General features: G+C 66.9%; 51 protein-coding genes and 1 tRNA gene (2 of these 52 cut by a window edge). 17 read left to right on the plus strand and 35 right to left on the minus strand.

Annotated features, from left to right (window positions below; translation table 11 throughout):
- A protein-coding gene (locus K5L49_RS11040; protein ID WP_223692731.1) for a fatty acid desaturase family protein crosses the window boundary here: on the minus strand, positions 1-708 show its 5' portion. 384 nt of this gene lie to the left of the window's left edge; 708 of the gene's 1,092 nt are visible here — the first part of the coding sequence; the start codon lies at positions 706-708; the stop codon falls past the left edge of the window.
- Between the two features lie 294 nt (positions 709-1,002).
- A complete protein-coding gene (locus K5L49_RS11045; protein ID WP_223692732.1) occupies positions 1,003-2,148 on the minus strand; it encodes a class I SAM-dependent methyltransferase in 1,146 nt (381 codons plus the stop codon).
- A gap of 98 nt (positions 2,149-2,246) precedes the next feature.
- On the opposite strand from K5L49_RS11045, the gene K5L49_RS20455 reads away from it, so the two are divergent.
- Entirely contained in the window at positions 2,247-2,597 is a 351-nt protein-coding gene (locus K5L49_RS20455; protein WP_223692734.1) for a YciI family protein, read from the plus strand.
- Positions 2,598-2,665: 68 nt separating this feature from the next.
- On the opposite strand, the gene K5L49_RS11055 is transcribed toward K5L49_RS20455, so the two are convergent.
- Both K5L49_RS11055 and K5L49_RS11060 read right to left on the minus strand, forming a co-directional pair.
- A complete protein-coding gene (locus K5L49_RS11055; protein ID WP_223692736.1) occupies positions 2,666-5,161 on the minus strand; it encodes a beta-glucosidase in 2,496 nt (831 codons plus the stop codon).
- A gap of 10 nt (positions 5,162-5,171) precedes the next feature.
- Positions 5,172-6,575 carry an MFS transporter gene (locus tag K5L49_RS11060; protein ID WP_223692738.1) on the minus strand — a complete coding sequence of 468 codons (1,404 nt, stop codon included), beginning with the start codon at positions 6,573-6,575 and terminating at the stop codon, positions 5,172-5,174.
- A gap of 142 nt (positions 6,576-6,717) precedes the next feature.
- On the opposite strand from K5L49_RS11060, the gene K5L49_RS11065 reads away from it, so the two are divergent.
- Positions 6,718-7,743: a LacI family DNA-binding transcriptional regulator gene (locus K5L49_RS11065; RefSeq protein ID WP_223692740.1), complete on the plus strand. Its 1,026-nt coding sequence runs from the start codon at positions 6,718-6,720 to the stop codon at positions 7,741-7,743.
- Between the two features lie 74 nt (positions 7,744-7,817).
- Here K5L49_RS11065 and K5L49_RS11070 read toward each other — a convergent pair whose 3' ends face one another.
- The 6 genes from K5L49_RS11070 to K5L49_RS11095 all read right to left on the minus strand — a co-directional run bounded on the left by K5L49_RS11070 (position 7,818) and on the right by K5L49_RS11095 (position 13,866).
- On the minus strand, positions 7,818-8,999 hold the full coding sequence (locus K5L49_RS11070) for a glycine C-acetyltransferase (protein WP_223692741.1): 1,182 nt from the start codon (positions 8,997-8,999) through the stop codon (positions 7,818-7,820).
- Positions 8,999-10,042: an L-threonine 3-dehydrogenase gene (tdh, locus tag K5L49_RS11075; RefSeq protein WP_223695287.1), complete on the minus strand. Its 1,044-nt coding sequence runs from the start codon at positions 10,040-10,042 to the stop codon at positions 8,999-9,001. Before tdh ends, K5L49_RS11070 begins: the two co-directional genes overlap by 1 nt.
- Before the next feature lie 209 nt (positions 10,043-10,251).
- Positions 10,252-11,118 (minus strand): transporter substrate-binding domain-containing protein, encoded by an 867-nt coding sequence (locus K5L49_RS11080; RefSeq protein WP_223692743.1) that lies wholly within the window; start codon positions 11,116-11,118, stop codon positions 10,252-10,254.
- Between the two features lie 137 nt (positions 11,119-11,255).
- A complete protein-coding gene (locus K5L49_RS11085) occupies positions 11,256-12,131 on the minus strand; it encodes a helix-turn-helix domain-containing protein (RefSeq protein WP_223692745.1) in 876 nt (291 codons plus the stop codon).
- Positions 12,128-12,934 carry an amino acid ABC transporter ATP-binding protein gene (locus K5L49_RS11090; protein WP_223692747.1) on the minus strand — a complete coding sequence of 269 codons (807 nt, stop codon included), beginning with the start codon at positions 12,932-12,934 and terminating at the stop codon, positions 12,128-12,130. Before K5L49_RS11090 ends, K5L49_RS11085 begins: the two co-directional genes overlap by 4 nt.
- Positions 12,931-13,866, minus strand: a complete 936-nt coding sequence (locus tag K5L49_RS11095; protein WP_223692749.1) for an amino acid ABC transporter permease — start codon at positions 13,864-13,866, stop codon at positions 12,931-12,933. Before K5L49_RS11095 ends, K5L49_RS11090 begins: the two co-directional genes overlap by 4 nt.
- A gap of 249 nt (positions 13,867-14,115) precedes the next feature.
- Here K5L49_RS11095 and K5L49_RS11100 point away from each other — a divergent pair, with 249 nt between their 5' ends.
- Together K5L49_RS11100 and K5L49_RS11105 are read left to right on the plus strand one after the other, a co-directional pair.
- The gene (locus K5L49_RS11100) at positions 14,116-14,583 is read left to right on the plus strand and encodes a hypothetical protein (protein ID WP_223692751.1); all 468 of its coding nucleotides are present in this window, start codon (positions 14,116-14,118) and stop codon (positions 14,581-14,583) included.
- Positions 14,584-14,793: 210 nt separating this feature from the next.
- The gene (locus K5L49_RS11105) at positions 14,794-16,497 is read left to right on the plus strand and encodes an alkaline phosphatase family protein (RefSeq protein ID WP_223692752.1); all 1,704 of its coding nucleotides are present in this window, start codon (positions 14,794-14,796) and stop codon (positions 16,495-16,497) included.
- A 75-nt stretch (positions 16,498-16,572) separates the two neighbouring features.
- Here K5L49_RS11105 and K5L49_RS11110 read toward each other — a convergent pair whose 3' ends face one another.
- The 6 genes from K5L49_RS11110 to K5L49_RS11135 form a co-directional block, all read right to left on the minus strand.
- A complete protein-coding gene (locus K5L49_RS11110) occupies positions 16,573-16,995 on the minus strand; it encodes a heat shock protein transcriptional repressor HspR (RefSeq protein ID WP_223692754.1) in 423 nt (140 codons plus the stop codon).
- Positions 16,992-17,984, minus strand: coding sequence for a DnaJ C-terminal domain-containing protein (locus K5L49_RS11115; RefSeq protein ID WP_223692756.1), 993 nt, complete (start codon positions 17,982-17,984; stop codon positions 16,992-16,994). Before K5L49_RS11115 ends, K5L49_RS11110 begins: the two co-directional genes overlap by 4 nt.
- A gap of 153 nt (positions 17,985-18,137) precedes the next feature.
- On the minus strand, positions 18,138-18,812 hold the full coding sequence (locus tag K5L49_RS11120) for a nucleotide exchange factor GrpE (RefSeq protein ID WP_223692758.1): 675 nt from the start codon (positions 18,810-18,812) through the stop codon (positions 18,138-18,140).
- Positions 18,813-18,814: 2 nt separating this feature from the next.
- Positions 18,815-20,677 (minus strand): molecular chaperone DnaK, encoded by a 1,863-nt coding sequence (gene dnaK, locus K5L49_RS11125; RefSeq protein ID WP_223692759.1) that lies wholly within the window; start codon positions 20,675-20,677, stop codon positions 18,815-18,817.
- Positions 20,678-20,908: 231 nt separating this feature from the next.
- On the minus strand, positions 20,909-22,480 hold the full coding sequence (locus K5L49_RS11130; RefSeq protein WP_223692760.1) for a transporter: 1,572 nt from the start codon (positions 22,478-22,480) through the stop codon (positions 20,909-20,911).
- A complete protein-coding gene (locus K5L49_RS11135) occupies positions 22,462-23,259 on the minus strand; it encodes an ABC transporter ATP-binding protein (RefSeq protein WP_223695288.1) in 798 nt (265 codons plus the stop codon). Before K5L49_RS11135 ends, K5L49_RS11130 begins: the two co-directional genes overlap by 19 nt.
- A 237-nt stretch (positions 23,260-23,496) precedes the next feature.
- Between K5L49_RS11135 and K5L49_RS11140 the strand changes: the two genes are divergently transcribed.
- Positions 23,497-24,135 carry a GTP pyrophosphokinase gene (locus K5L49_RS11140; RefSeq protein ID WP_223695289.1) on the plus strand — a complete coding sequence of 213 codons (639 nt, stop codon included), beginning with the start codon at positions 23,497-23,499 and terminating at the stop codon, positions 24,133-24,135.
- Between the two features lie 88 nt (positions 24,136-24,223).
- Positions 24,224-25,690, plus strand: coding sequence for an MFS transporter (locus tag K5L49_RS11145; RefSeq protein WP_223692761.1), 1,467 nt, complete (start codon positions 24,224-24,226; stop codon positions 25,688-25,690).
- Between the two features lie 78 nt (positions 25,691-25,768).
- On the opposite strand, the gene K5L49_RS11150 is transcribed toward K5L49_RS11145, so the two are convergent.
- A complete protein-coding gene (locus tag K5L49_RS11150) occupies positions 25,769-26,095 on the minus strand; it encodes a MarR family winged helix-turn-helix transcriptional regulator (RefSeq protein ID WP_223692762.1) in 327 nt (108 codons plus the stop codon).
- Positions 26,096-26,543: 448 nt separating this feature from the next.
- Between K5L49_RS11150 and K5L49_RS11155 the strand changes: the two genes are divergently transcribed.
- Positions 26,544-27,536 carry a hypothetical protein gene (locus K5L49_RS11155; RefSeq protein WP_223692763.1) on the plus strand — a complete coding sequence of 331 codons (993 nt, stop codon included), beginning with the start codon at positions 26,544-26,546 and terminating at the stop codon, positions 27,534-27,536.
- Positions 27,537-27,632: 96 nt separating this feature from the next.
- On the plus strand, positions 27,633-28,184 hold the full coding sequence (gene idi / locus K5L49_RS11160) for an isopentenyl-diphosphate Delta-isomerase (RefSeq protein WP_223692764.1): 552 nt from the start codon (positions 27,633-27,635) through the stop codon (positions 28,182-28,184).
- A 94-nt stretch (positions 28,185-28,278) separates the two neighbouring features.
- On the opposite strand, the gene K5L49_RS11165 is transcribed toward idi, so the two are convergent.
- Both K5L49_RS11165 and dcd read right to left on the minus strand, forming a co-directional pair.
- Complete coding sequence (locus tag K5L49_RS11165) at positions 28,279-28,806, minus strand: hypothetical protein (protein ID WP_223692765.1); 528 nt, start codon at positions 28,804-28,806, stop codon at positions 28,279-28,281.
- Positions 28,807-28,855: 49 nt separating this feature from the next.
- A complete protein-coding gene (gene dcd, locus K5L49_RS11170) occupies positions 28,856-29,461 on the minus strand; it encodes a dCTP deaminase (protein WP_223692767.1) in 606 nt (201 codons plus the stop codon).
- Between the two features lie 104 nt (positions 29,462-29,565).
- On the opposite strand from dcd, the gene K5L49_RS11175 reads away from it, so the two are divergent.
- A tRNA-Gly gene (locus K5L49_RS11175) sits at positions 29,566-29,639 on the plus strand.
- 10 nt (positions 29,640-29,649) lie between these two features.
- Here the strand turns inward: K5L49_RS11175 and K5L49_RS11180 are convergent.
- Positions 29,650-30,852 carry an IS481 family transposase gene (locus K5L49_RS11180; protein WP_223692769.1) on the minus strand — a complete coding sequence of 401 codons (1,203 nt, stop codon included), beginning with the start codon at positions 30,850-30,852 and terminating at the stop codon, positions 29,650-29,652.
- An 89-nt stretch (positions 30,853-30,941) separates the two neighbouring features.
- Positions 30,942-31,409 carry a hypothetical protein gene (locus K5L49_RS11185; RefSeq protein WP_223692770.1) on the minus strand — a complete coding sequence of 156 codons (468 nt, stop codon included), beginning with the start codon at positions 31,407-31,409 and terminating at the stop codon, positions 30,942-30,944.
- A gap of 141 nt (positions 31,410-31,550) precedes the next feature.
- Here K5L49_RS11185 and K5L49_RS11190 point away from each other — a divergent pair, with 141 nt between their 5' ends.
- The 4 genes from K5L49_RS11190 to K5L49_RS11205 all read left to right on the plus strand — a co-directional run bounded on the left by K5L49_RS11190 (position 31,551) and on the right by K5L49_RS11205 (position 35,107).
- Positions 31,551-32,339 carry a hypothetical protein gene (locus K5L49_RS11190; protein WP_223692772.1) on the plus strand — a complete coding sequence of 263 codons (789 nt, stop codon included), beginning with the start codon at positions 31,551-31,553 and terminating at the stop codon, positions 32,337-32,339.
- 39 nt (positions 32,340-32,378) lie between these two features.
- Positions 32,379-32,954 carry a hypothetical protein gene (locus tag K5L49_RS11195; protein WP_223692774.1) on the plus strand — a complete coding sequence of 192 codons (576 nt, stop codon included), beginning with the start codon at positions 32,379-32,381 and terminating at the stop codon, positions 32,952-32,954.
- Positions 32,955-33,393: 439 nt separating this feature from the next.
- The gene (locus K5L49_RS11200) at positions 33,394-34,389 is read left to right on the plus strand and encodes a hypothetical protein (protein WP_223692776.1); all 996 of its coding nucleotides are present in this window, start codon (positions 33,394-33,396) and stop codon (positions 34,387-34,389) included.
- Positions 34,390-34,456: 67 nt separating this feature from the next.
- Positions 34,457-35,107, plus strand: coding sequence for a hypothetical protein (locus K5L49_RS11205; RefSeq protein ID WP_223692777.1), 651 nt, complete (start codon positions 34,457-34,459; stop codon positions 35,105-35,107).
- A 54-nt stretch (positions 35,108-35,161) separates the two neighbouring features.
- On the opposite strand, the gene K5L49_RS11210 is transcribed toward K5L49_RS11205, so the two are convergent.
- Genes K5L49_RS11210 through K5L49_RS11230 form a run of 5 tightly spaced genes read right to left on the minus strand, consistent with a single transcriptional unit; the run spans position 35,162 to position 41,702 of the window.
- The gene (locus tag K5L49_RS11210) at positions 35,162-37,492 is read right to left on the minus strand and encodes a beta-glucosidase family protein (RefSeq protein ID WP_223692779.1); all 2,331 of its coding nucleotides are present in this window, start codon (positions 37,490-37,492) and stop codon (positions 35,162-35,164) included.
- Positions 37,489-38,589 carry a LacI family DNA-binding transcriptional regulator gene (locus K5L49_RS11215; RefSeq protein ID WP_223692781.1) on the minus strand — a complete coding sequence of 367 codons (1,101 nt, stop codon included), beginning with the start codon at positions 38,587-38,589 and terminating at the stop codon, positions 37,489-37,491. Before K5L49_RS11215 ends, K5L49_RS11210 begins: the two co-directional genes overlap by 4 nt.
- Complete coding sequence (locus tag K5L49_RS11220; protein WP_223692782.1) at positions 38,586-39,476, minus strand: carbohydrate ABC transporter permease; 891 nt, start codon at positions 39,474-39,476, stop codon at positions 38,586-38,588. The genes K5L49_RS11215 and K5L49_RS11220 overlap by 4 nt, the downstream gene beginning before the upstream one ends.
- Positions 39,476-40,384 (minus strand): carbohydrate ABC transporter permease, encoded by a 909-nt coding sequence (locus K5L49_RS11225; protein ID WP_223692784.1) that lies wholly within the window; start codon positions 40,382-40,384, stop codon positions 39,476-39,478. The genes K5L49_RS11220 and K5L49_RS11225 overlap by 1 nt, the downstream gene beginning before the upstream one ends.
- A gap of 4 nt (positions 40,385-40,388) precedes the next feature.
- The gene (locus tag K5L49_RS11230; protein WP_223692785.1) at positions 40,389-41,702 is read right to left on the minus strand and encodes an extracellular solute-binding protein; all 1,314 of its coding nucleotides are present in this window, start codon (positions 41,700-41,702) and stop codon (positions 40,389-40,391) included.
- A 305-nt stretch (positions 41,703-42,007) separates the two neighbouring features.
- Between K5L49_RS11230 and K5L49_RS11235 the strand changes: the two genes are divergently transcribed.
- Both K5L49_RS11235 and K5L49_RS11240 read left to right on the plus strand, forming a co-directional pair.
- A complete protein-coding gene (locus K5L49_RS11235) occupies positions 42,008-44,989 on the plus strand; it encodes a carbohydrate-binding protein (RefSeq protein ID WP_223692787.1) in 2,982 nt (993 codons plus the stop codon).
- A gap of 227 nt (positions 44,990-45,216) precedes the next feature.
- The gene (locus K5L49_RS11240; protein WP_223692789.1) at positions 45,217-45,753 is read left to right on the plus strand and encodes a hypothetical protein; all 537 of its coding nucleotides are present in this window, start codon (positions 45,217-45,219) and stop codon (positions 45,751-45,753) included.
- 69 nt (positions 45,754-45,822) lie between these two features.
- Here K5L49_RS11240 and K5L49_RS11245 read toward each other — a convergent pair whose 3' ends face one another.
- Both K5L49_RS11245 and K5L49_RS11250 read right to left on the minus strand, forming a co-directional pair.
- A complete protein-coding gene (locus tag K5L49_RS11245) occupies positions 45,823-46,839 on the minus strand; it encodes an aldo/keto reductase (RefSeq protein ID WP_223692791.1) in 1,017 nt (338 codons plus the stop codon).
- 110 nt (positions 46,840-46,949) lie between these two features.
- Positions 46,950-47,378: a pyridoxamine 5'-phosphate oxidase family protein gene (locus tag K5L49_RS11250; protein WP_223692792.1), complete on the minus strand. Its 429-nt coding sequence runs from the start codon at positions 47,376-47,378 to the stop codon at positions 46,950-46,952.
- Between the two features lie 112 nt (positions 47,379-47,490).
- On the opposite strand from K5L49_RS11250, the gene K5L49_RS11255 reads away from it, so the two are divergent.
- Positions 47,491-47,781 (plus strand): DUF1905 domain-containing protein, encoded by a 291-nt coding sequence (locus K5L49_RS11255; RefSeq protein ID WP_223692794.1) that lies wholly within the window; start codon positions 47,491-47,493, stop codon positions 47,779-47,781.
- 74 nt (positions 47,782-47,855) lie between these two features.
- On the opposite strand, the gene K5L49_RS11260 is transcribed toward K5L49_RS11255, so the two are convergent.
- From K5L49_RS11260 to K5L49_RS11290, 7 genes are all read right to left on the minus strand, one after another.
- The gene (locus K5L49_RS11260) at positions 47,856-49,031 is read right to left on the minus strand and encodes a glycoside hydrolase family 1 protein (protein ID WP_223692796.1); all 1,176 of its coding nucleotides are present in this window, start codon (positions 49,029-49,031) and stop codon (positions 47,856-47,858) included.
- 79 nt (positions 49,032-49,110) lie between these two features.
- Positions 49,111-50,805, minus strand: coding sequence for an ABC transporter ATP-binding protein (locus K5L49_RS11265; RefSeq protein ID WP_223692798.1), 1,695 nt, complete (start codon positions 50,803-50,805; stop codon positions 49,111-49,113).
- Entirely contained in the window at positions 50,802-51,755 is a 954-nt protein-coding gene (locus tag K5L49_RS11270) for an ABC transporter permease (protein ID WP_223692800.1), read from the minus strand. Before K5L49_RS11270 ends, K5L49_RS11265 begins: the two co-directional genes overlap by 4 nt.
- Entirely contained in the window at positions 51,752-52,732 is a 981-nt protein-coding gene (locus K5L49_RS11275) for an ABC transporter permease (RefSeq protein WP_223692802.1), read from the minus strand. The genes K5L49_RS11270 and K5L49_RS11275 overlap by 4 nt, the downstream gene beginning before the upstream one ends.
- 4 nt (positions 52,733-52,736) lie before the next feature.
- Complete coding sequence (locus tag K5L49_RS11280; protein WP_223692804.1) at positions 52,737-54,458, minus strand: ABC transporter substrate-binding protein; 1,722 nt, start codon at positions 54,456-54,458, stop codon at positions 52,737-52,739.
- Between the two features lie 187 nt (positions 54,459-54,645).
- On the minus strand, positions 54,646-55,806 hold the full coding sequence (locus tag K5L49_RS11285; protein WP_223692806.1) for a LacI family DNA-binding transcriptional regulator: 1,161 nt from the start codon (positions 55,804-55,806) through the stop codon (positions 54,646-54,648).
- A 90-nt stretch (positions 55,807-55,896) separates the two neighbouring features.
- The gene (locus tag K5L49_RS11290; RefSeq protein ID WP_223692807.1) at positions 55,897-57,105 is read right to left on the minus strand and encodes an FAD-dependent monooxygenase; all 1,209 of its coding nucleotides are present in this window, start codon (positions 57,103-57,105) and stop codon (positions 55,897-55,899) included.
- Between the two features lie 93 nt (positions 57,106-57,198).
- Between K5L49_RS11290 and K5L49_RS11295 the strand changes: the two genes are divergently transcribed.
- Positions 57,199-57,671: the 5' portion of a TetR/AcrR family transcriptional regulator gene (locus K5L49_RS11295; protein ID WP_223692809.1), read on the plus strand. Its footprint extends 232 nt past the window's final position; the window shows 473 of its 705 coding nt (coding positions 1-473); its start codon is at positions 57,199-57,201; the stop codon falls past the right edge of the window.

A 57,671-nucleotide genomic window follows, 5' to 3' on the forward strand; every position in this document is an offset into this window, starting at 1 on the left:
GAGGAAGGCCACGGCCACCCCGAACGGCATCAGCCAGAAGACCACGCCGAGGTAGAGGGCGAACCGCACGAGCAGGAAAGTGATCTCTTTGGCGCGCCCCTCGACCTTGCCGCGCTTCAGCAGCGTGCCGAACGAGCGGTAGTGGAGGTTGATGCCCTCGAAGGCGAGCAGCGGAAAGAAGAGGTACCCCTGCTTGCGGGTGATGAGCGCGAGAAGACCGCGCTGCTTCGCCGCATCCTCTTCGACGAACGAGATGGTGTCGATCTCGATGTCGGGGTCTTTTCCGATGGTGTTCGGGTTGGCGTGGTGACGGGTGTGCTTCGTCATCCACCACGAGTAGCTGATGCCGACGACCAGCGTGGCCAGCATGCGGCCCATCCTGTCGTTCAGGGGACCGGAGGTGGCGATCTGCCGGTGCGACGCCTCGTGGGCCAGAAACGCGAACTGCGTGAAGATGATCCCGAGGGCACCTGCGACGAGCAGCTGGAACCAGCTGTCACCCAGCAGCGCCATGCCGGCGATGCCGGAGGCGAGCGCCACCACGAGACCCGAGAAGACCAGGGCGTAGAACGTCGGCGTGCGGCGCAGGAGGCCGTGGTCGCGCACCGTGTTGAGCAGCCGGGAGTAGCTTCCTGTTCCGGTCGGTTGCGTGGTGATTCTGGGCCCGGTGCGACGGACCGGCCCGAGAATGGGTGCGAGTGATGACATGCCGTGCCGTTCCGTCGATTCGACTTCCCAGCCGGCGTTGTCGGGTGTCCACCCTCAGATGTGCTAAAGCTATCCCCCCACCCTGATCAGCGCCCGTGAGTCGGGCGTCGACTCGCCGTCATTCGGTGAGCCGGCGGGTGCCGTCTCGCAGCATCCCGCACGGGAGGGGACGGCCGGCCGCTGCCGGAGGAAGTTCTCATATCCCCGGGTCTCCTTCGTCGTGGCGCGCGATTCCGGCGATGTCGCGTATCTCGGCCTCCTCGCGGTGACACCGGCCCGTCAGGGCGCCTGACGTCAGCGTCGACTCGACGCGGTGACCGTGAATTTGGCGTTGCGCACGATCTGACGCGTCGGGCCGACCGACCGTTCCAGCGCCCCGCGATAGCCGAGGTGAGAATTCCAAACGGTCCAGAGTTCGCCGCCCGGGGCGAGCACGCGGGCCGCATCGGCGAACAGGCGGTGCGCGATTCCGGTGTGCACGACGCTGCCGATGTGGAACGGCGGGTTGAGAACGATCAGGTCGGCGCTCCCGTCCGGCTGGGTGGCGAGCCCGTCGTCTCGCACGACGACGACCTGCGACGAGACCCCGTTCTCGGCGGCGGTGGCGGTCGCAGAGGCGACGGCCGCCGCCGACTGGTCGCTGGCGATCACCCGGATTTCCGGACGGCGACGGGCGAGGTCGGTCGCGAGCACGCCGGTACCGCAGCCGAGGTCGATGGCCGTGCGCGCATCCGGGACCGCCTGATCGAGCACACGCAAAAGCAGGCGCGTTCCGATGTCGACCGACGTTCCGGCAAAGGCGGCGCCGTGCGCGCACACCCACAGGCCGAGCTGCTCATCGAACGCGCGACGCGGCCAGGCGGCGAGCGCGGCCGCCGCCTCCGGCCGCGGGTCGGCGACGGTGAGCACGCGCGCCTTCTGCCGGGCGAGCGAGGCCCGCACCGAGTCGAACACGCCACCGAGCACCCCGTTCATCGCGGTGGTCAGGTGTTTCACCATGCCACCGGCAAAGACGGTTACGTCGGGGTCGGCATGCTCGGCGAGCAGTGCGGCGATCTCGGCGAGCGCATCCAGACTTCGGGGAAGCCGCAGCAGGACCACCCGGGCACCGGTCACCAGTGAAGGGTCGAGGGAATGTTCGGCGTACGTTCCCTCCTCGCCCAGGAGCGCCGCATTCTCGGCCAGAGCGCGCGAGCCGGTGAGCGGATCCTGGTGCACGCGAACGCCGCGCACGCCTGCCGCGGCGACCGCCAGCGTGAGCGCGCCGTACGCATCCCCGATGACGACCACACCCCCGGTGCGATCCCTCTCCCCTGCGATCGCCTCGGCGCCCGTGTCGAGGATCAGCCGGTCGGCGGCATCGACGGCGAACAGGTTGGGCGCTTCGACGTCGGGACGCCGACGCAGGCGCTCGAACGGGAACTCGGGGAAGCTGGGCACGCTCCTTCCTACCACCCCGCGACATCGCCCGCCGGGGATGTCGATCCAGTGCGCGCCCGTTCGACGTCGTAGTGTCACCACAGAGAAAGGAGCCTCCCGTGAGATTCCAGATCCTCATCTACAACAACGCCGACGCCGAGGCCGCGATCGACGGTGAGCTCGCCGGCGAGTTCCGGCGGACGCACGACGAGATCATCGCCGAACTCACCGCCTCCGGAGAACTCGTCGACACCAACGAACTGGGCATCGACGACGCCGTCGTGGTGCGCGCAGACCGCGCGGACCCGACACGCGTGCACAGCACAGACGGCCCATTCAGCGAGGCGAGGGAGTGGGTCGGCGGCTACTACACGGTGGAGTGCGAGACCCGCGAACGCGCGATCGCGATCGCCGGCCGCTTCGTCGAGGCCCGCTTCTCCCCCGTTGAGGTGCGCCGCCTCATCCACTGACCGCGAGAGCTGCCGAATGCGCGCCATTCCGCCGGAATGGGCAGCATTCGGCAGCTCTCGCGGTCAGGTCAGACGGTGAATTCGAGGGGAGCGGAGAGCGTGGCGACAGAGTCGCCGGTGCGCACGGCGTAGACGCCCGGCTCGGTGCGCCACGCGTGATCCTCCACCGACCAGTACTGCAGCGCGCGGGGCTCGATGCGGACGGTCGCCGTGGTCATCGCGCCCGGCTCCGCCCGTATCACCGCATACCCGGCCAACCAGAGCACCGGCCGATCGACCGACGACTCCGAGACCCGCGAGAGGTAGACCTGCACGACCTGCTTTCCCGCGCGGGCGCCCGCATTCCTCACCGGAATGGTCAGGTCGAGGCCCGCCGCCGCATCCGGCACACCGACCAGGGCCGGCTCACCGAGCTCCCACTCGGTGTATCCGAGACCGTGGCCGAAAGGGATCGCCGGAGCCGGGCCGCCCAGGTTCTGCCGACGAACCCACTCGCGGTACCCGACATTCAGCTTCTCGTCGTAGAACAGCTGGCCGCCGACCGGTTCGACCTGCCAGATCGGCACATCGTCCTCCGCCGCAGCCCAGGTGGTCGGGATGCGGCCGCCCGGTTCACGCACGCCCGACAACACGTCTGCGAGAGCGCCACCCATCTCCTGCCCGGGGAACCACGTGAGCAGCACGGCAGGCGCATCGGCCAGCCACGGCACGATCACCGGACCGCCCGAGTTGACCACCACGACCGTGCGCGGGTTCGCGGCGAGCACACGCCGGACCAGCTCGTCCTGGCCTGTCGGCAGCCGCAGATCGGTGCGGTCGAAGCCCTCGGATTCGAGCTGGTCGGTCGTGCCGACCACCACAACGGCGATGTCGGAGGCGGCAGCGAGGGCCACCGCCCGGTCGAACTCGTCGGCGGGGTCGGCGAACGGCTCCTCATAGCCGAGCGTGAACATCACAGCGGCGAGACCGGCCTGCTGCTGCGGGCGGTGTTCCAGCCGCAGCGCGACGCGCTGACCCGCCGTCAGCACGAGCGGGAACGACTGCGTCGGAGGGTTCAGGAACGCCATGAAGGGGTCGGTGCCCTCGGGGAAGAACAGACCGTCGCTCTTCAGCTCGCCATCCACCTCGAACCGGAACAGCCCGAGACCGGCGAAGCCGACCGCGTACTCGCCGTCTGCGGGGGCGGTGAAGGTCGTCGTCGCCTCCACGACGGCGGTCTCGCCGAGCACGGGGTCGCCCAGCCAGGTGAGCCGGCCGCTGCCCCGGTGCTCGTCGAGCACCACTCGGCCGTCCTCGGCCAGGAACCGCACGTGTACGCCGGATTCGCCGGTGACCGGGTCTGTCGAGACCGCCGCATCCATCGGCAGCACGGAGTCGGAGGCGAGGACGCCCGGCGCGAAGGAGACGTTCTCGGCCCCGAACGTCTCGATGAGGCCGGCGAGCGGCGTGACCACGTGGTCGGGGAACACCGTCGCCGAGCCCCCGCCCTGGCTGCGGGCGATGCGGGCATGCTGACCGACCACCGCGATGCGCGGCGACGACGCCTTGTCGATCGGCAGGACACCCTCGTTCTTCACCAGCACCATGCCGTCGGCGGCGGCCTCGCGCAGCAGAGCGTCGATGCGTGCCTGCGGCCACGGCTCGGCGGGCGGAGTGGCAGGGGCGACATCGGCGAGGGCACCGACACGCGCGGCGAGCCGCAGGATGCGAAGCACCTTCTCGTCGATCGCCGACTCGGCGACCTGGCCGGCGCGAACGGCTTGCACCAGCGCATCCCCCCAGACACCCTCCGGGCCGGGCATCGCGAGATCCTGCGCCGCTTCGCCTGCGCCGACGGTGTCGCGCACGCCCATCCAGTCGGAGACGACGACGCCGTCGAAACCCCACTCGTCTTTCAGCGGGGAGGTCAGCAGATCGTTCTCGGTCATCGTCGTGCCGTTCACCGAGTTGTACGACGACATCACGAGCCAGGCGCCACCCTCGGTGACCATGCGCTCGAACGGCGCGAGGTAGACCTCGCGCAGGGTGCGCTCATCCACATTGACGTTGACCGTCATGCGGTCGGTCTCGCTGTCATTGGCCACGTAGTGCTTGGGCGTCGCGCCCACACCGCAGGACTGCACGCCTTTGACGAAGGCGGTGCCGACGATGCCGGAGAGCCACGGATCCTCGCTGTACGCCTCGAAGTGGCGGCCGCCCCGCGGCGAGCGCTGGATGTTGACGGTCGGGCCGAGAGCCACCGAGACTCCCTTGCGACGCGCCTCCGCGGCGATCAGGGTGCCCAACTCGAACACCCGCTCCACATCCCAGGAGGCGGCGAGCGCGGTCGGCGACGGCAGGTTCGCCGAGCTGTCGCGCTCGTCCCACAATTGCCCGCGCACGCCGGCCGGCCCGTCGGAGACGACGATCGTCTCCAGCCCGATCGCGGGCTCGTCGTGCAGTGTCCAGAACGAGGCGCCGGTGAGCAGGCGCACCTTCTGCTCCAGGGTGAGCCGCTCCAGCATCCCGGCGATCACGGCCTCGGTGGGTGTCGTGGCCGCAGCAGATTCGGTGATGTCAGTCATGGTGCGCCTCCTAGCGGACGGACTTGATCGGGAGCACGGCGACAGCGCCGAGCAGCGCGATCACGATCCCGATCGGGAACAGGGGGGTGTACGAACCACCGGCGAGCACGACGATCAGCCCAGCGAGACCCGGTGCGAGCGTCTGGGGCAGGGTCGCCGCGATATTCAGAACACCCAGGTCTTTCGCGAAGTCGTTCTGCGACGGAAGCACCTCGCTCATCAGTGCCGTGTCGACGGACTGATACGCGCCGAATCCGAGCCCGGCGACGAACGAGAAGAGCATCATTCCGGTCAGAGTCGGCATGATCAGCGGGAAGAGGAGCGAGATCGCGAGGATGACGCCGGCGACGATCACGACGATCTTGCGACGGCCGAGCTTGTCTGAGAGCGGGCCGCCGACGAGCGTCGAGATCAGGGTGCCTGCGAGGCTGAGCACACCGAGAAGGGGGATGACGGCGACGGCGCCGCCTTTGAGCCCGATGTAGTCCTGGAGGATGAACAGCTGATAACCGGTGACCATGAAGTAGCCGGCGAAGAGCAGCAGCCGCCCGAGGAAACCCCAGAAGAAGTCGGGGTGTTTGACCGGGCTGACCCAGAACGTCTTGAGGAACGCCACGAAGTTGAACTCCGATTTCGGCTCGCCCTTGTTCGACTTGTCCGGGTTCAGCACGACGAACAGCACGATCACGATGAGGGCGACACCGGCGAAGACGAGGTAGCCGGCCGGGATCGCTGTGGCGAACGCGGCTCCGGCGATCTGGCCGCCGAGGGCTCCGAGCATGAGCCCGAGCCCGCTGAGGGCGGCGAAGGTTCCTCGCACAGCGCTCGGAACACGATCGGGGAGGATCGCGCTCAGCGGGCCCTGCGCGAAGTTGTAGGCCACCTGCACGATGACCCAGGCGATGGCGATCTGCACGAGCGTGTTCGACGCGCCCATCCCGAGGAGTGCCAGACCGCCGATCAGGCTGCCTGCAACCATCCAGGGCGCACGACGCCCGAACCGGCTGCGTGTACGGTCGGAGATCGTTCCCGCGAGCGGCTGTGCGACCATGGCCGCGAATGCGCCGATCGTGGCGATGATGCCGAGAGCGCCCGCCTTGGCCGTCGGGTCGTTGCCGACGATGCCCTGCACTTGCAGCGGCAGCAGGATGCCGGGGACAGCACCCCAGATGCTGAAGATCGCCAGATTGGCCACCGACATCGAGAGCATCAGCTTCAACAGCTTGCCACGCACCTTCACCTTCTGCGGGCGCTGCGCCGAGACGGCCGTGGTCGGGGCCGCACTGAAGACCGAGCCGGCGGTGGCGAGGGTGGAGCCGAGGGCGGCACTGTCTGGCACACCGGTGAGGTTGGATGGGAGGGTGGGCTGCACAGGGCGCGGACCCTCGGGGAGGTCATCTGACGGCGTTGTCACGGGGGAAGTCCTTTCACTGCAGGCGACTTTGCTTGCTAACACGCGTAACCATAGTCACCCGATCCCGAGAATACAAGCCGGTGCTCGGTTTTTGATTACGCGCGTAACCGGAAGGCCCATTCCGACCTAGACTGAGAGCAGCATGTTCACACCCCAGGTCGTCAAAGCCCCGACGAGCGCCGACGTCGCCCTCGCTGCCGGCGTCTCGCGTGCCACGGTGTCGTTCGTTCTCAACGACAAGCCCAACTCGCGGGTCTCCGATGACACCCGCCACCGGGTTCTAGAAGCCGCGCGCCTTCTCGGCTACACCCCCAACATCGCGGCCCGATCCCTCGCCAGCGGTGAGGCCGTCGCCGGCCTGCTGGTGGCCGCCGACCAGCGAGACTACGGCCAGTCGCTGGCCCGGGCGTTCGCCCTCCTGCTCGAACGCACGATCGAAGACGGCACGGACGCGGTCCGGCACGTCGACACCGAGCAGTGCGGAGCCGATGCCGGTCAGCTATGGGCCAGGCTCCGCCCCGAAGCCGTGCTGGCGGAAGCCGTCCGCTGCACACCGGCCACCACGGAGCTCCTCCGCCTCTCCGGCGTTCGGGCTCTCATCGTCCACGGCCCGGAGCCGGTGACGTACGCGCCCTCTCTCGTCGTCCCTCAGCTCCCCTTCGGGCGGGTGGCCGTCGAGCATCTCACGGGCCTCGGCCACCGCCGCATCGTCTTCCTGGCGCCCACCGCCCCCGCCGCCCTGGAGACCGGTCGCGAACGCCTCGCCGGCGCCGCCGGCGCGGCCGCGAACGCCGGCGCCGCGCTGACGGTCGTGAACGCGGGGGCATCCAGCGTCTCGCTGCGTGACTGGGCGCAGGGCTGGCGTTACGACCGCGCCGCCCCGACCGGCGTCGTCGCGGCCGACGACCGGCTGGCGATGGCGGCGATCCGCGCCCTGGCCGATGCCGGCATCCGAGTGCCGGATCAGGTCTCCGTCATCGGCGCCGACGACCATCCCGGCGCCGCCGACTACATCCCCCGCCTCAGCACCGTCGCCTTCTCCTCGGACACCCTCGCCGACACCATCCTCGACGCATACACCCGCATGCGCGCCGGCGAGCGCGTCGAGCGCCTCGATGCCCCCGCGGCCGCTCTGATCGCCCGCGACTCGACTGCCCCACCCCGGTAGCCACCGAGTCCCCGAATGGTCCGCGTAGTCGAGCGATTCCGCCCCATTTCGCACGGACTCGGCTGCGACCGGGCCTAACCCGCCACGGCGTCGCGGGAGGCGATGAACACATCGACGCAACGGCGCACTTCGTCGGCGGTGTGCGCCGCCGAGAGCTGCACCCGGATGCGCGCCGTGCCGCGCGGCACGACCGGGAACGAGAACGCCGTCACGTAGACGCCGCGCTTCTGCATCTCGCCGGCCATACGGGCGGTGAGCGCAGCATCCCCGAACATCACCGGCACAATCGGGTGCTCACCCGGCAGCAGGTCGAAGCCCGCCTCGCTCATCAGCGTGCGGAACAGGTGCGCATTGTCAACGAGCTGCGCCCGCAGGCCGTCCGACTGCTCGAGCAGATCGAGGGCGGCGAGCGTCCCGGCCACGATCGACGGCGCGAGCGTGTTCGAGAACAGGTACGGCCGCGCACGCTGGCGCAGTAGGTCGACGATCTCCTGCCGCGACGAGACGTACCCGCCGGATGCGCCGCCGAGGGCCTTGCCGAACGTTCCCGTGTAGATATCGACCCGATCCGCAACGCCGCAGAGCTCGGGGGTTCCGCGGCCGTGCTCGCCCACGAACCCGACGGCGTGCGAATCGTCGACGAACACGAGCGCGCCGAACTCGTCGGCGAGGTCGCAGATCTCGGCGAGGGGAGCGATGTAGCCATCCATAGAGAACACGCCGTCGGTGACGATCACCGTGAAACGCGCATCCACCGCCGCCTCCAGCTGCGCACGGAGGTCGGCCAGGTCGCGGTTCTTGTAGCGGAACCGCTGCGCCTTGGAGAGCCGGATGCCGTCGATGATCGACGCGTGATTGAGCTCGTCGGAGATGATCGCGTCTTCGGCCGAGAACAGCGTCTCGAACACTCCGCCGTTCGCGTCGAAGCACGACGAGAAAAGGATGGTCGCCTCGGTTCCGAGGAAGTGCGACACCCGGCGCTCCAGCTCCAGGTGCTGCTCCTGCGTTCCGCAGATGAAGCGCACGCTGGCCATGCCGTAACCCCACTCGTCGAGCGCGGACTTCGCCGCGGCGACGAGGTCGGGATGGTCGGCCAGGCCGAGATAGTTGTTCGCGCAGAAATTGAGCACCGGTGCGCCGTCGGCCGTGATCAGCGCCTGCTGCGGCCCCCGGATGCTGCGCTCCCGTTTGGTGAGACCTGCCTCCTCGATCTCGGCGAGCTGCCTGGCGATGTGGTCGCGGAAGGTGGCGATCATCAGAGCTCCGTCCAATCCAGGATGACTTTGCCCCCGCCGGCCGAGGCCGCGGCAGCGAACCCCTTCTGCCAGTCGCGGGCGGAGAAGCGGTCAGACACGATCGAGGCGATCGCTTCCCGCAGCACGGCCGAGGTCTGCAGCATGGCCCCCATCGCGTTCCAGGTCTCGAACATCTCGCGGCCGTAGATGCCTTTGAGGGTGAGCATATGGGTGACGACGATGCCCCAGTCCACGGCGATCTGAGCCGACGGCAGACCGAGCATGGCGATGCGGCCGCCGTGGTTCATGTTCTCGATCATCTGCGGCAACGCGGCCGGAGCCCCGCTCATCTCGAAACCGACGTCGAAGCCTTCGCGCATGCCGAGCACCTCCTGCGCGGAGTGGATAGGGGATCTCGACACGTCGACGGTGAGGTCGGCCCCCATGCCCTCGGCGAGCGCGAGCCGGGATGCACTGATGTCGGTTCCCACGATGAAGCGCGCACCAACGTGACGGGCGACCGCGATCGCCATGAGGCCGATCGGCCCGCATCCGGTGACCAGCACGTCCTCGCCCACCACCGGGAAGGCGAGCGCCGTGTGCACGGCGTTGCCGAGCGGGTCGAAGAGAGCGCCGACCTCGGGCTCGATGGCGCTGTGGTGCACCCACACATTGGTGGCAGGCAGGCTCAGATACTCGGCGAAGGCGCCGTTGCGCTGCACGCCGACCCCCTGGGTGCGGATGCACATCTGCCGACGGCCCGCCCGGCAGTTGCGGCAGGTGCCGCATACGATGTGTCCTTCGCCGGAGACCAGGTCGCCGAGCGCCACATCGTGCACCAGCGGTCCGACCTCGACCACCTCGCCGAAGAATTCGTGGCCGGGGATGAGCGGGGCCTTCACTGCGGAGGCCGCCCAGTCGTCCCAGCGCTGGATGTGCAGATCGGTTCCGCAGATCCCGGTGCGCAGTACTCGGATCTTCACATCCGCCGGACCGATCTCGGGCTCCGGAACCTCGACCAACTCGAGACCGGGTCCGGCCTCCTTCTTGAACAGTGCCTTCATCGCCACCTTCCCTGCTTCCTCGTCCTCGTGGGAACGTCTGTCTCTCGGTGTTCGGCGTCGCTCTCGTGAAGGGCACCTGCCACCTTCCTCAGCCTACCCAGCCCGCTCCGTCTGCGACCCGGCTCTCCTCCCGGTTAAACATTCGTGCCGGATGCCGGCTCTGAGCGGGTCAGAGACGGCATCCGGCACGGATGTCAGCGAGGAGTCGGCTATTTCTGGAGGTTCTTGCCGGGTTCAGTCGGCTCGACGCCGTACGGCTTGAAGATCTTCGCCGTCTCGCCCGAGGCGTAGAGCTCGGTCATCGCACCGAGCACGGCCTTCACGAGGGCGGGTTTGGTGCTGTTCATCAGGCTGCCGACATAGAACCCGCCCGTGAACGGGTCGCCGACGATCACCTTGTCGGCCCCCTGGGCGATCTCGTACGCCGCGCCGGGGACGCTCTGGATGCCGACATCGGTGCGCCCCGACTTGAGCGCCAGATCGGAATCCTGCTGCGTCGGGTACTCGGTGACCTTCATCGCCGGCTTGCCCGCGGCCTCGCACTCCTTCGACAGCGCCGCAGCGTAGGTCACATCGGTGGTCCCCCGGATGGTGGAGATCGACTTCCCGCACGCGTCGAGACGAGTCGAGTACTGGGAGCCGTTCGCCTTCGTAGTGATCAGCGTCGCCTGCTCCTTCATGAAGTCGACGAACGTTCCGGCCTGCTGACGTTCGACCGTGTCGTACAGGCTGCCGCCGTAGATGTCGTAGCGACCCGCGGCGACGCCGGTGATGCCGCCCTCCCACGCCACCGGCACGAACCGGATCGTGACGCCGAGCTTTTTCGCCACAGCGGCGAGCAGGTCTTTCGTGATGCCGGACTTCGGGACGTTGTCCGCATCCGGGATCACGTACGGCGCGTCGGGGAGCGTCACCCCGACGCTCAGGGTGTCCGGCTCGACCAGGCCGTCGAGGCCGGCGGCCGACCCGGTGGCCGCGTCGCCGGAGGCCGCATCCGAGCACCCGGCCAGGGCGGCCACGGTCAGGGCAGCGACGCCGGCGGCGATGGTCAGCCGCGAAACGGGAGACGTGAACATGGTGGCTCCTTCCAGGGGCCGTGCTGTGAGTGACCTCAGGCTAGGAGCGGCGGTGCGGACTCGACCATGCACCCACCCCGGCGACGCTGGCACTTTTGGCGGTCGCGTCGGCTCAGGAGTGGCGGGCCGACACGCGATCACGCTGCACGCGGCGTGCGCCCGGCCCGGAACGCCGAAGGTGTGGCGCCGCACTCCCGGCGGAAGAACCGCGAGAAGTAGGACGCGTCGTCGAATCCGAGTTGCCCGGCGATCTGCGCACAACTCAGCTCGGTGCGCGCGAGCAGCCGTTGCGCCTCGCGGGCGACCTCGCCCCGGATGATCTCCCCGGGTGTGCGACCGGTGGAGACGGCGACGACCTCGGAGAGATGCCCCGGGGTGACGGCGAGCTCCCGAGCGCATTCGGCGACGGTGAGCGAGGCGGAGGCCCGGTCGCGCACGATCCGCTCGAACGCGGCACTGAGCCCGCGACGCGGGGTGAGGGCGTCGGCGGAGCGGTCCCTCGAGAGCCTCCGGCACTGCACGAGCAGCAGGGTCAGCAGCGTGCGCAGCGCCAGCTCCTGGTGCTCGTCGCGCATCCCCGCCTCGGCCGCCAGCCCCGCCAGGATGTGCTCGAGGCGCTCCCGTTCGGCCGGCCCGGGACGAAGCGCACGCGTCTCCCACACGCCGACACCCGTGTCGGCGTCGGGCCCGCCGACCCCCGTGAGGAAATCCTCGCGGAACAGCACGAGCGTTCCGCGCACCGGCTCGACCGGCTCCCAGTGGTGCACCTGCCCCGGTGCGATCACGAAAAGCTGGTGCGGCGCGATGGGCACGGCGTCCGCATCAACGTAGTGCAGGCCCGACCCGCTCCTCACGTAGACGAGTTCTACGAAGTCGTGCCGGTGCGGAAGCCGTTCCCACACCCCCGGACCATCGGTCTCGTACGCCCCCACCAGAAAACGGGAGGCGATGCTCGTGGCCGTGGCGTCGATCGTGTGGGTGGGTGGCAGCGCCCCCGTTTCGCGGCGGCTCACGACGGCACCGGTCCAACGTGACGGAGGAAGGCCGCGGTGCGGGGCGAGACCGGCGCATCCAGCACTTGGGCGGCCTGCCCCTGCTCCACGACGACGCCGCCCTCCATGAACACGACCACGTCGGCAACATCGCGTGCGAAAGCGATCTCGTGGGTCACGATGATCATCGTCATTCCGGCCGCGGCGAGATCCCGCATCACGGCGAGCACTTCGCCGACGAGCTCGGGGTCGAGCGCGCTGGTGGGCTCGTCGAAGAGCATGATCGCGGGCTTCATCGCGAGCGCGCGGGCGATCGCGACCCGCTGCTGCTGACCGCCCGAGAGCTGCGCCGGATACTTCGCCTCGTGCGCCGCGAGGCCGACGCGGGCGAGGAGTTCACGGCCCTCCCTCTCGGCTTCGGCGCGGGGGATGCCGAGCACCCGGGTCGGGCCGATCGTCACGTTCCGCAGAACCGAGAGATGCGCGAACAGGTTGAACTGCTGGAACACCATCCCCATCCGCCGCCGCACCCGACTGGTCTGCCGGTCGGACGCCTCCGAGAGGTGGTCGCCGTGCGCGGTGTAACCGACGAGTTCGCCGTCCACTTCGATGAGTCCCGCATCCATGGGCTCGAGATGGTTGATGCAGCGCAGCAGCGTCGACTTGCCGCCACCGGACGGTCCGATGACGCAGACGACCGAGCCGGGAGCGATGTCCAGGTCGATGCCGGCCAGGATCTCGACCCCGTTGAACGATTTGCGCACGCCGCGCAGGGCGAGGGCTCCGTCGGCCGGCCCGGCCGGCCGTTCCACGATCGTGCTCATGCTGCGACCTCCTTCGCCGCCGAGACCACCGAGCGTGTGCTCCGTGATCGATCGAGGGACCGTTCGATGAAATGCTGTCCGATCGTCGCCGCCGTCACCAGCACGAGATACCAGAGGGAGGCGACGACGAGCATCGAGATCACCTGGTAGTTCTGCCCGTAGATCTGCTGCGCCTGCGTCATCAGGTCGCCGCCGCCGATCACGGACACGATCGCCGTCGCTTTGAGGATGTCGATGAACTGGTTGCCGAGCGGCGGCAGGATCACGCGCACCGCCTGCGGGATGACGATGCGCCACTGCGCCTCGAGTCGCGTCATCCCGATGGCCTTCGCCGCGTCGGTCTGCCCGGGCGGCACGGCGAGGAAACCGCCGCGCACCACCTCTGCCATGTAGGCGGCCGTGTGCAGCACCAACCCGACCAGCGCGGCGAGGAACGGCGTGATCAGCTGGTTCGTCGCCCCGCCGATCGTGATGTCGAGTGCCGGCAGACGGATCCCGATGAACGGGAAGACCAGGGCCAGATTGAACCAGAACACGAGCTGCACCAGGAGCGGTGTTCCTCGGAACAGCCAGATGTAGCCCTCGACGATGACGACGAGCACCGGGTTGCCCGACTGCCGCAGCACGGCGAGCAGAACACCGATCGCGAGCCCGAGCACGAAGGTAAGCACGGTGAACACGAGTGTCGTCATCACCCCGGTGAGGATGCGCGGGGAGAACAGGTACTGCGCCACCACGGGCCAGTTCATGGCGGGCGCACTCACGAAGGCCCAGCCGATCCCGCCGACGATGACGAGAGTGATCACCGCCGGAACCCAGCGGCTGGCGATGCGGCTCTTCTTGCGCACCCGCAGAGAGGCCAGATGGTGCAGTCGGTCGACGGGGGCGCCGCCGCGGTGTGCGACCTCGCCATCGAGGAAGTGTGTGGTCATGCTGTCATTCCAGGGAGGAATACCGGCTCGCAGCAAGTGCCTGGCCCGGGCTGGTGTCTGGGATCCCGGAACGTGGGACTTCGTGCGCTCACCGGCAAGCCCGCGAGCGCTCACGGGCAACCGGCGCGCGGCCCGCCCGAAACGAGTGACAGGACCCCCGCGACGAGTGCATGGAGACGCCGGTGGCGCATCCCTAGCGTTGACGGCACCGGCGATCGGCCGGACGACACCGCGACAGCAGGAGGAACGATGGCCGGCAAGTACGAGCACCTTTTCGTGCGCCACATGGGCGACTCGAGCGACGATCTCATCAACGAAGGCGCTGTGGCGACCGGTCTGCCCCGCCCGGCGCACATCGGCGATGCGTTCGCCCTGATGCGTGCCGCTGACGTGCCCGAGAGCAAGATCCACATGACCTACAGCTGGATCAACCCGACCGACGAGCCGAGCCACTGGGTCAACGAGCACGAGCACGACTACGACGAGGTCCTCATCTGGACCGGGAGCGACCCGGAGAACCCGCACGACCTCGGCGGCGAGATCCTGATCGACCTCGACGGCGAGACGTACAGCGTCACGACCTCCGGCGCGCTGTACATCCCGGCTGGCATCCGACACTGCCCGCTTGATTTCAAGAAGGTCACCCGCCCCATCCGGTTCAGCGCACTCTCGCTCTCCGGCGGCGCGTACTCCTCCGACGAGGATGTGCCGCGCTGACGCGACTGTTGCGGAAACCTGTGCGCCCTCGAAGACGACGGGGCTCCCAGCTGGAAGTCCGCCGAACGCCGTCACCCATGCGATGAACGGAGCGTGAACCTTCGCGGAGCAGTTCGCACCCGCGCCCACGTCTCGCGCTGCACTCGCCACAATCGTGCACGAACGGTTGATCTCCCCCGTTCGGGGGGAGCCGCGTCGAAGGGATTCACGATGGTGACGAAGGAACGCGCGGCGCGAGCCGCGGTCGCGACCGCACTGGGAGTCGCGCTGCTGACGGGCGCCGGCATCGCGCCGGCACTGGCCGACGATGGTCGAGGGGAGAGCGCCTCGGGAGGGCAGGGGCAGTACGGTTCGGACGGCCACGGTCGCAGCGTGGTCAAGCACGTGCTGCTGCTGTCGATCGACGGCCTGCATCAGAAGGACTTGAGCTGGTATCTCTCACAGCATCCGAACTCCGCGCTCGCCGGCCTGGTCGCGCACGGGACCGACTACACGAACGCTCAGACACCTGTGCCGTCCGACTCGTTCCCCGGCATGGTCGCACAGGTGACCGGAGGCAACCCCGGCACGACCGGCATCTACTACGACGACACGTTCAACCACTCGCTCCTGCCGGCAGGCACGACGAACTGCACCGGCGCCACGCCGGGCGCGGAGGTCGCCTACACCGAGGCGGCCGACAAGAACCAGGCGTCCATCGACGCAGGCCAGGGCCTCACCGGACTCCCCGCCAGCATCCTCTCGATGACCGGATCTCCCGCCACGCTGATCGATCCGGCCACCCTTCCCGTCGACCCGGCCACATGCAAGCCGGTCTACCCTCACCAGTACATCAAGGTGAACACCGTCTTCGAAGTGGCCAAGAAGGCCGGGCTCACGACCGCATGGTCGGACAAGCACCCGGCCTACGAGATCCTGAACGGCCCGTCGGGCACCGGCATCGACGATCTGTTCACCCCGGAGATCAACAGCAACGCCGCCGCGCCCTTCACCGGCGACTGGACGACGGACAACGCGGCCACCCAGCAGTACGACGGCTACAAGGTGCAGGCCGTGGTGAACGAGATCCACGGCAAAGATCACTCCGGCGCCAAGGCCGCCGCTGTGCCCGCCATCTTCGGCATGAACTTCCAGGCCGTCTCCACCGCCCAGAAACTCCCCACCTCAGACGGGCTCACCGGCGGATACCTCACCGGGGGCGCCGTGCCTGCTGCACTGCTGAGCCGAGCCCTCGACTTCGTGGACACGTCGGTCTCGTCGTTCGAGTCGGCCCTGAAGGCAACCGGTCACCTGAACGACACGGCGATCATCCTCTCAGCCAAGCACGGGCAGTCGCCGACCGATCCGGCCGCGCTCAAACGGGTTCCAGACGGCCCCATCATCGCCGGCCTGAACGCCGCGTGGAAGGCCACGCATCCGACTGCCGCCGACCTCGTGACCTTCTCCACCGACGATGACATCATGCAGCTCTGGCTCTCGGACCGCTCGCCCGCGGCCACCGGATTCGCGAAGCAGTACCTCTCCACGCACACCGCGGCCGGCAACACCGTCAGCAGCGCCGCGATCACGGTGCCGTCCTCCGGGCTCGACCGCATCTACGCGGGCGCCGAAGCCGACCGCTATTACGGCGCGAAGGTGGGCGACAGCCGAGTGCCCGACGTCCTCGGCATCGCCCGGACCGGAGTGGTCTACACCGGCGGCAAGGCAAAGATCGCCGAGCACGGCGGTGCGAGCGCTGACGACCGCAACGTTCCCATCGTCGTCTCGCTGCCCGGCGACCACCGGGCCCGCACTGTGGGCGACAAAGTGGAGACTACGCAGATCGCGCCGACCATCCTGGCCGAACTCGGCCTCAACCCGCGGGATCTCCAAGCGGTACGGATCGAAGGAACGAAGGTACTTCCCCGCCGCTGAGCACGGCACGAACGGTGCGGCCGGCTCCCGGCGACGGGGGCGGCCGCACCGGTTTGAAACAGTGCCCGACCGCGCTCAGTCGCGGCCGAGCGGGCGCCAGACGACGACCTGGTTGCTGCGGCGCATGCGGGTGCCCGCGCGCAGAGAGATGACCTCCCCCTCGGAGCCGGCCGCGAAGACACGGCGGCCAGGGCGGTTGAGAAGTTCGTCGGCAAGCGCCGACTCGAGCTCGCGCACGCGGTCGCGCAGGGCACCGACCTGGTCTTCGAGTTCGAGGATGCGGCGGATCCCCTCCAGGCTCACCCCCTCGCTGCCGAGGCGGGCGATCTCCTGAAGTTTGGCGACATCGCGCATCGAATAGCGGCGCGATTTGCCGATCGTCCTGGTGGGGCTGACGAGACCGAGCCGGTCATACTGCCGGAGCGTCTGCGGGTGCATCCCCGCCAGCTCGGCCGCGATCGAGATCACGAAGACCTGACTGTTCTCGTCCACCGTCATCCCCTCGCTTTGGCCAGGAGGTCGTCGCGCGGGTTGTCCGAAGGGAGCTTCTCGGCGAACGCCTTCAGGGCGTCTTCCGCGTCGGAGGAGAGGTGCGACGGCACCGCGACCTGAACGATCGCGAGCAGGTCGCCCGTTCCCTTCGCCGTCTGAACTCCCCGGCCCTTCACCCGCAGCACGCGGCCGCTCGGGGTTCCCGGAGCCACACGCAGCTTCACCGGATCGCCGCCGAGCGTCGGCACCTCGATGGTCGCGCCCAGCGCAGCCTCGGCGAAGGTGACCGGAACGGTGACGCGCAGGTTGAGCCCATCGCGTTCGAACACCGGATGCTTGCGAACGGTCACGGTGAGCACGATGTCACCGGGTTCGCCGCCGTCGGGGCTGGGCTGGCCTTTGCCGCGCAGCTTGATCTTCTGGCCGTCGGCGACCCCGGCCGGGATCTTCACCTTGATCGGTTTGCCGTCCGAGGACTGCAGGGTGATCGTCTCACCCTTCGTCGCGGTGAGGAAGTCGATGGTGGTGTGGGCGGTCACGTCGCGTCCCCGCGTCGGGCCGCCGGCCCCGCGGTAGCCGCCGCTGGACGAGCCGAACCCGCCGTTGCCGAACATCCCCCCGAAGATGTCATCGAAGTTGCCGCCCTGCTGGTAGGTGTAGCCGCGGCCGCCGCTGGGGGCACCGCCGCCGAACATCCCTCCGAACACATCGTCGAAGCCGCCCTGGCCGGCGGAGCCCGGAGCGGTGAAGCGGGCACCGGAGCCCATCGCGCGGATCTGGTCGTACTCTTTGCGCTGTTCCGGATCGCTCAGCACCGAGTGGGCTTCGCTGATCTCTTTGAACTTCGCTTCCGCGGCGGCGTCCCCCGGGTTGGAGTCGGGGTGGTACTTGCGCGCGAGCTTGCGGTAGGTCTTCTTCAGATCCGCGGGGGTGACGTCTTTCGAGACGCCGAGAACCTTGTAGAAGTCCTTGTCGAACCAGTCCTGGCTAGCCACGGCGCCTCCTTTCGTCTTTCTCGTTGCTGTATGAAGTCTGCACTGTTCTCTCGAATCCGTCGCTCACGAGTCTCCCCCGGCCACGACCGCCTGGACCTGAGAACAGGGCCAGGCGGTCGAGGAGGGCGATCGCTCCTGATTTCAGGATCGGGTTCAGGCGGGCACCGCCACGACGACCTTGGCCACCCGCACGGTGGTGGAACCGAGCTGGTAGCCCGTCTCCACCACATCGGCGACGGTCTCGACCGTCACATCCGCGCTGGGCTGCTGGAAGATCGCCTCGTGGATCTGCGGGTCGAACGGATCGCCGGCCTGGCCGTACGCGGTCAACCCGAGCCGTTCCACGGTGACGCGCAGCTTGGCCGCGATGGTCGCGAACGCGCTGCCCTCCTCCAGATCGCCGTGCTTCTCGGCACGGTCGAGGTCGTCGAGCACGGGGATGAGACCCTTGACGGTCTCACCGACCACGCGCTCGCGCTCCACCTCGCGGTTGGCCTCGGTGCGCTTGCGGTAGTTCGCGTACTCCGCGGTCACCCGCTGGAGGTCGGCGAGCCGCTCGGCGGCCAGCTGGTCGGCCGTGGACTGGCCGCTCAGCACGTCGAGGTCTTCGTCGCTCAGCAGGCTCTCGAAGGCCACACCCTCGGTCGGCCCGACATCCACGAGCTCTTCGTGGGCGAGGTCGGGGTCGGAGGCGGGCGCCTCCGACCCGGCCTCGGCCGGCTGTCGAACCTTGCCGGTCTCGGGGTCGATCCGGCGCTTGTCGCGGATGATCGGCTCCTCGTGCTCGGGCTCGTTCGAGTCCTGCCCGTTGGGGTTCTCTTTGGACATGGTTACTTCTTCTCCTCGTCTTCGACGACCTCGGCGTCGATGACGTCTTCGTCGGAAGACTCTGCGGCAGGCTCTTCGCCCGCCGGAGCCTGCTCGCCCGCGGCGGCGTCGGCCTGGCTCGAGGCGTAGATGGCCTCGCCCAGCTTCGACTGGCTCGCGTTGAGCGTGTCGTACGCTGTCTTCACGGCCTCTTCGTCATCTCCGGCGAGAGCGGACTTCAGCGCGTCGACATCACCCTGAACCTCGTTCTTGACGTCTTCGGGGAGTTTGTCCTCGTTGTCCTTGATGAGTTTCTCGATGCCGTAGACCAGCTGTTCGGCGGTGTTGCGCGTCTCCGCGGTCTCCCGGCGCTTCTTGTCTTCGGCAGCGTGCTCCTCGGCCTCGCGGACCATACGCTCGATGTCGTCCTTCGGCAGCGACGAGCCACCGGTGATCGTCATCGACTGCTCCTTGCCGGTGCCCTTGTCCTTGGCGGACACGTGCACGATGCCGTTCGCGTCCAGGTCGAAGGTGACCTCGACCTGCGGGATGCCCCGGGGGGCCGGCGCGATGCCGGTCAACTCGAAGGTGCCGAGCGGCTTGTTGTCGCGGGTGAACTCGCGCTCGCCCTGGAAGACCTGGATCGCGACGGACGGCTGATTGTCGTCGGCCGTCGTGAAGGTCTCGCTGCGCTTGGTCGGGATCGCCGTGTTGCGGTCGATGAGCTTGGTCATGATGCCGCCCTTGGTCTCGATGCCGAGGCTGAGGGGCGTGACGTCGATGAGCAGCACATCTTTGCGCTCACCCTTGAGGACTCCGGCCTGGAGTGCAGCGCCGACGGCGACGACCTCATCCGGGTTGACCCCCTTGTTGGGCTCCTGGCCGCCGGTCTCCTGCTTGACGAGCTCGCTCACGGCGGGCATGCGGGTGGAACCACCCACGAGCACGACGTGCGCGATGTCGCCGACCTTGATGCCGGCCTCGCGGATGACGTCCTGGAAGGGCTTCTTGGTGCGGTCGAGGAGGTCGCTGGTCATCTGCTCGAACTGGGCGCGGGTGAGCGTCTCGTCGAGGTTGGCCGGGCCGTTCTCGGTGAGCGACAGGTAGGGCAGCTGGATGCTGGTCGACATGCTCGACGACAGCTCCTTCTTGGCCTGCTCGGCGGCTTCCTTCAGGCGCTGCTTCGCGATCTTGTCGTTGGAGACGTCGACTCCGGTGGTCTCCTTGAACTTCTTGATGAGCCAGTCGACGATGCGCTGGTCCCAGTCGTCGCCACCGAGCCGGTTGTCACCGGACGTGGAGCGCACCTGGATGGTCGAGAAGTCGTCGTCTTTGCCCACCTCGAGGAGGGAGACGTCGAACGTGCCGCCACCGAGGTCGAAGACCAGGATGAGCTCGTCTTCCTTGCCCTTGTCGAGGCCGTAGGCGAGGGCCGCGGCAGTCGGCTCGTTGATGATGCGCAGCACGTTGAGGCCCGCGATCTCACCAGCCTCCTTGGTGGCCTGGCGCTCGGCGTCGTTGAAGTACGCCGGAACGGTGATGACCGCATCCGTCACGGTGTCGCCGAGGTACTGCTCAGCATCGCGCTTCAGCTTGGCCAGGATGCGCGCCGAGATCTCCTGCGGCGTGTACTTCTTGCCGTCGATCTCGGTCTTCCAGTCGGTGCCCATGTGGCGCTTGACCGAAGCGATGGTGCGGTCGACGTTGGTGACGGCCTGGCGCTTGGCGGTCTCGCCGACGAGCACCTCGCCATCTTTGGTGAAGGCCACGACCGAGGGGGTCGTGCGGAAGCCTTCGGCGTTGGCGATGACGGTGGGCTCGCCACCTTCGAGCACGGAGACGACGGAGTTGGTGGTTCCGAGGTCGATTCCTACTGCACGGGACATAGGTGTTGTTCTCCTTTGTTGCTGGTTCTGCTGGGAAAGTCGTCGATCAAGAGTTGAGTCTTGATGACTCAAGTGTTTCACTCGCATTCTCGACTGTCAAGTCGATTCTCGAAAACTTGAGCGCACTAGACTCAACTTTGCGCACCCCCTTTTCATTCCCCATCGCACACCCACGGCGTTCCCCGGATGTCTGCCCCGACTGCCCACCCAACGCGGGAGGGAGGGAGGCGGTTACGCGTCTTTGCCCAGTCGGATGAGGAGTTCGGGAGCGCGCGCGTCGAGCAGGCGGCCACCCTGACGAACACCGACGGCGAGCAGAACCGAGCCGAGCGCGACGCCGACCAGCAGCCCGCCCCAGCCCCACAACGCTTGCCCGGTGAGCAACGACACGACCAGGAGCGCGATCTCGGGCAGGCAGAGCACCGCGAGCACGCCCCACGACACGAAGGTCGAACCGACGTTCGCCATGTTGGAACCGGGGCGCGATCGGAACGGATTGTCACCGGGGGCCGGAACGGGGAACACGAACAGTGCCGAGGTCACCGACGAGACGCCGAGCCCTGTGAGGAGCAACCCGAAGCCCAGTCCGAGCAGCCCCGGAACGGGAAACCATGAGTCCTGCACGGCGGCGGCACCGAACGTCAGCACCAGCACTACGGGCACGGCGAAAGTGAGCACCGCCCACGCGCGCCCGAGCCGATCGGCCCGGCCGGGGACGGCCTTGGACATGTGCAGGGCGAACGCTGTGGAGTCGAGCGAGACGTCGGCGATCATCGAAATGCCGAGCAGGAACCCGATGAGCGGCCCCGTCGCCAGAAGGTAGCCGGTGCTGTGGTTGAGCGTGGCATAGAACCAGAACAACAGGGGCAGGATGGGGATGATGATCAGCTGCCGCAGGTAGCGCGGATCCCGAAACCAGTAGGTGAGACAGCGGGCCGCGATCGCTCCGGCCTGCGTGCCCGGGAAGAAGGCGAAGAGTCCGACCTTGCCCCGGGCGCGCACGCGAGATGCGGCATGCGCCGGCGTGACCAGCGAGCGCGCCAGACCCCACCGCCACACTCCGAGCAGCACGGCAAGGGTCGCCAGCGCGATCAGCAATCGCAATACCGCCCCCAGCGGATCGCCGAGCGCCACCGACGACGGCACCGCCCAAACGGCGCCGAGCGGCGTCCAGGAGAGGGCCTCGGCGACACCGGGAAGCCCTTCGGAGGCGTTGCTGATCCCGCGAGTGACGCCGATGATGATCGGCCCGGCCAGGATCAGCGGGATCATGATGAGCAGCCCGCTGGCCTCCCGGAAGCGCCGCCCCGACGCGAGTCCACTGGAGACGGAGGTGACGGCGCGCGAGATCACGACACAGGTGACGGCGCCGAGTGCTCCGGTGACCAGCGCGATCAGCGCCACCCCCGGCATCCGGAGCCAGGAACCGAAGGTCGCCAAGGCGGCCAAGGTCGTGGCGGCGCCGGGGATGCCGACGATGCCGCTCAGCAGCATCCCGAGCAGCATCTGATTCAACGGGATGGGGTACACCGCCAGGTGGGACGGGTCGAGCGTCTGCTCCACACCCGACACCAGCACCGGGATGATCGCCCACCCGAGCACGAGCACCGACCCGGCGAGCACGACCACGGTTCGCACATCGGCGACCGGGACGACGTTGAGCACGAACAGCGCGACGATCGCACCGAACAGCATCAGTGCCCCGTAGAGGCCGCCGATGATGACCGCCACCAATTGCCCGGTGCTGCGCCGGAACGTGTTGCGCAGAACCAGTAGGCGCAGCCTTACGAGTGTTGCAACCACTCCGGCCCCTCCCCGATGCGCCGGCCTCCGACGAGCTCGACGAAGCGGTCCTCCAGCGACGATCCGCCGCGCACCTCGTCCACGGTTCCGGCCGCGAGCACGCGACCGTCGCTGATGACGGCGACGTTGTCGCACATCCGTTGCACCAGATCCATGACATGGGACGACACGATCACCGTTCCGCCGCCACGCACGAACCCGTGCAGGATGTCGCGGATGTTGGCCGCTGACACCGGGTCGACCGACTCGAACGGCTCGTCGAGCACGAGCAGTCGGGGTGCATGAACCATGGCACAGGCCAGCGCCACCTTCTTCGTCATGCCGGCCGAGTAGTCGACGACCAGGGTGCCGGCCGCTTGCTCCAGGTCGAGGAGTCGCAGCAGGTCCTGGGTTCGCGCGAGAGCGGTGTCGCGGTCCATCCCACTCAGCAGCCCCGCATACTCCACCAGCTGCTCGCCGGTGAGTCGGTCGAACAGTCTCACACCGTCGGAGAGCACGCCCACCAGCGATTTGGCCCTGATCGGTTCGCGCCAGACGTCCACCCCGTGCAGAAGCACCTGCCCTTGGTCGGGGCGAAGCAGTCCGGTCACCATGCTCAGGGTCGTCGTCTTCCCGGCGCCGTTCGGCCCGACGAGACCGTAGAAGCTGCCCCCGGGCACGTCGAGGTCGAGGCCGTCCACCGCCACTTTCTGCCCGAAATGCTTGCGCAGCCCCCGGATGCTCACCGCGATCCTCGCATCTGCCGGCGGCACCTCGCTCGCTGCGTTCAGTTGTGCCATCGGCTCGCCCAGCTCCTCCGTCGTCGCGTGCGCCCCACCGTACAAGCCGATCCCGGAGAACGAAAGGCCGCCCGCCGGCTGGGCCATACTGAGCCGCCTCACATCGAGCGCACAAGCGGCCTGGGTAGCGTGGAGCGCGTGACTTCGGAACTGGCACCGTTCGACGGCAGCGAGCCCCTGCTCTCCGTGCAGGCGCTCACGGCGCTGCAGGGCATCGACGCATCGACCCTCGATGAGATGCGCGCATTCCGTGAGAGCTTCGCGCGGTTCATCATGCCGTACAAGTTCGCGATCGACGAGATCGCCACCAAGGTCTCGATTCTGCGCGAAGAGTTCTCCGAGTTGCACGACTACAACCCGATCGAGCACATCTCGACGCGCCTCAAATCAGCGGACAGCATCGAGCAGAAGATCGCGCGCAAACAGTGCGCACCCTCCTTCGACGCGATCCGCGAATCCGTCACCGACATCGCCGGTGTGCGCATCGTGTGCAGCTTCGTCTCCGACGTGTACCACGTGTTCTCCATGCTCACCGAGCAGGAAGACCTGAGGGTGCTCACGGTGAAGGACTACATCTCGACGCCGAAACCGAACGGCTACAAGAGCCTGCACGTGATCGTGGAGGTTCCGGTCTTCCTCAGCGAGGGCAGCGTGCGGGTGCCCGTCGAAGTGCAGCTGCGCACGGTGGCGATGGACTTCTGGGCCAGTCTCGAGCACAAGATCTACTACAAGTACGACGGGGTCGTCCCGGCCCAGCTGCTCGCCGATCTGACCACCGCAGCGGTCACGGCCAACAGCTTGGACGTGACGATGGAGAAGCTCCACCAGCAGGTGAAGAACGGCGATGCAGACGGATCCCGGCCCATCGCCGTATAACTGAATCTCCGGCGACCCGCCCCGCGCATCCCGCGCCGGGGCCGCGCCGGTTCACCCGTCGTTCCCCCGCAGCACATACCCTGTGCTCATGACGAACGACCCGAGCGCGGGCGGTGCCGACGGCGCCGCGGACCAGCCGGCCGCTCCCGCCACCACGGATGCGCTCCTGACCACCGCGAGCCCCCTCTTCCTCGACTCGACGACCGAACGGCACATCCCCCGCGGTCGTGTCGTCGCCTGGGCGCTGTGGGATTGGGGTGGCGCGGCTTTCAACGCGGTCATCACCACATTCGTGTTCACGGTGTACCTCACCGGCAGCCTGTTCGTGGAGCCCGCTCTGGTGGCGGCCCGGAATGCGGAGAGCGACCCCCACGGCCCGGCGCACGCCGCCGTCACCGCGGCCGAAGCCCCGCTGTCGAGCGGTCTCGGGTGGGGCCTCGCCATCGCCGGGGTCGTCGTGGCTCTGCTCGCGCCGGTGCTCGGCCAGCGCACCGACGGTTCAGGCAGACGCAAACTCTGGCTCGGTGTGAACACCGGCGTCGTCGTGCTGGTGACCGCGCTCATGTTCTTCGTCGTCGGTGCGCCGGACTACTTCCTCGTCGGCGTCTTCCTGGTGGCCGTCGGCACCGTGTTCTACGAGATCGCCACGGTCAACTACAACGCCATGCTCGTGCAGGTCTCCACCCCGAAGACGGTGGGCCGGGTGAGCGGCTTCGGCTGGGGCGCCGGATACCTCGGCGGCATCGTCCTGCTCCTGATCGTCTACTTCGGCCTCGTCGTCGAGAACAGCGACGGCACCGGCGGCTTTCTGCACGCGACCGAGGATGCCGGGCTCAACATCCGCATCATCGCCCTGATCGCTGCGGCGTGGACGCTGATCTTCTCCCTGCCGGTGCTGCTCGCCGTGCCCGAGATCCCAGCGCAGTCGCGCTCGGTGCGCGTCGGCTTCTTCCGGTCCTACGCCGTGCTCGTGCGCGACGTCGGACGGCTCTGGAAGGAGAGCCGCAACACGGTGCTGTTCCTCATCGCCTCGGCTCTCTTCCGGGATGGGCTCGTGGGCGTGTTCACGTTCGGCGGCATTCTCGCACAGGGCACCTTCGGCTTCTCGAGCGGCCAGGTGATCATCTTCGCGATCGCGGCCAATGTGGTCGCCGGCGTGAGCACTCTGATCTCGGGCCGCCTCGACGACCGCTTCGGGGCCAAACCGGTGATCGTGACCTCATTGATCGGCCTGATCATCGCGGGGCTCGCGGTGTTCTTCGCCCACGACCTCGGCGCCGGCGCGTTCTGGATCGGCGGCCTCGTCCTGTGCCTGTTCGTCGGACCGGCGCAGTCGGCGAGCCGCACCTTCCTGGCACGGATCACCCCGGTCGGTCGCGAGGGCGAGGTCTTCGGACTCTACGCCACCACGGGACGCGCGGTCAGCTTCCTGGCACCGTTGCTGTTCGCGACATTCGTGGCGATGGGAGGCGCGCAGTTCTGGGGCATCCTCGGCATCGTCATCGTGCTGGCCATCGGGCTCGCCCTCCTGATCCCGGTGCGCGCCTCCCGCTGACGGTCATCCCGCTCGCGTCTGCCCCATCGCCGTGCGCATCCGTGTCGCGCAGACGCACGAGGCGTCCGGATCGGTCGGTCAGTCGCGGGGCCAGGCGTGCACGAAGCGGTCGAAGAGGGTGGCGAACGTGCGCGCTTCCTCGGGGGTGAACGACGCGATCGCCTCCTCCACGGCGGAGCGACGGTGCGTTCGCACCTCGGTGATCTGCGTGCGCCCGGCGCTCGTGAGCTGGATGAGGCTGCGCCGCGCATCCGTCGGGTCCTGGATTCGGCGCACGAGCCCGCGCTCCACCCCTTCCTGAACGAGGCGGCTGGCCCGCGGCTGGTCCACGCCGACCGCCTGGGCGAGCGCGCTGATCGACAGGTCGGTGCCGGCGCGCTCGGCCGCCTCCAGCGCGTCGAGCATGCGGAACCGGGCTGCCCGGCCGAGTGATCCGTCCGGCCGGCCCCGGCGGCCGCGCGGCGAGTCGGCGCCGGCGGCAGTGGCCTCCGAGTCGCGGGCGTCATCCAGCCCGTGCCCGCCGTGCCCGCCGCCATACCCGTGGTCGCCGTGATCGGGATGCCCCTGCTCGCCCGGATACCCCCGCCGGCCGCGTCCTCCACCGGGCCCGCGGCCGAACGGCCCTTCGCCCCAGGGGCCACCGCCGAACGGGCCCCCGAACCCCCGGGACCACCCCGCTCCCCGCGGTGGTGTCGACGGATCTGATCGCGCCGCACGGCCACCAGGGACTGCTCGATCAATGCCACCACATCCGAAGGCTGAGAGTTTTCTTCACGGGCTTGACCGTCGATTTCCATGTATGTAATCATACATTCAGTTGTAATAGTACATGCAACTAGAAAGGGGTTCTCTGATGAACACCACCACAAACTCTGAAAACACACCGCCCGTCTACTGGTTCGGCGCGATCGAGCGCTCTCTGCGGGAGCGCATGCGCTCCGACCTCGCCGACCTCGGCCTCCGCCGTGGCTCCTGGCGAATCCTGCACACCCTCGCGGGCGGCCCTGCCACCGCCGAGGCCATCGCGACCACGCTGCCGCCCGTCGGCGAAGGCCGTCGCAGTCGGGGCGAACACCCGCGCGGTGGCAGACGGCCGGGGCACGACCATGGCCGCTTCGGCGGCAGCTTCGAAGGCCACTTCGGCACCGAAGAGGAACGCCGCGCCTTCCACGACGGTCGCCGTGCTGCATTCCACGAACGTTTCCCCTCCGAAGAGGAACGCCACGCCTTCCACGCCGGGCGTCGCGCCGGTCACGGCTTCGGCCGCGGCCGCGGTTTCGGCCCCGGCCGCGGTTTCGGCCGCCCCGACGTCGGCAACGACGAGGAACGCGAGGCATTCTTCGAGAAGCTCCGAGAGAAGCACGGCCTGGCCCCATGCGCCGATGCCGAGGAACGTCACGCGTTCTTCGCCGATCGTCGCGAGGCGCGCGAAGCATCCTTCGCCGAGACCCGCGGCGACCGCCGAGCCGGCAATCGGCGCGGCGGAGATCGACGCGGCGAGCGCATCGACTCCGTGCTCTCCGACTTCGCCGAGCGGGGATGGGTCACCATCGTCGACGGCGTCGCCGAGCTCACTCCCGCGGGGCGCGAGGCCCACGACGCCGCATTCGCCCGAGTGCGCGAACTGCGCGGATCTGCTGCGGCGGGCATCAGCGGCGAGGACTACGCATCACTGCTGAGCACCCTCGAGACAATGGCCCGGAACCTCGGCTGGAAGGCCGCGGATGCCGTACCGGATTCCGAGTCCGACTCCGAGTCCGAGTCCGAGAAGAACGGCGAATCCGGCGAGGAGGCGAGCGGTCAGGACGACCGCGACGACCGCGACGTCCGCGACGCCCGCAACTGACGACGACACCGGATCCCGGTTCTGCGCCCACCCCTGGGGCAGGCCGGGATTCGTCGTCTCGGCAGATCGCCGAGCCGGATCGACGACAATGGGGGAATGACCTCATCTCGCGAAGAAGTCGTGCTCCTCGCCGACGACGGAACGCCCGTCGGCGTGGCCGACAAGGCGAGCGTGCACACCCGGGAGACCCCGCTGCACCTCGCCTTCTCCTGCCACCTCTTCGACGGGGAGGGACGCATCCTCGTCACCCGGCGCGCCCTCGAGAAGCGCACCTGGCCCGGCGTCTGGACCAACTCGTTCTGCGGTCACCCCGCCCCGGGCGAGGCACTCGAAGACGCCGTGCGCCGCCGGGCATCGGATGAGCTGGGCGCGACGATCGACAACCTCACCCTGGCTCTCCCCGATTTCCGCTACCGCGCGGTCGATGCGGCCGGAATCGTCGAGAACGAGATCTGTCCCGTCTTCACTGCGACCGTCGACCCCGACCTGGCGCCCGTCCCCTCCGAAGTTGCGGAGTGGGAATGGGTCGATGTGCGCACTCTGCTCACGGCGGTCGTCGCCACCCCGTGGGCCTTCAGCCCGTGGTTGACACTGCAGCTGCCGGCCCTCTATGAGAACACGGCCCTCGAAGCTTCAGAACAGCTGTGAGCAGACCTCAGTATTTCCACCTGTGCACTCGTTGTGGATAACTCGATCGGTCATATGCCGCGGAGCGCATGGCCGCAGGGGTGCGCCCACCGGATCATGCCACGCGAGTCGCGTCCATATGCTGTTCGAGCCAGTAGGTGCGGCCTTCGTCGTTCGACACCCAGCCGTCCCACTTGAACGAGTTCTCAGTGATCTCGCTGAAATTCCAGCGGATGGGTCGACCGTCGGTCTGCGTTCCGTCCTGACGGATGCCCGTGCGGTGATGGCCGGTCGCCACGAGGGTGCAGAAGTCGTTACCGACCGCACCGAACCAGCTGACCCGCCAGGCACCGAGCACCGGATCATACACCCGGATCGTGCTGCCCTTGGTCTCCGGCACGGTCGGGTCGGCGGCGCTGGGGGCGACCAGCACATCCTGCACCGCCATGCCTCCGAGCACATAGGCGAACGTCCAGTCGTAGGTGAACTCGGACCACGCGCCCGACCCTTCGTCGAGGAGCCGGCACTCGGCACGCCAGGTGCCGACCAGCTGGCCGAACAGGTGCATCCGCTGCGGACGCACCGGGGTCGGACCGCGGGCGATCAGGGCCCGCGCGAACGTCTCGTTGGGTGACTCGCTCATTGCTCTGCCCTCCGGCTGGGTGGTGCGGATGCGCGTCCCGGCGAAACGGTCAGTTGCCCGGGCGCCCCGCCTCCGTGCTCGAAACGTCGGTGCGGTGGAAGTTGAGGAACGAACGCGAAGCCGTCGGCCCGCGCTGACCCTGGTAGCGGGAACTGTACTCGGTCGACCCGTAGGGCCGTTCGGCCGCCGACGACAACCGGAAGAAGCACATCTGCCCGATCTTCATACCCGGCCACAGCTTGATCGGCAGCGTCGCCACATTGCTCAGCTCGAGCGTGACATGTCCCGAGAAGCCCGGGTCGATGAACCCGGCCGTCGAATGCGTGAGCAGCCCGAGCCGGCCGAGCGAGCTCTTGCCTTCCAGCCGCGCGGCCACATCGTCCGGCAGCGACACCAGCTCGAACGTCGACCCAAGCACGAACTCGCCCGGGTGCAGAATGAACGGCTGGTCGGGCTCCACCTCGACGAGGTGGGTGAGCTCCGGCTGGTCTTCAGCAGGGTCGATGAACGGATACTTGTGGTTGTCGAACAGCCGGAAGAACCGGTCGAGACGCACATCCACACTCGACGGCTGGATCATCCCCGCTTCGAATGGCTCGAGGGCGATGCGACCCGTCGACAGCTCGGACTTGATATCGCGATCAGAGAGAAGCACGGGGAAAGCCTATCGGGGCGGGGCCACGACAGGGCGCGTGGGTGCACGGCGAAAAACGGCGGGAGGTTTCGATAGGATGGTTGCAATGCCCCGCTGGGGGCAATGCGAGTGTAGTTCAATGGTAGAACTTCAGCTTCCCAAGCTGATAGCGCGGGTTCGATTCCCGTCACTCGCTCCATTGTGATGTCTCAGGACATTGTGAACGGCTGAACCCGCGGTTTTTGGGGTTCGGCCGTTTTCAGTTTGGGTTGGTAGCTCTGTTTTGGGTCGATTCTGTAGTCGCCGAGGACGGTGCCGTCGAGGCTGATGATGGTTGCGTCGTGGTTGTGGATGAGGATGATGATCTCGGTTCTGGCGTGGTGTCGGCCGACTCCGAGGTGCAGCATTCGGTTGCCGTAGCGGGGTGAGACTTTCCCGCCGGGATCGATCGTGTCGTAGCGGGCCCGCCAGAGGTTCGGGTCGCCGGGTGTGGTTGGTTCGGCCTTCGGGATCAGCGCGTAGGCGAATGCTGGGGTTTGTCGGTTCAATGCTCGGTGCGGGCGCTGCTGGTTGTAGTAGTCGCGGAAGTCGTCGAGGACGGTTTGCAGGTCGCTGATGGTGGCGGCGGGGTGGGCGGCCAAGTACTTCTTCAGGGTTTGCCAGAACCGTTCGATTTTGCCCTGGGTGGTGGGTTTGTAGGGGCGCCCGTTCTTCTGGGTGATGCCCTCGAGGGCGAGAAGGGTTTCGAACGCGTTCGCGGTTCCTCGCCCGCGCGCGCCGCCGGCGTATTTGGTGGTGTAGACGTTGCCGTTATCGGTCAGGGTCGAGGCGGGGAAACCGTGGAGCAGGGCAGCGGCGGTGAAGGTGTCGGTGACGGTCTTCCCGGAAACCCGGTAGTGGACGGACAGGTGCAGCAGGTATCGGGAGTGGTCGTCGAGCCAACCGATGATCTCGGTGTCCCGGCCGTCGGTCAGCGCCCAATGGGTGAAGTCGGATTGCCAAGTCTGGTTCGGGCGCTCCGCGGCGAACCGCTGGAAGGAGCTGCGGGGTCGTTTCTGCGGTTGCGGGACGACCAGGCCGGCTCGGCTGAGGATCCGCCAGATTGTCGCTCGGGAGGGTGTGTGGCCGTCCCGGTCGAGGTGGGCGAGGATCGTATCCGCCCCGGCGTCCAGTCCCGCCGCGGTCAGCTGATCGCGCAGCTGCAGGATCCGGGCGGACACCCCCGGTGAGGTTCGGTTCGGGGACGACAACGGCCGAGACGACCGAGCCTGAAACGCCGCATCGCCCTCATCCAACCAGCGGTGATACAGCCGATGAACCAACGATTTCGAGACGCCGTAACGGGCCGCGACCTGCCCGTAGGAGAGTCCTTCAATGACGACAGCCTGGATCAGCACCTCGGGTTTGCTCACCCTGCGACAGTGCCCGCCGCCCGTTCACAATGTCCCGAGACATCCCCACCGAACCCCCGAGATCGTTCACAACGTCCCGCGACATGCGTTCACAAGGTCCTGAAACCAGACAGGATATCGACGCGGAGGTCGCGGGCGTTCCATCGGAATTGATCGTCTTCAACGTCGATCAGGGTTGCTCTGGCCGCTGTGATTAGGGGTTCGATGAGCGTTCGAATGCGCACGATGATCTCTTCTTCGACGTCGTCTTCGGGCCATTCGACAAGATGGGAAATGTTAATGATCAGCGCTTGCCCATCCCATTCGAAAGCGATGGGCTGGTACGGTCCTTCTTCTTCCAGGTATCCAGCTTCGATGTCGGCGACTAGGGCGCGGCCGCCGCCGGCTTCGTAGTTTTCAGCTTCAGCCCGCAAAGCGTTGCGCAGATCGACGACTCTAAGTTGATTGAGTTCTTCCGGATGGAGGACTAGTTCGCCCTGCATCCCACTACGACGGCGTTCGCCGAGAACGCGCCACCCGTCGTGTGAGTGGGAGTACGCAATTGTTGCCCTGGACACACCGCGACCCTATCGCCAGCCACGCATGCCGCGACCCTATCGTCAGCCACGCACGCCGCGACGTAGGCACCGGCCAAGTCGGGGCTCCCGAGCCTTCGCTACCAATTGTCCCGTTTTGGGGGCAGCGTGAGGATCACTCAGGTGGGTACGCTCATCTCCGATCTGAGGAGCTTCACGATGGCTGATAACCCAACGACTGATACCGACCCAGTCGATGAGCATGTGCCGAGCCCTGAGACTCGCCAAACCGATGTCGCAGCTGACATGCCGGCAAGAGAGACGGCGACGGATGCGGACGGGGCCGAAAACAGCCCGCTTATCGAGGCCGAGATCGAGACTCCTGCATCGACCAAAACGCCCAAGGCGACCGCGACAAAACAGCTACGGCGGACGCCTGCGATCACGGCTCGGACGGCTGCGGTCCTCGTCGGGACGGCGCTCGTGGTGGGAGGCGCCACGGGAGGGGTCATCGGCTTTGTCGCGCGTCCAGCGGTGAACACAACCGCCGAGTATAGGGCGATGAAGCTCAGCTTGGACAAACAGCTCGGCGACGTAAAGTCGCAGCTCGGGATCGCGAACAACGATCTCGACGCGTCGAACCAACACATCACTGACATTGCCGACCGTGAGACTGCGCTTACGGCCGGGGAGGCGAAACTGAAAGCGGATCAGGCTGCATTGGACGCGCAAACCAAGCAAGTTCAGTCGACCCAGTTCGGCGATGGTGTCCACCTAGTCGGGACGACCATCACCCCCGGTGTCTACTCGATCAGCAGCGGTAGCAACTGCTACTACGCGTGGATGTCCGGCACCGGGTCCGACGCGGACATCATCGACAACAACATCGTTTCAGGTCCCGCAGTTGTCACCCTGAAGGCCGGGGACATCTTCGAAACCAACCGCTGTGGGACTTGGACGAAAATCGGATGAGCCAGGGGAACAACGACACCGGCCAGGGAATGGCATCGCATGGGTAAGTACGCAGGTGACCCATCCGCGATCTTCGCGCTCGAACTCACCTCCGAGAAGCGGTTCTGGTTGGCGGAACCCGACGAGCCGCGTTTCAGCCGCTGGAGTGCTGCACTTTCCCTCATCGACGACGGCTCCGATGCCGGCGTGCTCGTTGCTCATGGACTGTTTCTGCTGTATCGCAATGCGCGCTGGGACGGACGCTTCCTCGACCGGATGGATGAGGACTCCAGCGACATGGAACGAATCGCCTCCGCGATCGTTGACGAAAGCGGTTCTGCATCCGATGACATATTCGGAGAAGGCGACGTTTTCGGGGGCGACGTCGTTATCGCGGACCGGATTGAAGTCCTCCCTGAGTTCCGACAGCACGGGTACTCCCACATGCTTGTCGACAGTGTGGCCAGGGAATTGGCGCCAGACGGCGCGATCGCTCTTTTACCAATGCCGCCCGGTGATCAGTCCCCCGGACCTGTCTCTGCCCTGCAGCGGCATTGGGCAGCCGGCGGATACGTCGAACGACGCCACGGCGTATTCACCCGGCCCACCATCCCTGCTCTGGTTGAGGACGACTAACCCGTTCGCGGCCGCGCGATGCTGACGCGCCGACCGGAATGAATTCGTGGCCTCAGCGGTCGCGGGAGAGACGTGGCGATCGCTATGGGCCAGGTGCCCGGCCGATACGGTGCTTCGTCGACGACGACGGTCATGGGTGCTTGCGCTGCTCCCGACTGGTGTGCGCAAGCTCACGCTGACCGCCCGAGGCGACGTCGTCGCAGAGCCAGCCGTCGGACCGCTGGATGAAGCGTTCGCCAGCTGATGAAACGTCTTCCGTCCGCCTCACGGATTGTCGGCGCTCGAAACGGCGCAGTCACCAGTTCCACCGAGCCGCCGAGGTGCGACAGCCCCGCTGTTATTGCGAGCCGCGCCAGAGAGCAACGGTGGAAATAGCCGCAGCGCGTTGCACTGAGCTCGAGTACCGCTCGAGGTGTCAGTCAGATGGGATCATCGAGACATGACACCGACGCCCCCTTCACCCGAGCTGTTAGGTGCGCCCGTGGCGACGTGGGCGCTGATTGTGTCCTCATTCAGTTTCGCGATCGCGCTGATCGCTCTTGGTTGGCAGGTCGCCAAACACTTCCTCGACGGCGGTCGTGTCAGGGTCTACCTCAATACGTGCGTTCTCGAGCCCGAGTTCATGCTCTCCACCAACCGTTCCGGACGCTTCGCGCTGCAGAACGACGTCACCGCACGCAGCGTCACCGACGGGCGCGCGCTAGAACTGGCCCAACTCGTGGTGGAGAATCCGGGGCGAGTATCAGTAACTATCTACTCACCCGGGTTGAGCTTCAGCGGACACGGCAAGAAGAACCACTCGATCGTTCCGCGGATGTTCGAGACTGGCCCCTCGTTCGGACCTGACCAGGCAGTCGTGGACACCGTCGTACGGCTTGAACCCTACGGTCGCGTGACATTCCTCCTTGACTACTGGAGTGTCATGTCGACTCTCTTAAAAGACGCGCCGCGCGGAAACGTGGCCGTACGAGGATTCGTCGGCGTGGCCGGCAGAACAAAACGTCCCCAGCGCTCAAGCCGGAAACGACGATGGCGCATCGCGAAGGGAAGCTACACCGCGATCGCGGGCTCTCCGGACTTCACCCCGTACAGCGTCATCTGGCGCGAAATGTACGTTCGCTTACCCGAACGAGTGGACGAGGACACTCAACGCAATCCCAACGCTGGCACGCCGACAACTCGTGGAATGCTTCACTATCTGCTCGACGAGGCGATGTCACGGTTTGACGAGCGACCGGAACGCGAGCTATTTTCAGACGCTCTGAACGAGATCGCAAAGGAGCACGGCGATCAGTTCCCGGTCTTGGGTTACTCCGTGTTCGAGGCCTACCAGGCGCTCGACAGAATGGAAGGCCACCTCGCCCCGTGGACCGAAGGGTTGTTCCACAGGACTCGCACAAAGGACACGAACGAGGCGTCGGCCGGTGACGGGTGACCGGCCGACCCGCGTGCCCGTCTCCGCTCCAACACATGCGATATCCGCTGCCACCTAGAGTGCTTCTATGAGTTGTTCGGGAGCAGATCTCACGTGCGAGGTGGCGAGAGTCGCCGATGCGTTATCCGGATTCGACTGGGACGGCTTCACGGCAACGCTTCTTGCCACCATCGTTGGTGCCGCGGTGGCCGCCCTGGTCAGCATCTACCTCTACCGCCACGAACTTCGCACTCGGCGGCGTGGTGATGTTGACGCCGGGGTAGTCGCGCTCATCCGTGCAATCCAAGCATTCACACGCGACTACGCCATGTTCCAGTCAACGTTGAAAGCGCGGGCGCACCAGTCGCTGTTAGCGGTAAAGAACGGGTGGGATGAGCGCATCGTCGTCACGCCTGAGCCTGACCGCGCCGAGCTTGATACCGCCGTCGAGGCGCTAGTGGTGATGACCAACAAGAAGGAACGGGTCGTCGCCGAACGCGTCCGGCAAGTCCTCTACGAACTGAACTTCATCAAGGACGCGGAACAGGCTGCGTTGGAGTTCCACGCGGTGCGCCGCGTCCTAGTGGCATGGAGGGCGACGAAACGTTCCGACGAGGAAACGATTCGGAATTTGAACGTCATCGACGCGCGCAGACAGATCCTCGAACAGGGCACCGACACTGCACTTCCCGCGCCGCCGGAGCCGTATGTGAGGACGCCCTTCACCCTCGCCGAATAGATGGAATTCCCGACCGCTGACGCCGATAACAGCCCGCGGTCGGGAAACTTGACGTCAGCGCGAAAGCGTCGCTTCGCTGCCGACCGAGTATCGGCGAGCAGCCGGGGTGTACCGTGTCTCTCCGCTGAGGACGACGGACACAGACCTGCCGTCGTCGGCAGCGTCTTGCGCGACCGTGAAGATCAACTCGCCTGCCTCAACCTGACGCCGCAGCTCTCGCCCCGTGAACCCGAGCACGTCAGTGTGGACCTCGAACGTGACCTCGGCGCTCTGCCCCGGCTCAAGGAACACCCGACGCGACGCCAACCGCGCCCGAACTGGGCGGGTGACCGACGCGACCGGGTCGCTCAGATAGAGCTGCGGAATGTGCCACGCGGAACGACTACCGACGTTCGCGATCGCCGCGGTGACGCGCACTTCCCCGTCCGTTTCGATCTCTTCGCGATCGACTCGGGCGTCGTCGATCGTCAGCTGCGAGTAAGACAAGCCGTAGCCGAACGGGTACGCCGGCGTGGGGTCGATGTTGCTGACCCCGTCGCTACGCAGCGCGAGCGGAGCGGCGAGGTAGGTGCCTGGCTGGCTTGCCCTGCCGCCCGGAATCTGGACTGGCAGCCGACCGGAGGGTTCGACTCGCCCGGAGAGAACACCAGCGATGGCCGAAGCGCCCTCCTCGCCGGGAAAGAAGACCTGCAGGGCGGCAGCTGCGCGGCTCGCGGCATCTCCGATCGCATACGGTCGGCCGGAGACAACCAGCAGGATCACGTTGCTGCTTGCTTCCAAGACGCGGTCAACCAACTGGGTCTGCACGCCAGGAAGCTCAAGCGTGGTCACATCACAGCCTTCGCCCGACGTTCCGTTACCGAACATGCCGGAACGATCGCCTACGACGAGGATCGTGATGTCCGCCGAAGCTGCCGCGGCAACCGCGGCGTCTATTCCACCGAGATCCGTCCCACTGATGGAAGTTCCTTGCTCGTAACTGATCGAGCTGCCCGGATATTCGGCTCGGACGCCCTCGAGGATCGTGGGAGCGTCGATACCGATTCCGACCTCGGGGTGGCCAGCGACGACATGGTTCGGGAACGAGTAGCAGCCGAACAGGCAGCCGGCGTCGTCAGCTCCCGGGCCGATGACCGCGATGGACGGCGCCGCGGCAAGGGGCAGCAGCTGGGTGTCGTTCTGGAGCAGAATGACCGACTCTTCGGCAACCCTTCGGGCGATGTCGCGATTGCGTGGAGAGTCAAGGTCAATCTCAGGAAGTCCGTCGATCTCGGGTGCCCAGGAGGGGTCCAGCAGCCCGAGTTCCGCCTTCTGTCGGATGACACGGAGAGCCGCCACATCGATTGCGCTCTCCTGCAGACGACCATCGCCGACCGCCTCGAGCAGGTCGTCGTTGAACCCGAGCGTGTGCGGCAGCTCGACGTCCATCCCCGCCTTCAACGATTGGATCCCGGCGTCGGTGATCGTCGATGCGACGCGGTGGGTGGACTGCAGGAACGGGATCGCCCAGTAGTCGGAGACCACCGTCCCTTCGAAACCCCACTCGTCACGCAAAAGGTTCGTGAGGAGTCGAGCGTCAGCGGCCGGCGGTACCCCATCCACATCGGCATACGAGTTCATGACCGAGCGCACCTTGCCTTCAATCACGGCGCGCGCGAACGGGGGAAGGACGACGTCCGCGAACTCCCGCGACCCCATCGACACGGGCGCGTGGTTGCGGGCGCCGCGGGAGGCTGAGTAGCCGGCGAAGTGTTTGAGCGTTGCGATCAGCCCGGACGACTGAAGCCCTCTGACGTAAGCGGTGGCAAGCTCGCCGACAAGGGTGGGGTCCTCACCGAGCGTCTCTTCGACGCGCCCCCACCGGTAGTCACGCACCACGTCCAACACCGGCGAGAGACCCTGATGGATGCCGAGGGAGCGCATGTCTTCGCCGATGGCTGCCGCCATCTCTTCCACGAGCTCAGGGTCGTTGGTCGCTGCCCATGCCAGCGGTGTCGGATACACGGTCGCGGTCCACGCGGTGAAGCCCGTCAGGCACTCTTCGTGAGCGATCGCCGGGATGCGGAACCGGTTTGCCTCCATCACCCGGTTCTGCAGCTCAACGAGTTTGCTGCGCCCGGCACGCACTTCGATCGGCGCCGTTCCGAACGGTCGGGTGATCTGGCCGAGACCGTCTTTGACCGCATCGTCGAATGGTTCAGCCCGCAGCAGGGTGTCCTGCATGGGTGCCACGTCCCCGCCCGCCCCTTCGGCGTCCGGCCAAGTGCTGCCCAACTGCTGCAGTTTCTCCCTCAGGGACATCTGCTGAAGCAGTGCCGCGGCTCGTTCGTCTGGCGATCGTGTGGGGTCGCGCCACAGCTCGGTCGTCTCATCGGCGATAGTCATTGCGTTCCGTTCTGAGCAGAGGAAAAGGCGGCGGGCCGAATCGTCTCCGGCGGAGTGGTTGTTGAGGCGCGGACAACGAGCTCCGTGGAGAGTTCGATCCGTTTGGTCACCAACGCTTCGCCGCGTGCGAGGCGCAGCAGCGTTGACAGGGCTGTCCGCCCGATGTCCGCGATCGGCTGGTGGACCGCCGTCAAGGGAGGCGTGGAGATCGACGCGATGTGGGTGTCGTCGAAGCCGACCACGCTGAGGTCGTCAGGCACGGTGAGCCCGGCTCGCCGAGCAGCCTCGAGCACACCAGTCGCGCTGACGTCGCTTCCGGCGAAGATCGCTGTTGGACGGTCGTCGCTGGCGAGGATGGCTGTGGCAGCGCTCAGGCCGTGATCGAACGTGTAGCCGCCTCGCGGGACTGCGGTGGCATCGACGGCGATGCCGTCCTCGGCCATCGCCGCCGCCCAACCGTGAGCGCGGGCAAGGTCGCAGGCAGCACCTTCGGGACCGCCAATGTACGCGATCCGGGTGTGGCCAAGTTCAAGCAGGTGACGTGTCGCGGCGTACGCGCCTTGCCAGTTCGTCGCACCAATACTGGGAATCGACGTTCTCGGGACATCGATCGGGTCGACGAGAACCATCTGCAGACCGACAGCGCGAAGCGCCTTCGCGCGCTCAGCAGAGTACGCACTCGTGAGCTCGATCACGCCGCTCCGACCGGACCGGGCGAGCTTCTGCGCCCACGGCACGGGATCGCGCCGTTCGACGCCGGTGAGGTTCCTCAGCGTCACACCGACATCGAACTTGCCCGCAGCGTCCATGACGCCCTGCAGGAAAGTGGAGATGTACGGGTTGGCGATGTCCTTGGAGTCCAACAGAAGCTCGACGCTGATCTCGCCGCGTGTCATGGTGCTCTGCTGACGTTCGCCGATGCTGACGTAGCCGAGTTCTCCGATCGCCTCCTGAACACGTTTGCGGGTGTCGGTTCCGACTCCGGTGCGACCGTTCACGACCTTCGACACCGTACCGATCGACACGCCGGCTGCGCGAGCAACCGCTGTCAGCGTCGTGCGATGGCCTCCGGGTATCGTCACCTCAGTTCGGGTCATTTCCCGAATCCTGCCGTAATACCGGCGACGAGCTGTCGCCTGCCAACCAGGTACAGCGCGAAGATCGGCAGGGTCGAAAGCACAACTGCCGCGAGAGTTGCCGGGATGTTCACGCTGAACTGGCCCTGGAATGTCCACAGCGACAGCGGAAGGGTTCGTTTGTCCGGACTCTGAGTGAGGACCAGGGGGAAGAGGAACCCGTTCCAGACGGTCAGCGCGTCGTAGATGACCACGGTGATCAACGCCGGACGGGACAGCGGCGCCACCAGGGAGACGAGCATCCTCCAGTTCGATGCGCCGTCGACCCGCATCGACTCGAACAACTCGTTCGGCAGGTCACGCAAGAAGTTGCTGAGGACCAACACGGTCAACGGGATAGCGAACCCGATGGACGGCAGGATCAGAGCGAGTAGCGAGTCGTACAGGCCCACTTTGCTCATCATGTAGAACAGCGGAATGATCGTCGCCTGTAGTGGGACCGCCAACCCGATGAGGAAGATCGTGAAACCGATCCGGGTGAACCGCGTGTTCGAGCGGACGATGGCGTAGGCGGCACCCAAACTCAGCAACACGGTTACCGCGACGCTGACGATCGTGACGACAGCACTGTTAAAGAGGTAGAGGAAGAAGTCGCTCTGCAGCACAAGCCCGTACTGGTCGAGCGTCGGGTTCGCCGGGGGAAGCAACTGGTTTGAGGAGTAGAACCCTTCCTGCGGCCGGATGCTGGTGATCACGATGTAGTAGATCGGGAGGATGATCACAGCAAGCCAGATGTACCCGCCGATCGCGCCGAGAATGTTCGGTCGTTTCGAGGTACGGCTTGTGCGCGGTGCCGCGCGGCGCGAGCTGGCGACGTCGCGGGTTTTGGGCTGCGTGAGCGCGCTCATCATGCCCCTTCCTGCTGGCTGGACATGCGGTTGAAGCCGCTGAATTTGGTGAGCACGAGCGAGACGACCAGGCCGATTACGGCGAGGATGATCGCCAGCACACTCGCGGTGCCGAACTGTCCGGCGGAGAACCCAGTGACGTACATGTTGATCGGGAGGATGTTGATCGAGTCCGACGGCACCCCACCGGTGAGGATGAACACGACATCGAAGTAGGTCAAGGAGCCCGTGATCATCAGGGTCGACGAGGTAATGATCGTGTACTTCAGCTGCGGCAGGGTGATGGAGAAGAACTGCTGCATCCGGGAGGCGCCGTCGATCTGCGCGGCTTCGTAGAGACTGGCCGGGATCTGACGGGCGCCGCCTTGGTACAGGAGCGTGTGGAACGGAACGAACTGCCAGGCGATGACGAATACAACGACGGGCAGGATCAGGGCCGGTGAGCCGAGCCAGTTCTGCTTCAGCCACGGAAGACCCAGCGAGTCGGCGAGCCCGAAGTTCGGGTCGAGGATCGCCTTGAAAGCGATACCGATCGCCGCCGAAGACAGGATGAGCGGCACGAAGTAGATCGCCGCCAGGAAGGCGCGGTACCGCTGACGTCCGGCGACGAAAACTCCCAACAGCAGACTGATCGGAGTCTGGAAGATCCAGGACAGGACGACGACCTCAAGCGTCAGCAGGAGGGAGTGCCAGGTGCCGTTATCCGCGAGTACTTGCGCCCAGTTGTCCAGGCCCACATAGGTCGGACTGGAGATCGCGTCCCATGTGGTCAGGCTGAGCCACAGCGCAACGACGAGGGGGACGATAGCGAACAGGGCGAAAACAGCAAGAGCCGGAACCAGGTACCAGCCGGACGGGCCGGCGGAGCGCAGTCGCGCCCCGCCGGCCTTGATGGTGCTTGACGACATGGAGTTACTTGCCGATCGTCTCGTTCATCGCGTCGGAGAACTGCTTCGGCGTGATCTGCTTGCTGAACAGCTTGTCCAGGTTGGTCAGAAGGGCAGTCGCCTGAGCGGACGGCAGTGCCTGGTCCCAGGACATCTGGAAGCTCGGCGCCTGATCGATCAGCGAGGCGGTCTGCCCGAGGAACGAGTCCGTGCCGCCTTCGATGAGGTTCGACACGCCCTTGATGGGCGGAACCTGGCCGCTGTCGAGCAGTCGCTTGGTGTACGCGTCGTCGAAGACACCCTTGGTGAGGAAGTCGACTGCGTCCTTCTTCTGCTGCTCCGACGCGTTTGCGGACACCGAGAAGTAGCCGGAGACGTTGCCGACAATGTCCTTCGGGTCGCCCTTTCCACCATCGACGGCAGGGAAGTTCGTGTAGCCGAGTCCGGACTTGGTGAAGTCTGCGGCGCCGGACTGGAAGGAACCGTACGCCCACGCGCCCTGGAGCAGCATTGCGGCCTTGCCCGTGTAGAGAAGGGCAACGTCTGCATTGCTGTCAGCGACGACCGAGTTGAAGTCGCTGCCGAACGCGCCTGCGTCTACCAGCTGCTGGATCATCGTGTTCGCCTTGATGATGCCGGGGTCGCTCCAGGCGTCCTTCTTGCCCTCCTCAACAGCCTTGAAGGCGTCCGGGCCGGCGACACGGTCGACGAGGTACTCCTCCCACATCAGTTCCGGCCACTTGCTGCCACCGGCGAGGGCGAAGGGGAGAACGCCAGCGCTCTTGAGCTTCGGGATGGCGGCCAGGATGTCATCCCAGGTCTTGGGGACGTCGATGCCCGCCTTGTCCAGAACATCCTTGTTGAAGTACAGCAGCACCGGGTAGGAGGGGTCCATCGGGACGGCGTACGTCTTACCGTCAACGACGCCGAGGTTCCAGACGGAGTCGTTGTACTTGTCCTTGACAGACGCCGTGTCCTTCGTCAGGTCGGCGACCTTGCCCGCCTTGACGTAGTTCTCGAGGGTGCCGCCCGCCCAGCTGTAGATGATGGTCGGGGCGGACCCGGCGCCGACCGCCGTCTTGATCTTGGTCTTGTAGGCGTCGTTCGCGAAGTACTGAGCAGTGATCTTCTGCTTCGGGTTGGCGTCGTTCCACGCCTTCACGGCCGGCTCGACGACACCGGTCTGATCTCCGGTCAGTGCCCACAACGTGGTCGGCCCGCTCGCGCTTCCGCTGCCAGAGGAGCATGCGGTGAGTGCGCCAGCGAGGGCGACCGTGGTGAGGATGGCAACGGACGCGGCACGCGTCCGACGTCGCCGCAAGGGATTGCTACGAGGCATCGTTGGCTCTCTTTCAAGTGTGCTGTATGCAGGTTCGAGACGGTCGAGGTCCGTCTACTTCGGGTTGTCGAGTTGACCGTAGTTCGACCGCGAAAGCCCACGCAAACAAATCGGCCAATACGGAAAAGTTTTCGTGATTTGAATGTTCCCCTCGGCGATATCGCATGCGAACGCTACTGCGATGGCGAAAGGTTTTCCGTTTCCTTGGTTCGGGCATGGGCAATGGTCGAAACTGACGGCGCTACACCCCCCTCACCGAAGGAGCCGCAACGATGCGACGAACATTACGAAGCACCCTCGCGTCCGTGACAGCTGTAGGTGCTGTTCTCGGCGCGACCCTGGTTGGAGGGATGAGCGCCTCGGCATATCAGCCCACCGCTCAGACGCTCTACCCGGCGCAAAGCGCCTCCAACTGCAACAAGTACCCGTGTGTGCTCTATCCAAAGTCCGCCCAGCTGCCGAGTGGTCGTCTGGTGGCCGGTTTCGAGGACTCGCAGGGTGCCGTCGTGGGCCAGAAGCTGCCGCTTTTCAAGAGCGACGACTACGGCACGAGCTGGCAGAAGCTGACCGACATCGCACCACCGGCCTCTCTCAGCAGCGACCCGAAGTACGCCCCCTACACCAGCAACTGGACGAACCCGTTCTTCTACGTCCTCCCCCAGGACCTCGGAAACCTCAAAGCGGGCACCCTTCTCCTGGCGGATGTCGTCTCGGGGGACGACATCGCACCGAACCCGTCCGGCAACGGCAACCGCCAGAACATCGCCATCGCGCTGTACTCAAGCACCGACCAGGGACAGACGTGGAGCATGGTGGACATCGTCGCCACCGGACCGAACCAGGCACAGGACCCTGTGTGGGAGCCCTACCTGATGATGTACCAGGGGAAGTTGGTCGTCTACTACTCGGACGAGAACGACTACCTGGGCTACGACCCGACCACCGGCGTGCCCATCCTCGACCCCGCGAACGCTACCGCCCCCGACTCGGGCGGCCAGATCCTGGCCCACAAAACCTGGGACGGTGTCGGCGCTTGGAGCTCACCCGTGGTGGATGTCTCCGGGATCACCACGAACATGGGCAACGGCAAGACTGAAATCGGCGGCGGTCGCCCAGGCATGACCAACATCGTGCCGACCACGGACGGCAAATGGCTGCTGACCTACGAGTACTGGGCCGGCGGCAACAACGTTCGATACAAGATCGCCGATGACCCGCTGAAGTTCTTCGCCGACGGGGACCCCGCCGGAAAGCAGATCAACTCCCTGCCGGTAACCAGCTCAAAGACCCTGGCACTCGGCGGAAGCCCGGTACTGATCCGCCTGCCCGACGGACGACTGGTTTACAACGCCGCCGGTAGCGGCGACGTCTGGGTCAACGCCTCCGGCAGCAGCACCGGCGCGTGGAAGGAATACCAGACACCGCTTCCGTCCGGGTACAGTCGCAACCTGCAGTACGTGCAGGGCACCGGCCGACTGGAAATCCTGCAAGCGTCGTGGGGCAGCAACGCTGTCGGCCCCGTACGCTTCGGAGACGTCGACCTGGGACATTCCGATGGTGCCTACTACTCCATCGTCAATCGCCAGACCGGTCAGGTGCTCAGCGCCGCGGCAGACAAGACCCAGGACGCCAACCTCACCGGCGACATCCCCGACATCATCAGCTGGGCCGACAACCCGGCGAATGACACGCAGCGCTGGCACCTCACGCATCGGGCTGGAAGCGTCACCCTTCTCAACAAGGCCGGCGGTCGTTCAGTTGGCATCTGGCAAGGATCGGCTGTCGCAGGCTCGAAACTCACCCAGTGGGTCGACGACGGAGGGACCGACAAGAACTGGACCCTCGTCGCGTCCAGCGATGGCTACGTCAAGCTGCAGTCGGTCAAGAACCCGCAGATGTACGTGACCGGCGCCACCGCAGGTTCAAACGTGACCGTCCAGTCGGCCATCTCCACCACCGGCAACCCGAGCGCCGACTACGCGCAGCAGTGGAAGCTCGTCCAGCAGGCACCACAGCCGGCTGACCTGACCAGCGCCCGCCAGCTGTCCTCGCTGATCAGCACAGACACGGTCACACCCGGCAGCACAGTCGCACTCAACGCCGCCGTGGCGGGCACCGCCAACGCTGCATCCCACGCGAACGTCAGCGGTCACGCTTACGCCGTCGCAGCCAGCGGAACGGTCACCGACCTGGGCACCGTTCCGTTCGACGCGAACGAAACTGGTTCGGTTGTGGTGCCGGCCTCGCTCGGAACCGGGTCGTTTCAGATCGCGGTCGCCTTCGACGACACCCCGTTGATCTGGGATACGGTCACCATCGCCGACAAGGTCGCGCAGACGATCAGCTTCGACCCGATCGCCGACGCAACCGTCGGGGACGCCGACTTCACCATCAACCCTGCGTCCAGCGCAGGACTTCCAGTCACCATCACCAGTACAGGGCCCTGCTCAGTCAGCGGAAACACCGTCCATGTGACGGGCGTCGGCACATGTACAGTCACCGCATCCCAGGACGGTGACGCTTCGCACACGGCTGCAGATCCGGTGACCCAGGAGTTCGCCGTCGGGAAAGCAGTTCCTACCGTCAACGCTCCCGCCGTCTCCGCAGCATGGGGAACCTCGGCGAAGGTGACTGTCACGGTGAGTTCCGCCGCGGCTGAGGCCTCCGGGACGGTTGCCGTGACGGAAGGCTCCACCAGTCGCGGAACGGCAACGTTGGCGAACGGTCAGGCCACTTTCGATCTGCCCGTCGGGCTTGCCGGCGGGCAGCACAGCCTGACCGTCAGCTACCAGGGGAACGAGAACCTCACGGCTGCCACCGCAGACACAACCGTCACGGTGACGCTTCCCACCGCGTGGGACCCGGCCGCCACGTACGGCGCGGGCAACACGGTCAGCTACAACGGCCAGGTCTACACGGCGCTCTGGTACTCGAAAGGCGAGGTGCCCGGCTCCAGCAATACTGGTGCCTGGCAGCAGATCGCAATCGCTGAGGACGGTGGCACTGTATGGACGGCATCTCGCGTGTTCAACGCCGGAGACAAGGTGAACTACCAGGGCAAGACATTCCTGGCCACCTGGTACACCCGCAACGAGGCACCGGGCAGTGCAACCGGCCCCTGGCAGGAAATCGCCTCCACGTCCGACGGAGTGGCGGTCTGGACTCCGTCACGCATCTTCAACACCGGTGACGTAGTCGTCTACAACGGCCAGAAGTACACCGCGCGTTGGTACAGCCGAAACCAGGTACCAACAACTCCGAACGGAGCCTGGGCGGCCGTCAACTAACACCGCACGAGGAATCGGCCCCGGACACAAGACTGTTCGGGGCCGATTTCTCGTTTCCAGGACCGATGCCGAAGACCGGTGGTTCGGACATGCCGCCGCGCCGCATCCAGCGCTCCCACGGACGACTTGCTCGGAGAATTTGTGGACGTGGCGACCGGCCATGAGGTCGTGAACACTACTATGTATGCATTGCTGAATTTCCATCTGGAGGCTGACTGTGAGTGCTCGTGCCCTGGTTGGTCGGCGCATTCGTGATGACCGTCGCCGTCGCCGCCATCTACGTGGGCCTGCAACAGCTCAATCGTTCCAGCGCCGACGATGCGGGCCAGCGGCTCGCCTCCGAGGTCGCGTCGGCGGGCGCACCCGCCGGAGGTGAGGCCAGGGTCGACCTGGCGAGAAGTCTGCAGCCGTTCTTCGTGATCTACGACCGAGCGGCACGAGCCGTCGCGGGCGACGCCTACCTCGACGGTCGCCTCGCGGAGGTGCCCAGCGGGGTGATCGCGACAGCGTTCGCGAACGGCTCGGACCGCGTGACCTGGCAGCCGCGACCGGGCATCCGGCTCGCGGTCGTCGCTCAGCGCAGCGGCGGACGTGTGATTCTCGCGGGGCAGTCGCTGCGACCCGTCGAAGCCCGAATCGACCGGGTCGGCGCGGCACTCCTCGGCGGGTGGGGTGCAGCCCTGCTGGTGCTGATCGGCGGTGTGACGGCCCAACTCTGGGTGGGGCGGCGACACCCCGCGGTGCCTCACGCGCGAATCGGATAGGCCTGCACGTCGCCACAGGCCCACCTCGCGGCGGACGGGGTTCGCCGCGAGGTGGGCGTTCGCCGGCGCTCAGCGTCGGCGGGCCTCCGGGGTCAGCTCGTGCATGCCGTAGCTGTTGTCGTCGGGGTTGACGGTCAGACCGGGCGGAACGAGTTCGTCGATGCGGTCCAAGATGTCGGGCGTGAGCGTGATCTCCGCGGCCGGGAGGTACGACTCGAGCTGTTCCATCGTGCGCGGGCCTACGATCGCCGAGGTCACGGCGGGGTGGTTGAGCACGAAGGCGATCGCCAGTTCGATGAGGGTCATGCCCGACTCTTCGGCGAGGAGCGCGAGGCCCTCGACGATGTCCAGTTTGCGCTGGTTGGCCGGCGTGCTCATGTCGAACCGGGCGCGGGGCCGCACGGCCGAGGTCGGCGCCCCGGCGGCGTCCTTGCGCCACCGACCGGAGAGCCAACCGCCGCCCAGCGGGCTGTAAGTGAGCGACCCCATGCCGTGCCGACGGATGGCCGGGAGCACGTCTTCCTCGATCCCGCGGACCATGATCGAGTAGGGCGGCTGCTCGGTGACGAACCGTTCCAGGTTGCGCTCGCGGGAGGCCCACTGGGCTTCAACGATCTGCGAGCCCGCGTACGACGAGGAGCCGATGTAGCGCACCTTGCCCTGCCGCACGAGGTCGGTGAGCGCGCTGAGCGTCTCCTCGACGTCTGTGTCGGGGCTGGGGCGGTGCACCTGGTAGAGGTCGATGTGGTCGGTGTTCAGGCGGCGCAGCGAGTCCTCGACCTCGCGCAGGATCCAGAGGCGGGAGCCGCCGCGCCGGTTCTGGTCATCGCCCATCGGCATGAAGAACTTCGTCGCCAGGAAGACATCGTCGCGCCGGCCCTGGATCGCCTCGCCGACGATCTCCTCCGAGACGCCGCCGGAGTAGACGTCGGCGGTGTCGATGAAGTTGATCCCCGCATCCAGCGCCCGATGGATGATGCGGATGGCATCGGCGCGATCGTCGTTGCCCCACGAGCCGAACATCATCGCGCCGAGACAGAGCGGGCTGACCTGCACGCCGGTGCGGCCGAGAGGGCGGTAGTGCATGGCGGTTCTCCTTCAGGTTGAGAGCGCAGATTCTGCGACCATGCGTTCACGGTAGGCCCGTGCGACGGCGGGAGGGAGGGTGCGTCATTACCTGCTTCGCACGCGGAAGGTCACCGCCAGCGGGCTTCGTCGACGACCGCGGGATGCGCGCCCGTATCGTACACACGCACCCAAGCGATCTCGACGGCGACGATCGCGAAATCGTCGTCGAGCGCCCGCGAACCCGGGAACTGTTCGGTGTACGAAGCGCCCAAGGCGAGGCGATCGTCGCCTGTCGCGATCGACGCCGACCCTTCGAGCTGCACAGACAGGTCTCCGTCGGTCCCGACGACGACGGCGACCTCGGAGACGGCCCCGATGTTGGCGATCTTCCTGGAGCCGATCGGGGCGTCGAAGATCAGGGTGCCGTCATCCCGCGCGGTCAGCCCGACCAGGGCAGCCTCAGGGCGCCCCTCGGCGGTGACGGTCGCGACGACACCGATCGCCTGTCGGCGCACGAATTCGGCCACTGCTCGCGGGTCTGCGGGATCGATGCTCACCGTTCCGACCCTAGCCCCCTCGTCGCCGGAGCGACACGGAGATACAGTGCCAACGGTGCCGAGAGGGCACCAGTCCCGGCGCACGACGAACTCTCACGGAGGAGAGCAGACGATGACCGACCTTCCTGCCGCACTCGACCACGCCTTCACCGCACCGATCGGCGTCGACGTGAAGGGCGAGCTCTGGTCGTGCGTCGAGATGCCGGGGTCGGCCGAGTTCTTCGGCACGAAGAAGGCGGTGCGTGTCGACGCCACGATCGACGGCATTTCGCTCACCAGCGTCGGTCTCACGGTCACCGGTCGCGGCGGTCATATGCTCTCGGTCAGCGCCAAACTGCGCAAACAACTCGGCAAGGGGCTCGGTGACCTCGTTACCGTTCACCTGTCGCGGCGGCTGACGTAGCGGGGTCCGGCCAGAACTCATCGACGTCGAACCCACCTCGGGGCATCGGCCGCATCGCACGGGCCCGGGCCCACTCAGGCGAGACCGTTGGAGCGGGCGACCGAACCGAGCCAGGCGAGTGAGGGCTTGGGGGTGCGCGCGAAGGTCGCGCGGTCGACCGCGATGAGACCGAATGTGGGACGGTATCCGCTCGCCCACTCGTAGTTGTCGAGCGCGCTCCAGTGCAGATAGCCCTCGAGTCGGATGCCGTCTTCGATCGTCGCGTGCAGCTCGCGCAGGGCGGCCGCGGTGTAGGCGATGCGGCGTTCGTCGTCTGCCGTCGCGATGCCGTTCTCGGTGATCATCACGGGGACGCCCCCGGAGAGCTCCCAGGCGCTGCGCACGCCCTCGGCCGCCGCAGGCGGGTAGAACTCCCAGCCGGTGAGCGTCGTCTCAACGTCATCGGCGACCGGCAGCGGGCCGTTCGGGCCGATGAAGGTGCGGGTGTAGGCCTGCACGCCCACGAAGTCGTCCCCGGCCGACTGTTCCAGGTACCAGTCGTCGCGCGAGTAGCCGTACTCGCGAAGCATCTCGTCCGCGCCCGGCTCCCCGGTGGAGCGGAAGGCCTGGGTGGCGATGGTCCACCCGCTCTTCAGCCCGGCGACCTGCGACAACACCTCTCGCGATCGGCGGTGCGATGCGAGCAGCGCATCCGCGACGCCGAGGTCGGGATTGGGCAGCCCGAAAGCCACGAGGTTGGCGGCGTCCTCACCGCCGGCGAGCATCGCGGCGATGTTCGGCTCGTTGATCGTACAGACGTAGTCGACACCGTCTGAGACGATCGGCAAGGCCAGTTCGGTGTAGCGCGCGAACAGGTCGGCGGCGTCGGATGCGCGCCAGAAGCCGTCACGTTCGAACCAGCGCGGAACAGTGAAGTGCATCAGCGTCACGACCGGGTTCAGGCCGAACTCGTGGGCCGCGTCGACCATGCGGCGGTAGTGGTCGATCTCAGCACGGGAGACGTAGCCTCGCTCCGGTTCGATCCGCGCCCACTCGACGCTGAACCGGTAAGTGTTGAGGCCGGCGTCGGCGAGCAACCGCATGTCTTCGCGGTAGCGGTGGTAGCTGTCCATGCCGTCGCCGGAGGGTTCCACGATCGAGGTGCCCGGCGTGTGCTCGTGCACCCACCAATTGCTGTTGATGTTGTTGCCTTCGATCTGGTGGGCGGCGGTCGCCGCCCCCCACAGGAAGCCGTCGGGGAAGGTCAGCACGCGTGCTCCAATGTCTTGATGAGGTCGGGCTTCTTGTCGATGTCGGTGACGTTCGGGGTCTCGAACGCGTCGGCGGCCGTCACGCCGGCGCCTGTCTCGCGCGGGCCGGATTGGGCACCGCATCGAGCAGGCCGATCGTGTACGGGTCGGTGGGATGCTGCAGCACGTCGGCAGTGCGGCCACGTTCGACGACGCGGCCGCCGTTCAGCACCATGATGTCGTCGGTCACCAACCGCGCCGAGAGCAGATCGTGTGTGATGTAGAGCATCGAGACACCCCAGCGCTCGCGCAGATTCTCGAGCAGAGCGAGCACTCCGGCCCGCAGCGACACGTCGAGCATCGAGACGGGCTCGTCGGCGATGAGCACCTGCGGGTCGCTGGCGAGCGCCCGGGCGATCACCACTCGCTGACGCTGGCCGCCCGAGAGCTGGTGCGGAAGCTTCGACGCGAACTGTTCGACCGGGGTGAGCCCGACCGTCTCCAGCAGTTCGAGAACCCGGTGGCGGGCCTCCTTGCCATGCAGACCGGTGAAGTTCACGATCGGGCGGGTCAGCGTGTACTCGACGGTGTGCAAGGGGTTCAGTGCCGCATACGGGTCCTGGAAGATCATCTGCACGTTCTTGTGCAGGGTGCGGATGCCCGACCGCCGGAGGCGCGGAACGTCCAACTCGCCGAACCGCACGCTCCCCGACGTCGGTCTCTCGACCCCGGTCACCAGTTTGGCGATCGTGGACTTGCCGCTGCCGGAGGCGCCCACGAGGGCGAGGGACTGCCCCGGCTCGAGCGTGAACGACACAGTGTCGACAGCTGTCACCGGTTTCTCGCCGCGGCGGGGCGGCGGGTAGATCTTCGAGACACCATCGACGACGATGGCCGATTCGGCCGAGCGCCCGTGGCGTGCGGATGCCGTGGAGGTGGCGGCACTGTCGACCGCATCGGCCCGCTCGCGGGCACCGCGGGCCGGGAAGCCGGGCAGCTCGACCACCTCGGCGCGCGGGTCGGCATAGTGGCTGAGGAGCATCCGGGTGTACGGGTCCTGCGGGCTCTCGAGGATGCGGTGGCTCGGCGCATCCTCGACGATCCGGCCGTCGTGCATCACCAGCACACGCTGGGTGGCTTCGAGCACGACGCCGAGGTCGTGGCTGATCAGGATCGCAGTGAAACCCTCGGCGCGCTGCAGCTCGGTGATGGTGTCCATGATGGCGTGCTGAACGAGCACGTCGAGCGCGGTGGTCGGCTCGTCGAACACCATCAGCTGGGGCTCCAGGGAGAGCGCGAGCGCGATCGAGACGCGCTGGCGCATCCCGCCGGACAGCTCGCCCGGGAAGCGCGCGAGCACCGGAGGGGTCAGCCCGACCTTCTCGACGAGCTCGGTCATCCGATCGTCCCAGCGCCCGCGCGGCACATGGCCGTGGGCGCGGAAGATGTCGACGAAGTGGTTGCGGATCGTGCGCACCGGGTTGAGGGCGTTCATGCCCGATTGGAGCACCATCGCGAAGCCGCCCTGCCGCTGGCGGCGCAAGGCCTCCTTGCCGAGCTCGCGGATGTCGTGGCCGCCGAACAGGATCTCGCCGCCGTTGGTGCGGGCGGGCGGCTTCTGCAGCCGGGTCACGGCGAAGCCGAGCGTTGACTTGCCCGACCCCGACTCTCCGACGAGCCCGATGAACTCGCCCGCGCCGACGGTGAACGACACGTGGTCGACCGCCTGCACCGGCCGCTGGCCGGCCGACTCGTAGACGACGGAGAGATCGCGGACCTCGAGGAGCTCGGTCATCGGTCCTTCCTTTCCTCGGTGCGACGACTACCGCGCACGCGGCGGCCTTCCCGCAGGCGCGGGTTGCTGATGGCATCGACACCGAAGTTGACGAGCGTCAGGCTCATCGCGAGCAGCGCGATGCAGAGTCCGGGCGCGAAGAGCAGCGTCCACTGCCCGGTGAGGAGGGCATTCGAGTTCTGCGCCCAGTAGAGGATGGTGCCCCAGCTGACGATCGAGGAGTCACCGAGACCGAGGAACTCCAGCCCGGCCTCCGCGAGGATCGCGCTGGTCGCCGCTCCGAAGAAACTGCCGGTGATCAGCGAGGTCATATTGGGGAGGATCTCGCTGAACACGATCCGGAACGGACGGTCGCCGGAGAACCGGGCGGCGGTGACGAAATCGCGCGACCGCAGCGACTGCGTCTGGCTGCGCAGCACGCGGGCGCCCCACGCCCAACCCGTGATCACGATCACCGTCACGATCATCACCAGGCCTCCGTTCTGCAGGTAGGCGGCGATCACGATCATGAGGGGCAGGCCCGGGATGACGAGGAACAGGTTGACGAAGAAGTTCACGACCTCGGCACCGAAGCCCCGGATGTAGCCCCAGCTCAGACCGATCAGCACGGCGACGACGGTGGAGAGCGCGCCGGCGATGAACCCGACAGCGACGCTGATGCGGGCGCCGTAGATGAGCTGGCTGAGCACATCCTCGCCGGCCGCCGTCGTGCCGAGCCAGTGGGCCGCGCTGGAGTCGGCGTTGCGCGGGAAGCCGTCCTGGCTGGCGCCGTATGGCGCGAGCAGCGGCGCGAAGATCGCGACGAGCACGAAGAACGCGAGGATGATCAGGCCGAGCCTGGCCTTCCAGTTCGACCAGAGCGTCGCGGCGATACGGCCGAGAGCGGCGAACCGGCGCGGCGGGCGCGTGGCATCGGCCGAGATGGATTTGATGTTCTGAGTCGACGTCATCGGCGTGTCCTTGGGTCGAGTACGCCGTACAGGATGTCGACGAGGAAGTTGGCGACGAGCACGCTCACCGTGATGAGCAGGAACAGCGCCTGCATGAGCGGGTAGTCCTGGCCGATCACGGCGTTGAACAGCAGGAAGCCGATACCCGGGTAGCCGAACACCTGCTCGACGAGGATCGATCCGCCGACCACGCCACCGAGCGCGAGCCCGAAGCCGGTCAGGTTGGGCAGGATCGCGTTGCGCGCGGCGTACTTCATCGCGACGGTGCGGCCCTTGAGACCGTTCGCCTCGGCGAAGGTCACGTAGTCATCGCCGAGGGTGTTGATCATGGCGTTGCGCATCCCGAGGATCCAGCCGCCGATCGAGGTGATCAGGATCGTCACCGCCGGCAGCACCGCGTGATACGCCACGTCGACGATGAAGTTCCAGGTGAAAGCCGGTGTCGCCGTCGGACCGAAGGCGCCCGATGTCGGGAACCAGTGCAGCACATAACCGAGGAAGAACAGCAGCAGCAGCGCCGTCCAGAAGTAAGGGAAGGTGCTCGCGAAGGTTCCGGTCAGCGTCGGAAGCGAGTCGAGCCACGTGTTCCGGCGCCAAGCGGCGAGCACGCCGATCAGAGTGCCGATCACGAAGGCCACGATCGTCACGATGCCGAGCAGGACGATCGTGTAGGGGAAAGCCTGACCGACGAGCTCGGAGACCGACTGCGGATAGAAGGTGTAGGAGACACCGAAGTCGAACGTGACGACCTGGTGCAGGTAGCTCACGTACTGATCCCAGAGGTTGCCGCCCGGAACACCGAGCTGGGCCTCGATCGCGTTCTTGGTGGCCTGGGTGACGGGACCGTTCTGCGAGAGTTTCGCGATCGCGGCATCCGTCGGCGAGCCCGGCATGAGCCGCGGGAGCAGGAAGTTGAGGGTGACGGCTGCCCACAGGGTGAGCACGAAGAGGCCGAGTTTTCGCAGTGCGTAGGCCATGGGGCTACTCGCCCTCCTTCCGCAGCTTCAGATGGGTGAAGACCAGCAATGGGGTCTGGTCGTAGGTCTGCGGCGGCGCGTACGGGTTCTTCGCGTCGGGCCATCCGGTGAACTTGGCGTCGTTGTACAGGCCCCAGAGCCCGCCGTAGTACAGACCGATCACGGGCAGCTGGTCGTACACCGTCTGCTGCAAGCGGTAGCTGAGCTGCAGCCGCACCTTCTCATCGGTCGTGGTCTTGTACTGCTGCAGCAGCGCATCCGTCGTCGCGTTCTTGTAGCGGCCGAAGTTGCTCGCCGTGGCAGTGCCGATGGGGGTTGCGAAGGCGCTGTTGAGCAGCCCGTTGTACGCCTGGAAGATGACTCCGCCTCCCATGCCTCCCATCGCGACCTGGAAGTCGCCGTTCTGGATCGCCTGCTGGTATCCCGGTGGCTGCGGCTGCTTGATCGTCACGTCGATGCCCAGGTCGCCGAGCTCCTTGCGCACCTCCTGCACGGCCCGCAGCCAGTCGGTGTACCCGTTGGCCGTGGTGATCGAGAACGAGAACTGTTTGCCCGTGCTGTCGACGAGCTTGCCGCCCTTCTGCGTGTACCCCGCGGAGGCGAACGCAGCCAAAGCGCCTTTGGTGTCCTGTGCGATCAGCCCCTGGTTCGGAATGCTCGGGTCGAGTTCGCTCTTCTGGTTGGGCAGCATCAACCCGGTCTGGCCGGCGGCCGACATATAGCCTTCGGTCGCGGCATCGGCGATCTTGTCGCGGTCGAGCGCCAGGGCGATCCCGCGGCGCACGTCGAGGTTGTCGAACGGCGCGACCGTGAAGTTCGGCATGAGGCTGATCACCCCGCCCGGCGGGAACCAGTACTTGTTGTTCGGGTTCGCCGAGACCCAGGTGCCCTGCACATCGCTCATGAACGCGTACGCCCAGTCGAAGCCTTTGGTCACGATGTCCAGCTGGCTGGTGGAGGCCGGCAGCACCAGGTGTTCGACCTCGATCGTGTCGGCCTGCCAATACATCGGGTTCTTGTTCATCGTGTACTGCTGCGAGGAGAAGTTGCCGAGTGTGTACGGACCGGTGCCGACGGGATTCGGGTCGCGCCAGGTGTCGGGATGCGCCACGTCTTTCCAGATGTGCTGGGGCACCATCAGCGTCTGCGAAATGATGTCGGCCGCCGGGGCGTCTTCCTCTTTGAGGTGGAAGAGCACATGCTGGCCCTTCACCTCGATGGTGTCGATGTGCTGCCACGCGCCCTTGAGGTCGAGGGCGGGGAACTTCTTGATCAGATCGAAGGTGAACTCCACATCGGCCGGCGTGAACGGCTTGCCGTCGGACCAGTCGACACCGCTGCGGATCGTGTAGTCGATCGTCTTCGGGTCGGGCAGCGAGACGGCACTGGCCAGCCACATGGTCTGCTTGCCGTCGAGGACGTTGATGACGGTGAGCGGCTCGTAGATGTAACTGGCCGCGACGCGCTTGTTCACGGCGTACGGGTTGAAGTTGCGCTCCATCATCGGCGTTCCCTTGTCGGCCGCGAGCAGCATCGTGTTCGCGGGGATCGAGGGGTCCTGCTCACTCGTGATCTGGATGGAGCATCCCGAGAGGACGAGTCCGGCTGCGGCGACCGCCGCGAGGACCGCGAGTCGTGCGCGCCGTGTGCGCCGGGGTCGCGCCGGGGTCGCCGGCCGCGCCGACCGGCCCGGCTCTGCGGCCGGATCGTGCTTCGTGTGCGTCATCGCCACCGTCCTTGCTCGTCCGCTCCGTCGGCCCCGACCCGCCTCTCCCCGAGGGAGGCACAGGTCGGCGACCGGTTCGTCGCGGGTGGGTACGGCACCGAGTGTAAGCGCATACATTGACGTTTGCAACCTCTGGTGCCGCGAGGCCTCCGCGACTCGGCGGCGAACCCGACGCGGTCGGGACGGATCAGATGCGCTCGGAACTCTCGCGCAGGATCACCTCGACGGGAAGCCGGGTCGAGGTCGGCGGCCGGTCGGGGTCGGCCAGTCGCCGCACCAGCGCCTGCACCGCGGCGCGCCCGAGGAGCTCCATCGGCTGGCGCACAGTGGTGAGGCGAGGTGTCGAAAGCCGCCCGGCGTCGATGCCGTCGAAACCGGTCACGATCAGCACCTCCGGAACGGCGACCTCGGCGATGTGCGCCGCGTCGATCACACCGAGAGCCATCTGATCGTTCGCGCACACGACGGCACGCGGAAGGTGCTCCCGGCGCAGCAGTTCGCGGCCGACGCGGCGCCCGCCCTCGCGCGTGAAATCGCCACGCAGCTCCGGCCCGGCGGGCGGCACGATCCCGGCGTCGAGCAGAGCGCACCGGTACCCGTTCCAACGCTCGGCGTCATCCGGGGAGTCCATGCTTCCGGCGACGTACACGAGGTCGACGACCTCGAGGTCGACGATGAGGTGCGTGACGAGGGCGTGCATCCCCTCGGCGTTCGAGACGGAGACGTGGTCGAGTGCGTCCCCTCGCCGCGGGCCGGCCATCACCACGACCGGGATGCGCCGGGCCAACTGGGCGAGCTCCTCCTCCCCGGCACTGCCGGCGAGCACGATCAGACCGTCGACACGGCCCGCCATATCGCGCACCGTGTCCGGCGCCGTGCTGCCGCGCCCGACACCGACCAGCAGGACGAACCCGCTGCGCCAGGCCTCCAGCTCGCTGCCGCGGAGCACCTCGTCGAAGTACAGATTGAGGGCGCGCGTGTCGACGGCGCCGGCGACGTCGCGCACGATCCGGGCGGAGCCGCGGGACTCGCGCCCACTCTCCGCGGCACTTCCGTCATCGCCGTCGACCTCGACCACGATGTCGCCGATGTCGTCCATCGCATCGAGGCCGGGGAAGAACAGGCCGATCACGCCGGTGCGGCGAGCCGCAAGACCGCGGGCCGAACCGCTCGGGACATACCCCAGAGCATCCACCGAGGCCAGCACGCGCTCGCGGGTCTCCTGCTTGACCGAGTCGGGACGCCCGAACACGCGGGACACCGTGGCGATCGACACCCCGGCATGCGTGGCCACGTCGTAGACCGTGGGGATCTTGCCGATGAGCGACTCCCTCCGTGCACCGAGCATCCATATTACGCACCGCGCGACCGCGCCCGGCTTGAGCTGCCTCGCTGGCGCGACTCCGCCCCTGCCTCCACCCTGCGCCTGCGCCTCGCTCTAGTCCGTCTCCGCCGCCATCCGGCGGGCCGACACGGCATCGTAGTCGGGAACCGCGTCGTCGGTGGCGAAGACATCGGTCAGCTTCATCATCGCAGCGAAGGCGAGCCGGTTCGAGAAGGTGAAGTCGCGCATCCGGATGCGCGCCCGCGACGGCGGGGCCAGGAACGGCCCCGCGTTGCCCGAGCGCGCGATCCGCGTCGGCTTCAGCATTCGGCGGTCGTAGCCGGTGAAGGCCGCCCGATGGTCGCCGCCGGCGTCGGCGAGCTCCCCCGCGAGGACGTACGCCCCGACGAGGGCGAGCCCGGTTCCGAATCCGCCGAGGGTGTTCGCGTAGCCGGCGTCACCCAGGAGCGCGACTCGCCCGGACGTGAAGGCGGTCATCTTCGTGCGCGCCAGCGAGTCGAGGTAGAACTCGTCGCTCGCCACCGCCGCCGCGAGCAGCTCGGGGACGCGCCACCCCGCATCCCGGTAGTGGCACTGCAGGAATCGCTTCTGCGATTCGACGTCGTGCCGGTCGTAGTCCGCGTCTTCGCCGGCGAAGACGAACAGCTGTGGCGCCTTCGAACCACCGAGCACCGCAAGCCGACCCGGCTCGTTGTATGCGTAGCCGAGTTGGCGCCCGGTCGGCAGCACCGTCGGAAGGTCGGTTGGCACGGTCGCACCGACGACGGCGTAATGGTAGCCGAGCGGTCTCACGAACGACGACTCGGGCCCGAACGCGAGGCGGCGAACACCCGAGTGGACGCCGTCGGCCCCGAGAACGAGGTCGAACGTCTCCGAAGCACGGTGCGCGAACGACACCTCGACGCCGCGACCGGTGTCGGCGAGCTCGACGATCCGGTCACCGAAGACATAGTCGCAGTCGTCCGCCGTGTGCCGGTGCAGGATGCCGGACAGGTCTCCGCGAAGAATCTCCAGGTCGCCACCGATGAACTCGCCCGGCATCACCGCTCGAACCCGGTCGGTGTCGTCGATGATGCGCAGATCGGTCTTCGGCGTCTGGGCCGCGGCGACGTCATCCCAGATCCCCATCCGCTCGAGCACGAAGCGGTGGGTGCGCCCTTTGAAGTCCACCGCCTGGCCGCCGGGCCGCAGCGCCGGCGCCTGTTCGACGAGCGTGACCTCGTAGCCGAGTCGGGCCAGCCACAGCGCTGCGGCCGGACCGGCGATGCTCGCGCCCGAGATGAGGACCTTCTTCGATGACATGGGGCAGCCTTCCAATCGTTATTGCGTCCGATGGACACAATTTAGCGTATGGTAGACACAGTTTCAAGAGCCGATGTCGGAAGGAGCCGAAAGATGGCATTCGATCGCACCCTCCTCTGGCCCGGTCAGAGCACACCGAAACGCGGACCCAAGCCGAAGACGAGCCTCGAACGCATCGTCGACGCGGCCATCGGAATCGCCGACGCCGACGGCCTCGCCGCCGTCTCCATGCAGCGGGTCGCCGACGAGATCGGGGCGACCAAGATGTCGCTCTACCGCTACGTACCCGGCAAATCGGAGCTGACAGCCCTGATGCTCGACAAGCGACTCGGCGCACCGCCGACCGCGGAGAACGAGACCGTGGCGCGAACGAACTGGCGCGCGGACCTCACGGCCTGGACCGTCGAGATCCATCGCCGGTTCCTGGCCGCCCCCTGGGCGCTGGAGCTCGCCGTCGGAGCGCGCGTGATCGGCCCGAACGAACTCGCGTGGTACGAACTCGGGCTCACCGCCCTCGCCGGCACCCCCCTGCGGGCGGCCGAACAGCTGGACGTCCTCGCTCTGCT

It is taken from the genome of Leifsonia poae, assembly GCF_020009625.1.
Taxonomy (GTDB): Bacteria; Actinomycetota; Actinomycetes; order Actinomycetales; family Microbacteriaceae; genus Leifsonia; species Leifsonia poae_A.

Bases quoted from the DNA above. Each gene is read 5' to 3' on its own strand.
- K5L49_RS11155 (WP_223692763.1), top strand. From the start codon at position 26,544: ATGAACACCACCACAAACTCTGAAAACACACCGCCCGTCTACTGGTTC.
- tdh (WP_223695287.1), bottom strand. From the start codon at position 10,042: ATGAAGGCACTGTTCAAGAAGGAGGCCGGACCCGGTCTCGAGTTGGTC.
- K5L49_RS11105 (WP_223692752.1), top strand. From the start codon at position 14,794: ATGGTGACGAAGGAACGCGCGGCGCGAGCCGCGGTCGCGACCGCACTG.
- K5L49_RS11110 (WP_223692754.1), bottom strand. From the start codon at position 16,995: ATGACGGTGGACGAGAACAGTCAGGTCTTCGTGATCTCGATCGCGGCC.
- K5L49_RS11140 (WP_223695289.1), top strand. From the start codon at position 23,497: ATGCGCGCATTCCGTGAGAGCTTCGCGCGGTTCATCATGCCGTACAAG.
- K5L49_RS11275 (WP_223692802.1), bottom strand. From the start codon at position 52,732: ATGGCCTACGCACTGCGAAAACTCGGCCTCTTCGTGCTCACCCTGTGG.
- K5L49_RS11230 (WP_223692785.1), bottom strand. From the start codon at position 41,702: ATGCCTCGTAGCAATCCCTTGCGGCGACGTCGGACGCGTGCCGCGTCC.
- K5L49_RS11285 (WP_223692806.1), bottom strand. From the start codon at position 55,806: ATGCTCGGTGCACGGAGGGAGTCGCTCATCGGCAAGATCCCCACGGTC.
- K5L49_RS11210 (WP_223692779.1), bottom strand. From the start codon at position 37,492: ATGACTATCGCCGATGAGACGACCGAGCTGTGGCGCGACCCCACACGA.
- K5L49_RS11120 (WP_223692758.1), bottom strand. From the start codon at position 18,812: ATGTCCAAAGAGAACCCCAACGGGCAGGACTCGAACGAGCCCGAGCAC.
- K5L49_RS11220 (WP_223692782.1), bottom strand. From the start codon at position 39,476: ATGAGCGCGCTCACGCAGCCCAAAACCCGCGACGTCGCCAGCTCGCGC.
- K5L49_RS11165 (WP_223692765.1), bottom strand. From the start codon at position 28,806: ATGAGCGAGTCACCCAACGAGACGTTCGCGCGGGCCCTGATCGCCCGC.
- K5L49_RS11280 (WP_223692804.1), bottom strand. From the start codon at position 54,458: ATGACGCACACGAAGCACGATCCGGCCGCAGAGCCGGGCCGGTCGGCG.
- K5L49_RS11200 (WP_223692776.1), top strand. From the start codon at position 33,394: ATGACACCGACGCCCCCTTCACCCGAGCTGTTAGGTGCGCCCGTGGCG.
- K5L49_RS11055 (WP_223692736.1), bottom strand. From the start codon at position 5,161: ATGACTGACATCACCGAATCTGCTGCGGCCACGACACCCACCGAGGCC.
- K5L49_RS11205 (WP_223692777.1), top strand. From the start codon at position 34,457: ATGAGTTGTTCGGGAGCAGATCTCACGTGCGAGGTGGCGAGAGTCGCC.
- K5L49_RS11090 (WP_223692747.1), bottom strand. From the start codon at position 12,934: ATGAGCACGATCGTGGAACGGCCGGCCGGGCCGGCCGACGGAGCCCTC.
- K5L49_RS11070 (WP_223692741.1), bottom strand. From the start codon at position 8,999: ATGATCGCCACCTTCCGCGACCACATCGCCAGGCAGCTCGCCGAGATC.
- K5L49_RS11150 (WP_223692762.1), bottom strand. From the start codon at position 26,095: ATGCTCGACGCGCTGGAGGCGGCCGAGCGCGCCGGCACCGACCTGTCG.
- K5L49_RS11065 (WP_223692740.1), top strand. From the start codon at position 6,718: ATGTTCACACCCCAGGTCGTCAAAGCCCCGACGAGCGCCGACGTCGCC.
- K5L49_RS11265 (WP_223692798.1), bottom strand. From the start codon at position 50,805: ATGACCGAGCTCCTCGAGGTCCGCGATCTCTCCGTCGTCTACGAGTCG.
- idi (WP_223692764.1), top strand. From the start codon at position 27,633: ATGACCTCATCTCGCGAAGAAGTCGTGCTCCTCGCCGACGACGGAACG.
- dnaK (WP_223692759.1), bottom strand. From the start codon at position 20,677: ATGTCCCGTGCAGTAGGAATCGACCTCGGAACCACCAACTCCGTCGTC.
- K5L49_RS11100 (WP_223692751.1), top strand. From the start codon at position 14,116: ATGGCCGGCAAGTACGAGCACCTTTTCGTGCGCCACATGGGCGACTCG.
- K5L49_RS11080 (WP_223692743.1), bottom strand. From the start codon at position 11,118: ATGTTCACGTCTCCCGTTTCGCGGCTGACCATCGCCGCCGGCGTCGCT.
- K5L49_RS11145 (WP_223692761.1), top strand. From the start codon at position 24,224: ATGACGAACGACCCGAGCGCGGGCGGTGCCGACGGCGCCGCGGACCAG.
- K5L49_RS11135 (WP_223695288.1), bottom strand. From the start codon at position 23,259: ATGGCACAACTGAACGCAGCGAGCGAGGTGCCGCCGGCAGATGCGAGG.
- K5L49_RS11215 (WP_223692781.1), bottom strand. From the start codon at position 38,589: ATGACCCGAACTGAGGTGACGATACCCGGAGGCCATCGCACGACGCTG.
- K5L49_RS11255 (WP_223692794.1), top strand. From the start codon at position 47,491: ATGACCGACCTTCCTGCCGCACTCGACCACGCCTTCACCGCACCGATC.
- K5L49_RS11290 (WP_223692807.1), bottom strand. From the start codon at position 57,105: ATGTCATCGAAGAAGGTCCTCATCTCGGGCGCGAGCATCGCCGGTCCG.
- K5L49_RS11095 (WP_223692749.1), bottom strand. From the start codon at position 13,866: ATGACCACACACTTCCTCGATGGCGAGGTCGCACACCGCGGCGGCGCC.
- K5L49_RS11245 (WP_223692791.1), bottom strand. From the start codon at position 46,839: ATGCACTACCGCCCTCTCGGCCGCACCGGCGTGCAGGTCAGCCCGCTC.
- K5L49_RS11195 (WP_223692774.1), top strand. From the start codon at position 32,379: ATGGGTAAGTACGCAGGTGACCCATCCGCGATCTTCGCGCTCGAACTC.
- K5L49_RS11270 (WP_223692800.1), bottom strand. From the start codon at position 51,755: ATGACGTCGACTCAGAACATCAAATCCATCTCGGCCGATGCCACGCGC.
- K5L49_RS11225 (WP_223692784.1), bottom strand. From the start codon at position 40,384: ATGTCGTCAAGCACCATCAAGGCCGGCGGGGCGCGACTGCGCTCCGCC.